The sequence below is a fragment of the Euzebyella saccharophila genome, assembly GCF_014855495.1.
Lineage (GTDB): Bacteria > Bacteroidota > Bacteroidia > Flavobacteriales > Flavobacteriaceae > Euzebyella > Euzebyella saccharophila.
The window spans coordinates 1-42,971 of record NZ_JACYFJ010000010.1; the positions used below are offsets into that span (position 1 = coordinate 1).

Consider the following 42,971-nt stretch of genomic DNA (forward strand, 5'->3'; position numbering starts at 1 on the left):
CGGTGACCTTCATTCCTGAATCGTACTGTTGGAGCATAGATACTATCTGTGCTTCGGTAAATCTGCTTTTCTTCATAATCTAAAAATAGTTGATTTTTAAACTGTTTGAAAAACAGGGAAGCCTTCATTTTTAGGGAAGCCTACATTTTTAGGGAAGCCTACATTTCGGTTTCATTGGACCAGAAGTAGGTATGATCTCCTACTTGAATAGCATATCTTTTATTCATATCGTTGAACATACTATTGAAAAATTACGAAGATTATTATCAAGGATAATTCTGAAATAAAAGTACCTTAAATAGTGAGGAATCGAAATACTTTTTGTAATCGTTTATTTGAACTTTCAACTAAATTACTATTTCTGAATAATCGATTGTAGAAAATGGGGAAGGCTACATAGGACTTTTTCTTGACTGTGTTCTCTTTGGCCGTTTTCGGGATTGCCCAAAAGTTTTCTTGGGCCAATTTTCTTAAAATCCAATTATCCTTTTTTTTTGGGTGCCTTGCCGAAAATTAACGATATACCCAACCATCAATCGTGGAAAAGTGGTAGGCCGCACCATAGCTTAATTCTTAGGGATAGTTCTGTCCCTAGAGCGGGCGATCACTAAATATAAAGGAACAAACTGGCCAGATCCCTCTTATGAACCGGCCAGCTATATCCAAAACCAAGACTTCTATATTCTCAATCTCATGAATAACTCATGGGTACCCTTTTCAACACCGCCAACAGGTTTTTCCAAGGCGTTCTCATAAGCATACCCTACGTCAAATCCTCCACTGATATTGAACAAGAATAGACCGCTGATACTTTCGCTAAACCTGTAACCCGCGCCGATAGTGAAACGCTCTGCAAAACCCACCATACCGGTGAGCTCATAGGAAACCGGGGAAGCGGTAACAAAACGAAGCATATTGGTTAGGTACAGGTTGGTGGATTCCGAGAGCTCGAACTCATAACCTCCGGCCAAGTACATATGAACCTTATCGGTGCCTACCCTTGCCTCGCCGTTGCTTTCCTCCAAACGTTCGGGGGTCAACAGTTTCGGAATGGAAGCCGAAACAAAGTATTTATCATTTTTCCAGTACAGCCCAACACCAACGTTTGGCGTAAACCTATTATCAAAGTTCATCAAACTACCGTCTTGGCCCACCCCATACGTTTGGAGGCCCTGGGTATTGGCATCATAGGTGTTGGCGCTCCCTTTGAGACCAAAGAAGAGTTGGTTGTTCTCCGATACCTTCACCTGGTAAGAAACATCTATGGCCAGCCATGTCTGTGTTTCGATAAAGGTCTTATCATTAAGTACCGACACTCCTAGGCCTACATTTTTTCCCAACGATGTACCGAAAATAGCACTTTGGCTTTCCGGAGCGCCTTCTACCCCTGCCCATTGGCTTCGAAGGCCCAAGGCAAATTCCAGGCCGTCATTACTACCGGCATAGGCAGGGTTCACTACGTTCATGTTATAGCGATAGAACGAGTACTGCGGGTCTTGTTGGGCATAAAGGCCTAGGGCCGCCAGAAGCACGCTAAATATTGTTATTACTATTGTTTTCATTTTTTTTTGGCTTGATTAGGTTAATAGTTGATGAATATCCAACCTCTCAACGGAGCTTCACCATTGCCGAGGTCGATTATGTAGAGATAAGATCCGGAGGGCAGTTTCTCGTTCTTATTCTTAAAGAAACCCTGCCAATCGTTTCGATAGCTATTTTGGGCAAATACTTCATGACCGTAACGGTTGTAGATCCTTACGACATTGTTGGGATAGTTTTCGATGCCGGGCACCATCCATGAATCGTTAAGACCATCGTTATTGGGCGTGAAGGCCTCCGCCGGAACCAGTACCGGTTCATTATCCTGTGGGAAATAATCCTCACTGTCAGGAACCCCGTCATTGTCATCGTCGTCGTCCCTATTGTCGGGAATACCGTCATTGTCATTATCGGCCGGGGTGTCTATCGGGTCGGTACTATCCGTTCCCGACTCGTTTTCCTGTTGGTCAGTATACCCATCTCCATCGTCATCGGTATCGGCATTGTCACCGGTACCATCACTGTCGGTATCTTTTTGCTCTGTTTCGTCCAGTGGAAAATCGTCCGAGCCGTCCACCACTCCATCATTATCGTCATCCTCGTCCACATTGTCCCCAAGACCATCACCATCGGTATCGACATCCTCTTCACCGTCGTTGTCATCGTCGGTATCCTCATTGTCACCAATGCCATCGCCATCAATATCGGAATACTCATTTGGGTTATGGGGCAGGTCGTCTACATCGTCGGGATACCCATCGTTGTCATCATCCTCATCGGAATTATCTCCAGTACCGTCCCCATCGGTGTCGGTATCTTCATTCCCGTCCAAAGGAAAGTCATCCTCCGTATCCGGGGTTCCATCCCCATCGTCATCGGTATCGGTGTTGTCACCTGTACCGTCCCCATCGGTGTCGGTATCTTCATTCCCGTCCAAAGGAAAGTCATCTTCCGTATCCGGGGTTCCATCTCCGTCGTCATCGGTGTCCTCATTATCCCCGGTTCCATCACCGTCCGTATCAGTATCTTCGGAATCATCTAATGGAAAGGCATCTTCTGAATCTGGGGTTCCATCATTATCATCATCCATATCACATACATTTCCTTCTCCGTCATTATCAGTGTCCAACTGGTCTGTATTAGCTGAATCAGGGCAGTTATCCAAATCATCCCTGACTCCATCATCGTCCGCGTCGGTGTCCTTATTTACAACATGATTAGCATTGATTCCCGTGTTGCCATCGTTATCAGTTAAAGAAACTGTTAGGGTAATCATACCATCGCCAAGATCACTTAAATCGATATCTGAAATCTGATCGGTTGAAGACGTAATTTTACCTGTACCCGTTACATTGGTTCCCCCACCTTCACTACTAAAAGAATATTGGTAATTGGCGCCAATTTCTGCACCTGTAAATGTAAAAGAGGCAGATGATTCGTTGGATACGTCCAAAGAAGCCTGATCGAAAGCTACAGTGTAACCTACCGGTGCGGTTGTATCTTTATGAACCGTATCTGTGGTAGCTATGCCGGCATTGCCCTTGTCGTCGGTCAAAGCGACCGTCAATGTAATAGTGCCGTCATTAAGTCCGCTAAGGTCAATTCCTGAAATTTGTTCCTCTGTTGATGAGATAGTACCCGCGCCGGTAATATCGCTAACGCCACCGTCACTACTGAAGGTATAATTATAGGTAGAGCCCAACTCAGCACTTGCCAAAGTAAAAGAGACCGAAGTTTCGTTGGATGGATTTATCGAGGCTTGATCAATGCTTACGGTATATCCTACGGGAGCAATGGTGTCTTTTTCCGCCAAATCAGTGGCAGCTGTACCTACGTTGTTGTTCGCATCGGTCAAAGTAACCGAAAGACTAATAGTACCATCGCCAAGAGCGCCTAGGTCGATATTAGAAATCTTATCGGTCGAAGTTGTTATTGTGCCTGAGCCTGTTACATCAGTTCCCCCGCCATCGCTACTAAATGTATAATTATAGGTGGCTCCTACTTCGGCACTGGCAAAGGTAAAACTGATAGAAGATTGATTTGAACTCACTACCGGGTCTTGATCGATAGACACTGTGTAGCCTTCAGGTGCAATATCATCATTAACCGAAACGGTAAATTCCTTGGTAAAGTCATCCGTACCATCATTGGTGTTGATTCTGATGTTGTAGTTGCCCGCCGCTAAAGTACTATTGGTTCTTAGGGTAGTACCATTGATATTAAAACTCGCATTGTCGGTATCACCTGTGCCCGCTATGAGTGAGTAGGTGTGAGAATCGCCAGAATCTGCATCGATGGTGGATAATGTACCAACCGTGGAGTCCAAACCCGTTGCACTTTGATTGATGCTATTATTATTTAGAGCTATATCGGTAGGAGCAATGTTAATCGCTTGAACCGTGATTTGGAAATTATAAGGTACATTGACCTTTCCATCACTGAGGGTAAGTTCTACATCATGGACCCCTGCATCAGCGTTGGTTGGCGTACCGCTTAATTCAGCCTTAGTTGCTACCTGAGCAATAAGTGCGGTTGTCAATAAATATAACTCACCCGTATCTGATATTACGAGGTCATCGGCAAAACCGCCGGAAGAAACTGTAAAAAATGTATTAATATTACCGTTGATATCGATTTTTCTTATCCTTTTGCTTAATCTCTCGGAAATGAAAATTTCGTCATGTTCATTAATGGCTAATCCCGATGGGTCGGCAAAAGTCGCATTGACTGCAGGTCCGCCATCACCAGCTTCCGATCCGGCACCTTGTGTACCAGCTATGGTTTCAATGGTGTCCGTCGATAAATTAACCCTCCTGATGATGTCATTGAATCGGTCGGTAAAGACCAGACGCCCAGCATTATCAAACGCCATTCCGTGCGGTTGAGAAACTTGTGAGGTTGACGCAGTCCCTGTGTCGCTATAACCCATTGTTCCTGTGCCGACGACTCTTGTCCAATTCGTAGCGGGGTTATTGTTGGCAAGGTCAATTTCATATATTCCTCCCCGTGCCGACGCATAAAGTTTTGAACCGCTAGAATTCACTAGCAATCTAAGGATGAACGGTTCCGGTAAATCTGACAGAAGGGTTCGAGTACCCATGTTATCAATTTTAACGATGTCCGATTTGGCGTAGTCTCCAACATACACTGCATTATTGACCACATCATAGGCGATTCCTAATGGATTTAGATTTGTATAAGTCCCATCACCCTGATACCAAGTTTGCACATTTCCGCTCTCATCAACATAGCGAATCCCATACTCTTCGGTATCTGTGAAAAACAATTTATTATCACCATAGGCGGCAGTACCTGTTCGAATGACTGTGGCGGAGGCACTGGTACCATCTGGCGATTGATTTACACCATCCCCCATATTGCTTGGCGTTGCACCAGTACCTACGAAACTGGTTTGCAACGTGCCACTGGTAAAGGTCAACCAAGTAGGGACGTTGTTTGCCATCCAAGTAATTACATCGTTATCAGCATCTGAAGCCTTGATGTCGTAGTAATAAAGTGATTCCGCTGTTGCTGATGTGATTGAGGTGGACGTCACCGTTGGGGGATTATTGGTTGGGGCAATAGTTACAGATCCCGAATCACTATAGGCTATACCGCAACTGCCATTGGTCAGTACTGCTCTATACATTGTAATATTTGCTACGTTACTGTAACTATAGGTGTTTGAGGTATTCGAGATATCTGACCAAATAATGCCCTCATCGGTCGAACGCTGCCATTTGGTAATGGTCCCTGTGTAACCTGTCAACGTCAACGTACCGCTATTGGTGGTGGAACCGTGCACCGCTGAACTAACCTCTCCTCCTTCGGGAGCCGTACCGGATACTACGGTAATTTCCTTTGATGGGGAAATATCCGTAAAACCACAGTTGTCTATTTCGGTAACAACCCTGTAAAAATAAGTTCCTGTACCAGCAATGACTTCATCAAGTGTAGTTTGTGTATGGGCAATATCAGTCCAGTTTGTATTATCGCTGGAACGTTGCCACTTTTGGACTTCACCCTGCTGACCTGAAACAAAGAGTTCAACATTTGAGCCGGCACAAATCGTGGTGTTTTGGGCGAATACATTTCCAGCCTCAGCTTCCGACACGTTTATAGGTGTACTTGAGGTGGTTAAGTTGTTACAGTTAGTTGGGGCATTTGTATTAACAATTGCCCTATAGTAAGTGGTTCGGGAAATATTGTTAACTACCAATGAGGTGGAAGTGTTGTTGATGATCATTGGGGTATCGATAAAGTTATTGTCGGAGCTTTCCCAACGCACTACTGTACCATTAAGTCCAATAAGGGTAAGCGTGGTTGAATTGGAACCATAACAAACGGAAACCTCTCCACCGGTAATCGTACCTCCTGGAGCACCATTTATGTTGATATTTTTCGTGAAAAATGGTGTGGCACTGGTTTGATCATAGGGCATATCACCAAATTCCATGATACCAAAAATCGAAGAGGTGTTGGGAAAATCGTTCCAATCTCCTGCACTTGAATAAACATGACCAAAAGACTCCCCAGGGTTCCCATTATTATAATCATTCGGTTCACCGCTTCTCCAATTTTGATATACGCCCGAAATTTCATTGCCCCCTGTTCCCGCGTTAGCGGTGGTAAGCTGGGTACCTTTTTCCGGTCCTGTTACCCAAAAAAATTGACCTTCTGAAGCATTTGTATTAGCGAACTCATTATAACCTAAAGCTTGATTGATTTGGTCATGATCATCTGACGCTCCCATCCATGAATCTTGACCTATCAATCTGGTCACAAAAGTATTTTCAGCTGCATCCGTCAACGTTACCAAGTAACCTTCCCTTCCATAGTATGAAGTAGAAGAGGCCAAGGTTTTGGCATCTGTCCAGCTGGACGGATTTGGAGTAACACGATAAAAATGCCCGTTCAAGGGATTATAGAATGTTTCCCCGGCCACAAATGAAATCTTTCTGGATTCCGGGGAACATATTGGACCGGATGTTATCGTAACATTCCTAAGAAATGCCTGCCATTCCGATGGCGACAAAGTCCCCTTAAATACAATAGATCTGGTGTTACTGTTCCAACCAGCAGTCGATATACCGGCTGGTAACCCGCCATTGTAACCCAATTGATCGGATGGTGTGAATGAGTTGGTAATGGAAACTGTAAAATCGGTGATATTCGACCCCGCTTCAATATTCAAATTCGGGGCTACAATGGTCGCGGTGGTCGCTTCAATCGCATTTGGCTGATTGTCGCCGGAAACGGTTATATCGTTTTGGGCGTAAATAGTTCCAAGAGAGAGCAAGAGAACTATAGGTCTAAATAATTGGGTTAATTTTGTCATGGTTTTTTGGGTAATGAGTCAGTCATATATTTAATCTTATATTTTGGCATAGGTCATTCTGGTCCAACTTGTTGGACTTTTTTAAATAGCTTCATTGAAAACCTTAATTAATGGTGTTCGCAATGCGGAGTTAAAGTGTGGAACCAATGAAAGATTACCTACATTCCGCTAGTCTACTCACCTTAGTTGCAAGCGATTAATACCTTGCTACAAACGTGTCTGATAAAAACGGCAGAGAACCTTTGTTATTGCAATCCTTACACTTTAATTGTAAGAAAAATCATTTTACGATAATTCCCACAATTAAAAATTTTGCCGGATAAGTCTTAGTATTGGATATTAAACATCAAAAAAACTGATTTTCAATATTTTAAATCGAAACTCATTTTATCAATTCGATAATTTCGGATAGTGAATGGATAACTGTTAAATTTTTGTTTTACCGTAATCAGATGATACCATAAATAAGTTCCACATTACCCGATTAAAATTAAGCGAGGGATTTCATCGTTTATCTAGACTTAAGCGATTTTGCTTTTTCAAGACGTTCCCTGAAATCATTTAGCTTCGGTTGAACGTCCTCTCTTCCGCTACCTGCGAGGTTATGAAAGACTGACACAGCTTTATCTAGGACCCTGATCTCTTCATCAATGAATTTGCCTTTCCTGTACAGGATGGCTAGTCTTCTATACGGAAAGCTACCTTCAAAACCTTCGGAAATGTTACCTTCATATAGAGCTTTGGCCTCCAATATTCTTCCTTCTTTCTCAAGGCGCTTGCCCATCAGGTTCCTTCGAATTTGTGAATCGAAACTGCTCATTGTTCTTTAATAGATCACTTTTCCCAATGCTTCAGGTAAATCTGATTGTCATTGACATCGAACAGTCTTGAATAATTGTTGACCCTGGCCAAAATTTGGCCACTTGTGACTGCATGTCCGTCGATTCGTTCGTAAAGTGAGAGAGTATTGATCATGTCGGATATTTCACTCGGACGCAGCGGCCTATTCGATATTTTGAGCGTTTCTTCTATGGCCTCGTGAAGTTTCTTTTTTAGTTTATTTTCCATGGTCGTTGGTACTCTGGTATCTACCTGTTCATTTATAACCTCTATAGATGTAGGACCTTACTTAATAAACTAATTACTAAAGCTTTATATCTTCACCAAATTACAAAAAAACTAAATGCAGTAAGTAAATCGACTAATTATCGGTCATCTGGGTCTCGTCCGGTCAAATCCGACCGAAGGCCGCAACTTTCCTTCCTTTACATTGTACACAATCGGATAAGAAACCATCCACTATCGTTTTATTAAACTTTTGACTACTTTTCAAACATAAGTAGCCAATCTATAATTTCTTCAAAAGTTAATTCCATTTCAATTTATGGGGTGTCACTACGCCAATCCAAAATAAAAGCTCAATATACCAAGAGTATTGAAAAAGCCATGTACCATAACATTGAACCAGAGATCGTATTCACGCAGATAGAATATAATGCACAATAATGCTCCGGTAGTACCAGCTACAATTTGTCCCGTAATCCCTTGTTGCATATGCATGTAGCCAAAGAAACTTGAAAATATGATAATATTAAAGATAAGACTGATTTGGCTATCACCAAAGAATTTGACAAATTGTCTCATGAAATAACCACGAAAGATAATCTCCTCTCCAAACGCTGCTGTCGCCCAAACTAATAACAACCAAATCAAGGTGGTTGTCAGATTTCCTTTCACTTGGTCCATGCTTGAATAATCAATAGGGACACCCGTAAGCATTTCGATTCCTGGAACCAATGCAAAGACGTAAAAAATAAATAGCCCAAATGCTACTAAAGGAGGAAGAAATAGTAGGTTTTTCCCGGTAAATTTGTCTCGGTAAAACCCTAGGGCTGAAAATGGTTTTCCCTTGTATTCCCAATAATTGGCTCCGATTATGATAACGGATAGAATTATATTTTCAAAAGGCGTTCTGGTAAAGGGCCCAAAATAGGCGAAACAAATAATAGCCAGAGTAACCAATGGAATTGCAACTTGTGGTAGCGTTGGTTTTGTCATTTCGAATCGATTTTAAATTCAAGACGAAATAATGAACAACCCCCCTGAAAACCTCTTGAATTACTGAGATTCTTACCGAATGGTAACAAATTTACAACTGGATGGTCTGTCGTTTTTGGCCACTTTTATAAAAACCAATCCATAAACGCTTTTCGTTTGTACCTACTGATTATGATTTCAGCAAGTGTACCGTTAGACAGGGAGGGTTTTAGCCGAAGGCGCAACTTGCCATTTTCAATCCTTTCAATCTGGTCCACCGCATCCTTATGAACAATGACTTGACGATTGACCCTATAAAACAATTGATCGTTTAGTTTTTCTTCGAGTTCGTTCAACGTAAAATCGGTGGTAATCGTAGTGCTATCGTTTTGAACCGTATATACAATTTTGTTTTCGCTATAGAAGCAAGCGATATGTTCATAGGTAAGCTTCTTTAGTTTCGCCCCGCTGTCAATAGTGATTTCAGCATCTTTCATCGATTTTCTATAGAGACCGTATGTGTCTAGGGCATAGGCCAATGTAATTAGAATAATACTTACTAAAAGGGTAAGTAACAAACCGATTAATAAATAATAGAATTGGGTTTCGGCACCCGCAATTTTGTTTAAGACAATTCCCAAAGGAAAATACAGGAGAGTTATATAGCCCAGCGTGGAGACCATATACCATGAGATGGAGCTGATGTCCACTTTTCTATGGAAATACTTTTTCGTGTAAAATCTAAAATTAAGCTCTGCTATTGTTCCTATAAGGAAGCATAATGCCATAGAGGTTAGAAAGCCTTTCATCGGGAATCTGTAGTCCCCCCCATCTGGAAAGCTTTCAGGAGACCCAAGATGATTTACAACAAGGGAAAACAGCGTAAATAGGATGATTTTTTGTGCCCATCGCCATGAAGAAGGACCCATAAAGACATGCCAAGGGGTTTTGAAGGTTTTCTTGTAGGGTGGTGCCGTACCCATGAATTAGAGGCTCATTTTTTAAGGAAATAAAAATAGGTAATATTCTCCAAACAATAGACTTGCCCAGCTTACTGTTGAGCCATTATCGAGTTCCTAGAGGGTTATACTATGTTCCCTCCTAGTTTTGAATAGCGCCGTATTTGTTTTGATAAGAATGGTTTTATTGAACTTTTAGTAAATATCCTCTAAACGATAAATCGGAATCCTTCAATCTCCATTTTTGTTTACAATGTACACATTGGTAAAAGTATTCTCCATCAACGGTATTGCTTAAATATTTCATTTTGCCCTTTCCAGGTTTCAACCCCAATTGTGAATCAACCTCTAACCAGATATTTTCGCTCTTAAAAGATGAATATTCTCTAGTAAAACAATCTTCACACATAATTATCTATAGCCTGTTTCAGAATCCTTTTTTTGAACTTTCCACTAAATTACGATTTCTGAATTATCATTTGTAGAAAATGGGGAAGGCTACATGTAGGGCAACTTGCTTTGAATACTATGCTGAATAGCGCTTTTCCTCCTAGGATTTCAAAAAAGACCCTTAAAGAGGCTTAGAATAATCCGTTTTTTCATTTAATAAGTGGTTGTGCAACGATTACCAGTGTTGGGCGTAGTTTTTTTCCGCCCCGATAGGTTTTAAATGTTGCCAGATTGAGTAAAAAAGTCCACCACCTTTTTGTCCTTAAGTAATTCTGTTATGTGTATGTCAATCTCTTCTGAAGACAATATTGGTGATTCCAATTGTAGGGAACGAAAAGTCCCATCTTTTTGTGGTGCAATTAAAACTATTCGGCCAACTCTTAAGTCGAACAGTCGCATATTCACGATTGCATACTCGTTTCTATCGGCAGTTAAAAAAGCTATGAAGTCAATTTTGCTGGATTTCGTTCTGATAGAACCCTGTCCTGTAAAGTGTGGATGATTTCTGGATGTTACATTCACTCTTGTATGGGTAAATTTCTTCGTGTCCACAGAGTCTGTTAGTCCGACGATTGTAAAAAACACCTCATTTGACTTTTCTGGAATAAACCTTTTGTTAACATCACATTTGGTGACGTAAAGAGAATGATAGATTATTGTTTTGTCCTCTAATTTTATTCCTTTCCATTCGCCAGAATTTCCCAGTCCTACAAAAGTACTGTCGGTCAAGTCATAGTCAGGAACAGGAAACACTCCATTAACCAATGGTTTGCCGTTTAAATTGATATTCCCTATATCCGCTTTCCAATTTTTCTTGCTGATTTTTGTGCTATCGTTTCTATTTTGGTTATGGACTTTTTCTTTTTCGACATTCCATTCAAATCCGTTGTTTTTTTCTTCTTGGTTATTGCAACCAATTAAAAATGATAAGCTCAAAAAAATTATTGTGTTGAATGGAAGTTTCATTTTTTATAATTACTCCCAACGCAGGGTTAAGTGTAGTCGTGCGATTGGGTTTTTGTTTGTCGTACCAACAAGGTACGTAAAAAAGAAAAATACAAGGGAGCACACCAGATTGCATATAGCGGTTGATATGCACGGTTGTCCTTGATGGCACCTAAAGGTCATAAAATCGATGATCCCTCGTCTCAAAAACAAATGGCTTAGAATAATCCTTTTATTGAACTTTTTTTAAGCTACATTCTCTGGATTATCAATTGTAGAAAAACGGGAATGCTATGTGGCTTACAGAACGATTTTAAACTCAATAGGTTAATTATTCTTTTCACATATTAATTCTTTAAAGCAATATATCACTAAAAAAAATAAGCGATTTTCAAAAAACTACACAGACAAGGCCTTGTCTTGCTAAAATCTAGGGTGAGTTAATTCTAGAATCCCAAATAATTATCTTATAGTTATATTTGTTGTGTTTTCAACAGAAATCCGGGCTTCTTCAAGACTTGTCATTCTCTTGCCCCCGAAAGTCAAATTTTCAATAACTACCCCCTTGATACTATTTTTATGGTCCCAACCTTTTATCAAAGAAGGTATGACCTTTTCTGAAACCACTTGAATGTCCTTAAAAATTACATTTTCAATATGCCCTCGGTTTTTAGAGAAAGTGGACCTCTCATTTTGTGGCAAATAAAGCCATTGACCTCTATTATCGTTTGCGTCGGGGTCTTTAAGGGAATCAGGAATATTAAACCCAAAACGTCTAGAATATTTAGCAGGAATGTCAACACTATAAATCGATATTCCGATATAAAGATCAATTAGTTCATCACGTGCATCCTCCACACGTACATTTTCGAAAGTTACATTTTTAACGGTGGTATTTTCAGCATTGTGAATACTCAAAGCCGCCCCACGCTCGACTCGGATAATATCGCAATCTCGAAATGTTATATTTTGGACAAAATCACCCTTTAGTTCGAATCCAACTTCTAGGGCGTTGCCCCCTCTCGCGTTCCATAAAACAGTTTTCTCGATTAGAATATTATCGACTTTTGGACTACCTCGACGACGGACAATATCGGGCTGCTTACTTTTTATAGCTATACAGTCGTCGGAACTCCTTATAAAACAATTTTTAACTTCCACATTATGACTAGCTTCAATATCGATTCCGTCGCAATTTGCACGCCACCCAGTCTGTTTATGATTATCTATTACTACGTTGTCACAGCCACGTGGGTGCAATGTCCATCCCCAAGCATCGTGAATTTGAACATCTTGAATTAATACATTCTTGCACTCAGTTAGTAGAATGGAATTGACTTTAAGAGTTTTACGCGTTGATTGATCTAAGATACCGCTTCCCAATATTTTAATATTATTTACATTATCGGCCGTAACATAGCCTTGCACAATTGCACCAGGTTCCAAATACAAAGTCTCGTTATCATACAATCTAATTTCACGAGCATCGTAAATTTTACCTGCTTCATAATAACGAACATTGGGGTCTTCCTTGCTAGGGACATTATCACGTTCGGGGCTAGTAAATAAAAAAAGCGGTCTTTCTATATCATCGTCAAATTCAATGCTTAGATTCATTGCCCTTGGAATTGAGAAAATAACCTTGTTTCCCTCAATCTTGGGTTTGATTCTGGCATTTACCGGACGAATAACCACATTTTTAAAAGGTTTTTTATTAACTACAGTAACTGTGCATTTACCGTTAACAATGGCATACGACATTGCCGCAATAGTACCTTCCAAAACAGGTAGTTCTTTCCCCTCTGCTGTAACGTGAAAATCTTGAGCACGGGGATATTCCGCCGCAAAATTTGGCACTATTACAGATTGTGCCTGTACCTTTGAGACACTAGTAATTAGGAATAGTACGCCCATTACCGTAATCGTTTTAATAACCTTGTGAAAGCTTTTTTTTATGAAATTCCGTTTTATCATTTTTGTGATATATTTTTCAATAATAAATTATTTACAAATGCTCTCCCAACATATTCAAAACCTCTTCTGTGCGATTTTTCATCGCATTAGTATTCATCTTTTTATCACCTCGGTACCAGCCCTTCCATTTACCTTGGGAACCTAGCTTTTTGCCATGCTCAATTAAATCAAACGCAGTCAAGGCTTTTCCCAAATATTGTTGTGCCGTCTTCCAATCTGCATTATCGGCAGCATTTTTGGCATAAATACAACTTTGTAACCACTTTCCAAGACCGATTACAATTTCCAACTGTCCAACCAGGTTGCTTTCAAAAAAGTCCTTTTCAACTCCCTCTAATTTTGAACCAGCTAATGTTGCTAAAGTTTTTGCTTTATAAAGACTGGCCAGTTGTAAGTTTAGCTTTTCCAAACTTTCTTTCAATGATAAACTTGCAGCTGGGTTGGTGTCAGACAAACTGTGAGAAAATGCATCCACAGGCTTTTGACGTTTTTTATGTTTTTCGTTATTACCATAGCCGTTTTTTATGTTTTTTTTCCAATTGGCCTAATATACTAAGCCCCTTAATTCGTTGCTGTCCATCTAAAAAACCGGGGATTTGCTTTTTCCCCACTTTTTCATAACTATCAAAATATTGCCTATAGGCCATATAGGTTTCTTGAGGGGCCAAGGAAAATCTTTTCGCGCACCATGATTTCAAGGCTTCTGAAGATTCAAATAAAGTCATGTTCCACAACATATCCGAAGTAGTCTGTAGTGCCAATGAAAATTCCCGAATGTTGGAAACGTTCAAAATCGCATATTCATCAGAATCTCGATTCACTGCCTCTTTAAAAAGCTGGAATGGTTTGAAAGGAGGAATCGCCTGGGACAAATGTGGGCCTGACCCCCATAGCTGGTAATGGTAATATATCCCATATTTCACATTGTCTTCACGTTCGGTCTCATAGAAGTCCGATTGCCAAACATAGCCTGGAGAATTATCAGCAAAAACAACCATCACATTGTCCGGTATTTTCAATAGCCCCTTTTGATTAAAAACCGCGCCTTCCGCCCACAATGTGGTAGACATTAAGGGTTTTTCTTCCCTTGTAACCTCCTTAATTATCTCTTTCTGCGCATGCATGGCATCCGAAATAATGCGGGCCCTGTCCTCGTCCGATTGGGGAACCCCAGGATCAGCAAACCACATAGGTCTATCAGCAATACCCCTTAAACCAATTTGCCAAATAACATCAGGGTACTTTGCCCATCTTCTGGCGTATTCAGTCCATGTTTCAATAAGTTTTTCCTTTTCACTATAAAAACTGAACAAAGGTTCTTGCCCCTTTTCCTTCCAGTAATTTTGGTAGCCAAAAGCACTGACTCCTAGGGGCTCGATGTGGTGCATAGAAATATATAAACCTCTTTTGGACGCCTCGGCAATCAACCGTTCCTCTGCTGGGTTTCTAATATCTATAAAGCTTGCAGGGATAATCAAATTATAGCGTAAGCGAACAGCTGCCTCGGCAACCTCTTTGATTAGGGACGGGTTTACAATCTGACCATAGAACGGATAATCAATATTACGTACTCCTCCACTCTCTTTAAACTCGGTCAATAAATCTTCGTCGTTAATAAACCATCCCCTAAACTTAAAATCGGGCTCGCTGGACATATAGTCAATGTGTTCTAATTGAATCACTTCCTTTTTTTCGGCTTCGTAACCAGTCCAATATTTCAGCGGGTCTACGTCTAGCTCCTTTTCTAAAAAATAATAAATGCCGAACATGGTGCCCCGAGGATTACTGCCAATGATGTTTATCCTATTAATTCCTCCCTCTTCAGAAGAAAAAATAGCATATTTCTCCCATGCTCCCTTTAATGCCGACACTATTTCGCTATCTACATACCTCTTTATGCTTGAATCGCTTAAAGTCCCTATTACTATACAATTGCCGGCACATCTATCGATTGAAGTAACCGTCTTTATGGTTATGCCAGAAATTTGTTTTACATCAGTAATCAAGTCATTTACGGCAAGCTGAACATATTCCGGTTCGTTGGAGCCGATAAAAATTGTGGTCGTATCATCGTTTGAAATAGTAAACTTACCAGAAGTAGTTGTGCATTGAGCAGTCAAGAAACCTAACAATATTAAGACAAGAACTTTATTATCGAATTTCATTGTTTATATTTTAAACATTATTAAAAGATTAGCATATTGTAGTCCTATTTTATTCGGCGAGGGTGGTGAACTAGGTCCAGCGTTTGCCCTTACGTTCAGGACTGGCGAACAAAAAAAGTGGTCTTTTAATATCATTGTCAAAATCAATATCCTGATTCATTGCCTTCGGAATTAAGAGAATAACCTTGTTTCCATCAATTTTCGGTTTGATTCCGGTACTTAAGAGTCGAACAACCACTTTTCTAAAAGGTTTATCTCTAACTACAATTGCCATAAATTTACCTTTGACAATGGCAAACTATTGGTTTAAGAACAACCTTAAATATGTTTTATTTCGTCCTTACACTAAAACTGTATTGCTAGATTCATTTGACTCAAAAAGATAATTGAACATAAACTTCATCTATATGTTTGAGCAACCTTCCGTCTAGTATGTATTCTAACTTTACTGTTTTTTAAATTTTAAAATAGCTTTTGCATACTTTATTCCCAAAGCACGGGCAGACTTAGAGTCCAAATGGGTGCCATCACCTTTATCTTTTGCATTCTTTAATCCCACTACCTCGTAATTTTTTACTGAATCTTTTAAATCTAGCATGGCACCGTTAACCGCTTGCGCGTAAATATTTACTTCCCGCTTACCCTGTACTTTTTTAACTACCTTAAATTTTGACAATAAGCCTGCAACAAAAGGGAGGTTGTCAACAGCCAAATCCTTCCTAAATCTTTCTATAAGCTCATTCAATTTTTGTTGATAGCCAATTGATCCATTTTCATTACAATCGCTTTCTCCCTGGTTCCAAATAATCCCTTTCAATTCTCCAGACCTCATTGCAGATAGGGCGCGATCAATAGCTTGATCATAGGGATATAATTTGGTCTTGGTATCAAATGCACCCGGCTCCCAGAGTCTTATACTTGTACCCCCCACTGCCGCAGGGATTAGTCCTACAATTATAGAGGTATCCCTATTTACTAATTCCCTAGCGAAAGATAATCCTGGTCCCATACCAACAATATTCTTGTCTACTCTTAAGGGTTCCTTTGCGATTTCCCATTGACCATCTCTATTGAAGCGAAGAATTCTATTATGTGGGATAGTATCGGATTGCTCTATTGGAGAACTACCCGCCATGTTGGATTGACCCGCTAAAAGATACAGATGTATTTCTCTCGACTGATTTGCAGGATTAACAACCTCTCGAACTCTTGGAGAGATTGATGTCTGGGCCAACCCAACAGAAATTAATAACACGAAAAAGCAGAAAAAATACATCCTTAACATAGATCTTTTATTTGAATACTGATATACTAGTAGAAGCTTCACAGGCATGCATTAACCCCTTTATGTAGCCTATTCCAAAAAGATTGCCTTTCATTTCATAGCCCACATTTTTATTGTCCTCTCCGGCCATTGTTGGTACATGATCTGATCGTATTGGACCATCAAAACCAACTTCTGTATAAGCTTTCATCATCTTAAACATGTCGGTAGGTCCATTATCATGAAAGGTTTCCCGGAAATCTTCGGAATGGCCTTGGACGTCCCTAATATGTACAAAGAATATCTTACCGTTCTTACCGTGCTTTTTAATCATCTTCAGTACATCTTCATTCATTGTAGTAAAAGTGCCTTGACAAAAGGTTAATCCGTGGGAGGGGCTATCTAAAAGTGAAAGAGCCTTGTCCATTGCCTTTGCCGAGGTAAGTATTCGGGCTATTCCATGTACGGGGCTTATGGGTGGATCATCAGGGTGCAGTGCCATTTTAACATTATTAGCTTCTGCTACAGGCATTACCTGTTCTATGAACCATTGGTAATTTACCCATATTTGCTCTTCTGAATAATTACCCCACTCCGAAATAGGCTCTTTTTTTGACGTTTCATAGTTAAATCCGCTAACAATCGCACCACCTCTTTCAGTAATCGCGTGATGGGTTCGGTACCAGCCGGTGGCCATAAAGTTGTAACACAGCAAAGAAACTCCAAGTCGCCCCATGTTTTCAAGCATTCTTTGATATCTCTCAATGTCTTTTTCCTTTCCTTTTAAACCCAACTTGATACGGTGCATATCAAACTGGTCTCCCTCCAACCCATAGAGCCTGAAACCATTTTCCTCGAAGATTTCTTTTGACTGCGCAAAAGAATCATAATCGTCAATTGAAGGTTTTCCGGTAAGTTCAGGGGCCAACTTGGCAATTGCATGGTCAATACCCATTTGCCGACAGAGCTGCCATTTTTCATCAGGACTATTCCCAAAAAATAAAAAGGAGAGTTTCATAACTAGCGTCGAATTATTTAAAAGTATCCCCCTTTATCGGAGATTTCCTTTGCAGATTGGCCTTCCTTTACCCAACCAAAAATTTTCTTTTCGTTCTCCCGTATCTCTTCCGCTCGTAATAACACTTCGTAAGCAATGTCCCTTGGCACTGCAAGTACACCATCAACATCACCCAAAATGATATCGCCTGGCTTGATAAAACATTTATCTATCTGAATGGGTACTTGGTAATCCGTAATAAGGCATCGACCCAAACTACCATTTGAAGAACGATATTTATAGAAAACTGGGAATTGCGCATCCAAAATCTGATGAGTATCCCTTATTCCGCCATCCACACAGGCGGCCTTAACACCTTTTCCCTTGGCCGTTGCCGTCATGACCCCGCCCCATGAGGTTGATTCCTCGTCCCCGCTGGTGTCATATATCACAAAGGCATCTTCATGCATTTCATCCAACATTTGGGTTCGAAACTCCATTTCCCCACTGATCTTAGTACTGGAGGAACTTTTTACGGTAAATGCAAAGCCGGCTATAGTCTTATATTCCCGAAGGGCCTTTATACGGATAGGTAAGGCTTGGTTCAACAGCGTAAACTCTCGAAGCACATCACTAATGGCTCCTGTATATATCTGTTCGTATCTTTTAAGCAATTCCTTATCGGAGATTGGAAATTTCTTTTTGGAAATAATCTCTCTAACCTCGATCAATTTCTCAAGATTCATCATTCCTACTTCCTTTTTATAATCTTCTACACTCATTTTACTCAGGTTTATTTTTATCAGATTTTAATTTTATTAAGCTCTTTTCCGCAATTAAAATGGGGGAATCATAAATCGGAATGTTCATGAACTTGTAATACGTTCCTTTTTTGGTCCAATCACTTTTAGGAATTTCATAGACCTTACCAGTACGCATATCAACATAGACCGGGTCCACAAAATTCCCGTTCGCAAATTCAAAATCATTAGAGGTCTTTTTTGTTGAGTCGGTAGGTGTATCTTCATTTTCCCAAATAGTCACAATCTGATAATCAGAACTGTCAGCTCGGTATCCATAAACTGATAGTGAGCCTGAGGTATCAATTATATAAGGATAATTGGGAATACGCTTTAGAGAGTGATCAAATATGGAGGTTAAATTTTGATAAGCAAAATAAGATGGTTTTAAATAATCTACTGTATTATCCTTTTTAGATTTAATAAGTCCCTTTGTATTTACCGTATATATTGGATTTTTTAATTGGACCACTTTACCATTTTCCTTACCCAAGACGCGGACGTAATTCATATCAATTATTGTAAAATACAAAGAAGGGATATCCCTACCTAAATCACCCAACAACTTTCGTAATAACCATTTTGATTGAGACGTTTCTGTCCAAGGATAGTTTTTTAGTGCATAATAGCTTTGATTTTCTGAAGGACAACCTAATTCCCCTTGCCCTATAATAATATGGTCAGAGTATGATTGAATTAGATGTTGAATCTTCTCATATTTGGGGTAAATTTCTTCAGGTCGATAGGTATAACCATGAAGTGTGATTACATCCACCAAATGAAGTTTATTGGCTTTTTTAAGATAATCTAAAAAACTAGCTACATATTCTGTTTCAATGTGGGCCAATGAAAGTGCGTAAATTTTTGCTTCCGGAATTTTTGATTTTATTATTTCAGCAGTGCGTACGAAAAGTTTGGAGTATGCCTCTGGCGTATTTTCGGAGTTAAGATCACTTTCGTTCCAAATTTCCCAAATTTTAACCCGACCCTTGTATCGATTTACCAATGCCATAACCCACTGGTCCCACGCTGCCAAAGCTTCCACTGATACAGGAAAGCCTCCAGAAAGATTTGGCATTCCACCTCCTTCGTAAATGGGGTTTCCATAAGATGTTTGCAGCCAGGGTTCCACACCTTGTGCAATTACTTCATCTATAATTTTGTCGAGCCATTCAAAGTTGTATTCACCCTTTTTACGCTCACATTTAGCCCAACCTGCTTGTAGTCTAATTTTTTTGGCTCCCGTTGCTCCTAAATATTGCTTCCATTGGTCAAAATCTGTGAAATCACGATCCATTGTTTCACCTCCTATAGACCAATTTGAGGCTGTAATTTCATGCGAGCTACGAGGTTGTAACTCTCCAATCGAAGAATAAGTTATATCCTGTTTATTCTGAGCATAAGAAAGAAACCCTATTAGGGTCACAAATAGATGACTAAACCTAAAATATGTTTTCATAATAAGTATTTTTAAAAATTAAACCCCTGGGCTGGACAAAAACCCTCCATCTACCGGTATGGTAATTCCAGTAACAAATCCAGCATTTTTTTCATTGATCAACCAATTCATACAACCTATGAGTTCGGAGGCTTCACCAAAACGTTTTAAGGGCGTTTGCCTTAATATATTTTGTGCGCGATCCGTTTGCGAGCCATCTGAGTTGAACATTATCTTTCGGCTACGATCATTCAAAAAAAAGCCTGGGGCAATGGCATTTACACGAATATGTGCAGGTGCCAAATAGGCCGCCAACCATTGTGTAAAACTTTGGATTCCATTTTTAGCCATTGCATACGCGGCTACCCTTGTAATCGGCCTATAGCTGGTCATCGACGCAAAATTGATGATGTTGCCCTGCTTATGTTTCGCCATACTCTTTCCAAATACAAAACATGGAATAACTGTTCCCATTGTGTTGATTTCTACAACGTTTTGAAAAACCTTCATGTTTAAATTGAAAAACCCTTTTATCTCATTATTATGTTCTAATTCACGTTCATCAAATTCAGTTATATTGGGAAGTGCATCATTTTGATTTCCTCCTGCACCATTGATTAGCAGTGTACAAATACCAAATTCATTTTCAACAATATCCTTTGCAGCCTTCATGGCTTCCTCATTCGCTACATCTCCACAGACAGAAATAGCAATGCCGCCATTGGCTTTAATCTTGTTCTCTACAACTTTTAGTTTCTCTTCGGTTCTACCCAACAGCGCGACCTTATATCCTTGTTTAGCCAAGTCTATTGCCATTGCAGAACAAAGAGTTCCGCCTGCTCCAGTTACTACTGCAACCTTATTTTCCATATATAATTAGTTAATATTTAGTATCCATTTTTTTGCATTCCTATAACAAACATCCTCTATCAATTCTTTTAAGATGAACATATCATTCGGAAGAAGCCCTTGCTTGACCCAAGTTGAAATCAAATCACAAAAAACCCTTCTAAAGTATTCGTGTCGAGACATCGACAGAAAACTACGAGAATCCGTGGTCATACCAATTGAGTTGTGTAAAAGCCCGTGGCTGGCTAAGGCCTTTAACTGATTTATGATGCCTTCATAGTGGTCATTGTACCACCAAGCTGGCCCAAATTGAATTTTTCCAGTTATCCCATCTTCTGAAAAAGATCCCGTTATAGAAGCAAAAGGAGCATTATCGACTGGGTTCAAATTGTAAAGTATAATTTTTGGCAAATCCCCGTTTTTATCCATTACATCTAGTGCTTCAACAAGTGTCGAAATATTCGTTGGGCTCCCAATTGAGGCGTAACCACCTGCACCGCCAACCAATTTCTTTAATTGTGAGCTGGTCTTTCGTTGAGCTCCGATATGTAACTGCAAAATCCAATTCTGTTTAGCGCAGGCTCTTCCAACCATAACTAATAGATAGGATTGTAAAGAAACCAGATCTACGTGATTTAGTTGTTCACCTGACAAAAACCGCTTGAAAATCGACTCAACTTCTGATTTATCTACACAATTGAACTCAAAACCCGAATCCAATGCCTGATCTGCCAGTTTACAACCAGCATCCGAAAAGTGTTCAAATCTATAGAGAACAGCGGCTTCATAACTATCCAAATCTTTAATTTCAATATGAGAAAGGTCCTCCAACACCTTATGCCAATTCTGGAACTCTTCAGGTTTATTTACAATACTATCTGTGCGTAACGAAGGGAGAACGGTAATTCCCTTTCCGGAAGCCTTTTTGTGCACGCTAACGTCATCAAGCAAATCATCGGACGTGCAAAGTACTTCAACATTAAATTTTTTAAGTAAGTAAACAGGGGCGAGTCTACCCGAGTCAATTTGTGTTTGACATTCGTCCCAAATTTTTTTAGCCGAACTTTCATTGAGTGTTAAATTAATATTGAAAACTCTTTTCAGTTCAAGATAGCTCCATTGATAAAGTGGATTTCCTAAAGTCCGTGGAAGGGTTTTTACCCAATTCAAATATTTGTCATAATCCGTGGCATCCCCCGTAATTCCGACTTCGGGTATGCCGTTGATTCGCATAGCTCGATGCTTATATGGGTCAGACACCACCCACATTTTAGATAAATTTTCCGGATGAGTGTCGTTGGCTATCATCGATGGATTTAGATGATTATGAAAATCAATAATTGGTAACTGCTGGGCAAAATCAAAATATAATGACCTTGACAGGTCATCGGACAATAAAAAATCCTTGTGAATATATGGGGTCATCTCTTTCATTTTTTTGATTTATATGAAAATTTATGGCTTCCAGTTGTTAGCCACTTTAAGATTATGGCCAGAAGGATGCAGCCTCCACCAATAGCCAAAGCAATTTTTCCACTTTCCATTCCGATGGAAGGTATACTTACCGCACAAAATAATAGTCCAGATGCTCCAATGGCAATTGAAAAAAGATTAGCTAATGCCCAACGAAATTTAGAATCTGGTTCGTCAATTTCATTAGGACTCAAGGGAGTCTGTATTTTCTCAAAAAAATTATTGACCCTTTTTTTATAATTTTCTTTGGAACTCAGCAGAAATCCCGAAAGGAGGAATATGGTAATACAACTTACAATTTGTATTAATGTCGCCAATTCCCAAGAGAAATCGCTTGACGACGTCAAAATCAATCCTGAAAAAATACCTACCAAAACAGTAAAAAAGGCACCGACAGAATTTGTTTTCTTGAACAATAGTCCCAATACAAGTGGAATGGCTAAAGGTATCGCAAAAAGTCCTGTCAAGATTTTATTAGCCTCAAAAGCCCCTCCGAGTTTTCCAATAAATAAAGACCCGGCAACGACAATGGCACCAACTAATAATATATTTAAGCGAGCCGCAAAAATTAATTGTTTTTCTGTGGCACTAGGGTTGATCAGGCGTTTATAAATGTCATTGGTCAATACCGCGGACATGACGTTGAATTCTGAGTTTAAAGAAGACATTGTGGCCGAGAACATGGCGGCAATCATTAACCCTAACAAACCTGCAGGGAGCAAATGTACTGCCACGGCTACATAAGCTTGCTCCGGGTCCTCAAGCCCAGGCAAAATATCGGCTGCCGCAATTGCTGGAAGTAAGAATATTATGGGAAATATCAACAATAACGCTGCCGAAAAAAAACCTAGTTTTCTGGTAGCATTTTCATCCTTTACACTGTAGAATCGCTGAATAAAGACCCAATTTCCATTGTACTTAAAAAGAATCATTACAAAATAAACCATTAGCCATAACGGTTGGCCTTTAGGACCAGAAAAGAACTCAAAATGACTAGGGAGCTTATCCATCAAAGTGGCTAGCCCTCCGGTAGCCTCTAGGGATAGAGGTACTAACAATACGGAAACAAAAATTAAGATAACAAATTGCAAGGTATCCATAACCACTACCGCCCATACCCCACCCACTATGGTAAAAAGTGTAGTTATGGCTCCAGAAAAAATGATGGCCTGCACAAACGTCAAATCCGTGGCGGTAACTAAAAAAATACCCATAGCATACTGCCGTACCATGTTATCTAGAAAGCGCATGCCCAATCCTGTCCATCCAAATAATTGACGAATATTGGCATTAAACCGTGTTTCGAGATATTCAACCGGAGTGATGATTCGAGACCGAACCCAAAGTTTCCCTATAATTAATGCAGCAAACACAAAGGGTATAACAGCACTCCATAATACAGTCACCCCAATAAGCCCATCCTTATAAGCAATACCTGCGTAAGCAATAAATACAAAGGTGCTGAGTGATCCCATAAAATTACTGATACCAGAAATCCCCCAGGGAATGGTATTGCCTCCTTTGAAGTATCCCTTTATGTCTTTTACGAACCATCCGAAAAATAGCCCAACACCGGCCATTAGTAGTAGGTAAATTCCAATGGAAATATAATCTAACGTAGCAAGTTTACTCAAAATAGAAATGTAGTTAGAAGTTGTTAAGCGCATTAAGTTTATAAAACACCCCGGGAACATTTTTCCCGGGATGTAATAAACTAACTAAACAACATATTATTAATAACCCGGATTTTGTTCAAGTTCTCCATTTATATTGGCCTCAATTTCTTTAGCTGGAATAGGCCATACATTGTGATGGTCAAGAATTTCATCTGCGTTCAAATCATTATACAATCGTACCCTATCAACCAATTTATCTACTCTTTGTAAGGTAATCCTGCGCTGTTCTTCCATAGCGAGTTCCCGTGCTCGTTCATCAAGAATAAAGTCGAGGTCCACATCACCAGAAGTAATAGGTAAAGCATTCGAACGTTCGCGTACGCGATTGATATCGGCAGCAGCATTACCCATATCACCTTTTCCAAGATAGGCTTCAGCACGTAATAGATAAGTTTCCGCCAATCTTAGATAATATGCATCCGTAAAGGTAGGTCCCGCACTATTTTTTAATAGATTTAATGTAGGGTCGGCTATAACGTTGGCCGGATGGTTCCCAGGCGTTGTAACCTTAGTCAAATGAGGATACCATCGCCAATCTTGATTCAATAGAGTTGGACCTGGATTATCCTTCGCACTTTTTCCAAACCATGCAGATTCTGGATTATCATATATTACATCGCGGACGTAATTATGTGGTGCGTTACGAATGTCATTGTCAAAATTACTTTCCCAAAGGTCATCTTCAAAAAAGGCGGTTGGCCTTAAAAAAGAAACCCCTCTACCTGCCACATTCATGTCGGATCTGGGACCCAACATGCCGGGGTTGCCATCAGGATCGTTTAGTGACCAGGTCACAGGAGAATGGAATCTTTCATATAGATTCCCAGAATTCTCATCGGTGGTGACCAGTCCGCCCGGAATATCATGTTCGATTTGTGCGACCCAAAGAGATTCCAAATTCCCGCTCGATCGGTTTTGGTTGCCTATACGGAACAAATCCCAATAAACATCACCTGGAATTTCACTTGAACGAGATCCAAACCTTTCTGTCATTAAGGCTGTAGCGGGGTTATCTATAACAACCGATGCCGCTACTATAGCTCCGTCAAAATTGTTAAGAGAAATGTATGTCTCGGCTAAAATGTGCTGGGCCACTAAGTTGCACAGTTTGCCATCTTCCACCTCCGAGATGTCAGGTAGATTAGCAGCGGCAAAAGTGGCATCTGTTATAATCTGGCTCAAAACATCCTCTTTCGAAGCCCTTGTAAAATCGGTCTTGGGCTCTGAAAGTTCCTCCAGTACCAAGGGAACACCCCCATAGAGATATACCAAATGGCGGTAAGCCAAAGCTCTGAACAGTCTGGCCTCCCCTTCAACTCTGCTCTTTTCTTTGTCAATGAGTTCCGAGTTGTCCAACTTTGCAATAATAGTGTTTGCATTGGCTATGATTTTATACCATCTATCCCAATGCCATTCGGGTACACTACCAGTAGCGTCCAATGTAGAAACATAATTTCCAAAACGCCTCGCTTCTTCCGTATCACGAGCATTCTTTAATATGTCTGTGCCCCATTGGTAGGAGAAGGAAAAAAACCCACCACTATCCCCAGTATAGAAAATGTAGCGGTATTTGGCATATAAGTCCGCCAAGGAACTTTCAAAGTTTTCCAAAGTCACGAAGGAATTGGCCGGATCAAAGAAATCCAACGGCTCCTCTTTCAAAAATTCATCCTCACTACAGGAAACTGCAATGAATATCGAAATAGAAAGTATCAGTGTTCTTTTGATATATGTTTTCATCTTAGCTGTTTTATTGTTAAAAGGAGATATCCAATCCGAAGGTTACACTTTTCATAACGGGTAGGCCACTATTGGAACTGTCAAGACCCTGTCCGGTTTCGGGGTCCCAACCTTCCCAATCAGTCCACGTGATTAAATTTTTTCCGCTCAAAAAGAGTTTTAAATTTTGGATACCGATTTTATCCAATACTTCATGTGGCAGGCGATACGATAAAGAGACATCTTGCAAACGAACAAAACTTCGGTCAAAATATCGTTGAGCAGTGACAGGGGCATTAACTCCTAGGCGTCTATAGGTAGAATTCGGATTAAGGGGTGACCAATAATCTATATCGGAAAATCGGTTACCGTTTTGGGCATTTCCGAAAGAGTCCCGCAAATCAGGACTATTTCTGCCCAAATACCCATCACTGCCTCCCTGAATGGAATTAATAAAGAATTTGAATGCAAAGCTCTTATAACTTAATGAGTTACTTATACCAAATTGATAGGCTGGTTCCTGTCTGCCTAGAATTCTTCTGTCTGCGTCGGGAGAAATATCACCACTATTATCTAAATCTACCAATCGTTGTAACCCTGGGCTCCAACCGTCGGGTATGTCATTATCGTTCACCTGATAAAATCCGTCCACCTCATAATCATAAATGGTACCTATAGATTCCCCAATGAACAAACCGTTGGCAATAAGATCATCTTCCTGGCCATCACCATCAGCGTCGATGTTTAGGAGTTCAACAATTTCATTTCGATTGGAGGCAAAATTCACGCCAAAATCCCAATTGAATGCATCGGAACGGACCGGGGAAAAGCTTAAGGAGAATTCTATCCCCCTATTTTTGATTTCGCCCACATTAGACCGAATAGAACTAAAACCGCTTAGTTCGGGAAGAATGAAATCCCACAAAAGATCTTTTGTTCTCGAATTGTAATAATCGATAGCACCAGAAACCTTACCTTGAAACAATCCAAAATCAGCTCCTATATTGATACCATCGGTACGCTCCCATCTCAAATCGGGATTGGCCAAAGAAATTACTGTTTGTCCATTGACCGTTGTGCCCCCATCTCCAAAAAGGTAGCGTGATTCTGGAGGAGTTTCCAATCGCGATAGTGAGCTATATTGCGATGTAAGGTTTCCATTGCTACCGTAACTACCTCTTAGTTTCAGATTGGTAACGGCTTCCGAATTAACAAGAAATTCTTCATTCGAGATAACCCAGCCCAATCCAACCGATGGAAAAAGTGCAGTTTTGTTATTTTCGGAGAAACCACTAAATCCGTCTCGACGCAAACTCGCGCTTAACAAGTACTTTCTTTTAAAGTCATAGTTGATTCGACCAGTCTGCGCGGTATAGCTTTCCTTAGAGGCATCGGAAGATATTCTTTGTATAACGGCCTGTTCCAAACTATTGTAGGATAGAGCCAGATTTCCAAATCCTGAGCCCTCTGCCATAGTCTGTTCATAATCTATAGTATTGAACCCTAAGACCATGGTTGCCTTAAAACCGTGGTCTTCATTTGAGCCATAACGTTTCTCAAAAGTCAAAATATTATCGACCAATACATCGTGGGTAGAGGAAGTTTCCTTGAAAGCACTACCGGTTAATCCTGCACCATAGATGTTGGAATTACCGCGTAATGACCACCGGTAATTATTACTATAGTTGACTCTGAAGTTCAGGCCATCGACATATGGTACGTCAATAGAGGCGTAGAAAATGGCCGAAATGTTATTTAAATTGTCCCTGTCATCTGCTGAACTCGCCAAAAACGGATTAACAATATTGTCTCCCAAAGGATTGATAATAAACTCACCTTCTTCATCACGGGGGGTTACTAATGGGTTCATTCTAGCCAAGGCATTCAATCCTGGATTCACGCCAGAAAAATCGGAGAAGGTTCCAAAGGTATTTGCGCCAATGGTGAGCCATTCTGTAATTTCAGTATCAATATTTACTCTAACGGTTTGCCTGTCGTAGTTATCGTTGGTTATCCAGCCCACTTGTTTTGTCAAACCTCCTGAAATAAAATATGAAGTTTTATCCGAACTACCTCTAATACTTAATTGGTGGTCTAGTGTATATCCAGGATTTGTAGCCGTACCGAACCAGTCGAAGTTAGTTCCATTGCCAATGCCTTCAAAAGAAGTTGGATTGAAAACCGGATCAACTTCTGGTAACCAAGCTGGATTATCCTGAGTATAGTCAGGTGCTAAGTAACCATTTTCCCAGTCTACATCTCGAGCTGATCTTAAAAATTCATCCCTATTGTTGGTCCTTCGCGCATTCGTGGGTGTCTGAACAGCGTAGAAAGTAGAATAATTTATTGTTGGCCTTTGAGTTGATTTACCACTCTTCGTACTAACGATGACAATTCCATTAGCCGCCTGCGCACCGTAAATTGCTTTGCTACTAGGATCCTTTAGCACATCAACTGACTTAATATCCTTTGGATTCAGGTCATTGAGTCGACCTCTGTAGATGACCCCATCTACTACAATTAAAGGGTCTTGACTACCATTTAGAGTGGACCTACCCCTAATTTGAATATCAGGTTCTGCCCCGGTAGTGGAAGTCTGCCCAACAGTAATGCCCGGAAGCGCACCTTGCAATGATTGCAAAACACTTGTATTTGGGGATTCTTGAAACTGTTCAAGGTCTGCAGATACAATTGCACCGGTCAGATCTTGCTTTTTTTGGGTTCCATATCCAACCAAAACGACTTCGTCTAGGGCCTGAGCATCTTCTTCAAGAATCACATTTAAACTAGATGTGTTGGCCGCAGAGATTTCTTGAGTACCAAAGCCAATTGAACTGAATATTAAAGTTGGTCTTTCTGTAGTTACCTTGATCGAGTATAACCCGTCAAAATCGGTTACTGTGCCATTGGAAGTTCCTTTTTCAATAACGTTAACACCTGGCAAAGGCTCTCCATTGTTAGAAGTTACCTCTCCTTCCACAATTGTAGATTGGGAGTATAATACTGGAGAGCTAATGAACATACAAATAATAAATGAAAAGAAATATTGATTCATACCATCTAGTTTTGAGTTTAATCAGTTAAAAATTGAGTTGACATTGCGCCGTGAGCGTTAACGGTAATAGCGAAAAAAATATGCATCAACATTTTTTGCAATTTTCGTTTTATAGAATGAAATTTTCTAAACACTATTCTAAAATATTATCTTGCAACTATATCCGTTAACGCACACGGAACGGAGCAAATATGTAAAGATTATTTTTAATAGAAAAATTATATTTGAATATTTTTGTTAAATATTCAAATCACCCTATGTTATTTTATACAAAAAGTAAGTAAATGTCTAAAAAACCAACAATTAAAGAAATTGCGAAACTCGCCAATGTTTCTATTGGAACAGTTGATAGAGTCATTCACAATAGAGGAGATGTTTCGAAAGAGACTACTATACTTATAAAAAAAATCATGAATGAACTAAAATACGTTCCAAATACCCATGCTCGTAACTTAGCTCTTAATAGAAATTTTAAAATTGCAGTATTACTTCCCGAACATAAAAATGGAGAGTATTGGTCAGAACCTATGAGAGCTGTTCAACAGGCTAATACAGATCTTAAATCATTTGGCGTTGAAATAAAAATTTATCTCTATAATCAAAAGAACAAAAATTCCTTTATAAAGGAATCAAGAAGAATTTTTGATGAGAAAAATGATGCAGTTCTATTGGCTCAAGTACTCATAGAAGAATCAAAAATATTTATGGATACTTGCAAAAGGAAATCAATACCATATATTTTAATCGGATCTATCAAAAATGATATATCTGCATTAAGTACTATTGGTCAAAACTCTTATCAGGGTGGAAGATTGGCTGGTGAACTGATAAGCTTTAATCAAAAAAAAGGGACTAATTTTTTGATTATTCATATAACTAAGGCTCAAAACCCTAACTTAAATGTAAAAGAAAGGATCATGGGATTTAATTCGTTTTTTAGTGACAATAACGAATTTCACTATGTAATTGACAGCTTGATTATATCGGAGGAAGATCCTGATTTGATAAAGAAAATTCAAAATAAATTAATACAGACGGAAAAGCTAGGGGGTGTTTTCGTACCTAATTCTAAGTCCCACATATTAGTAAAAGCATTAGAAAGCAAAAAGCTTTTTCGGATAGTTGGTTATGACCTTCTTGACAAGAATAAGCAACTATTAAACAAGAAAAAAATTGATTTTTTAATTAATCAACGGCCTTATGAACAAGCCTATGAAGGAATTGATTATCTCTACAAATATTTAGGATTACAACAGTTACCTCCACAAATAGTCAGTCTACCATTGGATATTGTTACTAAAGAGAAGTTAATGTATTATTAAAGCCTTGACCAATTACTAGACCCGTATACTTAAAATTATATATTGAGATTGTAAACTGAACTCTCTCTGAAAAAGATTAGAAGTATTAATTTTATTTAGTCAGGACCATGACAAAGATGAACTGACAGAGTTTTAAAAGAAGGTGCTTGAGCAGTTCATGTAAGGCCAGAACTTTTTCGGTGAGGGAGGCGCCTTTGCACCCATGCTAAAGATTATGATCGAGAAGTCTCTTGCGGGTGAGATGAACGGCTATCTGGACGAGGGTGAGCGTATCAATGGCAACAAACTCAATGATAAGGTAAAAAAGACTTTGAAAAGTGGTTTTGAGATCTTCGATATCGATACCCCACAGGACCTCCATAGGAATTTAGAGCCGGAGCTGTTGAAAAAAAAAACACCAAACCGACAGGGTCTGGAAATTAAACTCTGTCTAAAGTAAGATTTTAATAATCGTTTTTTTGAACTTTGTTAACGGTAAGTTCATCAGCCCTACTACGAAACGGAGTGTGGACATCATATAAACTTTTAGAGACATATAGTCCTATTTCTTCTGGTTTCTTTGGTCCCTTCGATTGGAAAATCCATAAAATATCTATCAGAGAGATTTTCGTTTGATGTCATATGAATTAAATTAGAAATAAAATAAGAATGGGACAATCCTTCCAAGTCATAAATATTGTAAAGATTTCTATTACAATTTGAAGTAATTGGCGGTTCAAGGTCTCTGCCATCTACCCAATGTCTAATAAAAATTTTTCCGCCAAGAGAAAAATGATTGACCAGACCGCCTGATATCCTGAGTGCTTCATCAATTATTGGTGATTGAATTTCTCCTTGATAATCATATGATATTATTCCTCTGAAAATTCGGTTATCGTCTATTCTAGAAATTTGAGGAAACCGTACAATTGAACTGAAATTTTGAACAATATTATGTAATCCATTTTTGTATGTTCTACTAGATTTGATCTTTGATTTTACCTCTATAATTGCTTTTACAGAGTTCTGAGTTACAATAACAAAATCTCCCTCCCTAAAGACTGGCGCGCTATTATTTTCGTAAACAATTATGTCTATTTGTTTTGATATATCATTCGCCGATGGGGATGTTTGATTCATTATAAATCCAGTTCCGACAGAAAGGTTTGCAGGAAGTCTACTCCTTAAAATAGACTTTAAAACTTCTTCTTTATATCTACCTTCTTCTCCCCAATGAGCATTTCCTATTAGATTTCTGACTCTATTTTTTAAAGTATCAAGTTCCTGATTAATTGATTGTTGATAAGCTAAAGTGTTTATCATATATTTTTATTTTATGATGCAGTACTAAATGATAGCAATGTAATTTAATCTACATGCTCCAGAAATGACTCAAATCGATGTGCCGTATCATCCATTTTTTTGATTTTTAATCTACCTCCTTTATTGTGTTAAGTTTTTTGTCCAAACTTGCTCTATACGCTATCGGTTTTAAGTCTCCATTCGCCTTTAATTCCGTAATCGGATTTCTCAAAACCATAAACACTTTTCCCTCTTTCTTTTCAAGATTAGTAACGTGAACAAAATATATGAAAGCTTCGTGTCCTAATTGTTCAAGTGTACAATATTCATTTTCTGTTATGAAGAAGTCTAAATTGTTATTTAGTGATGATTTCACCTCTATATAACGGTGGTCTTTTTTTGCTAAACAGGTAATATCAAATCCAGCACCAGAATTTAACCTTGAAGTATGTTCAATGTATTTCTCAACATTTTTCAATCCTAATTTCCGTAGTCTATTAATTTCATAATCATAAGCAATTTCTTCGCCTATTTTTCCAATTTCCCTTTGTAATTTTAAATTATTTTCAAGTGTTTCTGGGTCAATAAATTTTTGTTTTCTTTTATTAACTTTTTTGTTCTGAGAAATTGTAATGAAAGATGCGTTGTCAAGATTATAATTCGGATGAAACTTGGAAATCCAATTGTCAAATTGTTCTCTTATTTTCCTGTCTATTTTCTTTCTTGGAATCCAACTTTTGCTTGTTAAATCGGCTATATGTTTTCGTGTTGTTCCTCCGTCAGTTTTATATCTAAAGCTTGAAATATATTCCTCAACTGATATGTTTTTAAATGCGCAAAATTTTGAGAGTCCAAAAATGTGGTGTCCACCATTTTGAACATGAACAAAGTATTTTGGCGCATTTCCAATTGTTGATTTCCAAAATTCAGGCTTACTAAAAAACTCAATTGTTGATTTAACTAATTCATTTTCATTATCTACAAATTTGTAATCTAGCTTTTTTAAAGAAAGTTCTCTTTTGTAATTTTTGTAATGTAGGTAAATCTCTTTCTTTAAGGGTTTCCATAGCGTAATATTAGTGTCGGAAACCTCAAAAATTTTGCCGTGGTTTTTTTCGCCAAAATTTTTCATTTGGTCGAAATTGGTTTTAAAAGTTCTTAAATGTTTGCATTTTTCAGCAAGATGTTCATATTCGACATTTTCGTATTCCTCTTCTAATTTTAAATAGTTAATTAAAATTTGTGAATTAATTCGATGTCCATTTTTAAACCACCTTGGAAGTTTAGAAACTACTTTGTTTATTTGGTATATTTCATTTTCCTCACTCATTTTTTGCAATCATTTTGATTTTAGCTTGATGTTTGTTCAAATGGACCACATCCTTTGAATATCCCTTATTTAATGAATAACTGTATTGCATAAAAATAAATCTAGTACAGGGAGAAAATCCTTATTTTGAACTTTCCACTAAGTTACTACTTCTTAATTATCAATTGCATAAAACGGGAAAAACTACTAAACGGGTAAGCCTTCAGCTACACTTTCCCTAGGTTACAGTTTATCATTTAAGGAAATTTGAAGGTTAAGCATCATTTCGCAAGGTAACTTTGAATAGTCTAACCCATACGGGAATCGGCGCAGCCAAGGCGTCCGATAAACTAGAAGACAATTTTTGTTCGAGACTTCCCTAATTGGGGTTACCTGTCGTCCGATCTTCTAGATTGTCGATAAGTACGAGATTGATGGCCCGAGATTTTTTGAAATATTGATTACTTTAAGTAGACCAAGGGAGGGTCGGGACCTCTTATGGTGTGTTCCATCACTTTTAAACAATCATGTCTCCGAAGTGGTCATAGCTCAAATAAAACACTTTGTGCTTCAATCGATATAAGAGATAATAGAGTACATCAAGATTGCTTACATTTAATGAAAGTTAAATCTCTTTTAGATGTACACCTTAATCTATAGTTCCAAGGCGATTCACGGATTGAAAGTTGCAGATATCGACGAAATTTTGAAAACTGCAAGGGCATCTAATTCCGAAAACGGCATTACCGGATGCCTGATCCACTATTCCGATAAATTTATGCAACTACTGGAGGGGCCCGAAGACAAAGTTAGAGCTCTATTTGCCAACATTCAAAGCGATGTCAGGCACGATAAGGTAATCCTGCTCAGTGAGGATACGATAACGGAAAGAAGTTTTTCAGAGTGCGTAATGGCTTATTTCCGGTTCGATGGGGATCGTTCGGGTATCCCCGAATTCGAACAGTTTAGAAAAAATCTCTTTTTATTGGCAGATTTAAGTAGGCCCACCAATGCTACCGCCATTCTTTTTTGGAAACGAATCAAATACATATTATCGATACCGGCCATTGAATGATTCAATAACCACCTTGCGATAGACCCTGAACCATTTTTTTGGAACTTATCCTAGCACTTTTCCTTAGCTTTCAAGTCGGCAAATTACTTTCAAATTGTATCGTGATTGGATCAATATTCAATTTTTCCAAGTATCCAAGTACAGTCAAATTAGCATATTTTCACAACTCTTAACCTTTAAAATAGTTGATATGAGAAATGAAAAATTGATCCATGCATTAGGAAGTTGTATCAATCATTGCAATTATTGTGCGGACGCCTGCCTTGATGAGGACAACATCTCGATGATGAAAAATTGCATCAGGTCAAATAAGGTATGCGCGGAAGTATGTAGCTCACTTGCCCAAATTTTGGCCACTTCCTACACGAATGTCCAAGGTCTAATCGAGTATTGCAAACAAGTCTGCCTGGCCTGTGCCGACGAATGTTCGAACCACGAACATCCACATTGCAAGCAGTGCGAGAAAACATGTAGGGAGTGTGCACAAGCTTGCGATGAGTTTTCTTTAGCTTGATAATGGACGTACTGCCATTTAATCATAAATAAAATTGTTAAGTCCTAGTTCAAAAGTCATGGTCGCTGGACATAATAGCCTGACGATGCGGCCCAAGGGCCATTTTGCCGAGCTACAGAACTTCGGCCCTTAAATCGATGGGTGTGGCACCTCTATTGATGGAATCGTTTTTTTGAACTTTTCTCTAATTTACGATTTCTGAATTCTCATTTATATAAAAAGGTGAAGGATAAATCTACATTACCATTTTCACCAGAACTTAATTAAGCGAGATTATAAAGCAACAGCCTTGACCAGGTTCGCTTTTAACCTTTATCGAGCCTCCCTGGGACTCGATTTGCGTTTTGGTCATAAATAGGCCAATTCCTTTCGCGTCTGGATGATTATGGAAGACTTTTTTAAAACCAAAAATATCTTTTTGGTGTTTATTCAGATCAATTCCCAAGCCGTTATCCTTAAAGCTTAACATCAGACGTTCCTTATCTTTCCACGATTTTATTTCAATTAATAAGCGTCTATTTTCGGACCTGTACTTAATCGCGTTGCCAATCAAATTAAGAAAAATACTTTCCATGTATATTTGGTTATAAGCAACCCATCGAACCTTAGAAAAATCCGATTCGATTATACAGTCGGAACTATCGATCTGTGCAATCAGCAGGTTCTGTGTCCTTTCCAATATTTCCTTTAAATCAAGGGATTTATTCTTTTCCGGTGATCTTTTAAACTGTACGGACTCTACCAAAACATCCAACGTATGGTTCAAGCCTGAGACCACCTTGTCGAATTTCTCCATCAGAAACTCTTTTTTGTTCGGTTCACTCTCATAATTATATAGATTTAATAGGAGCTGGAGATTACAGACCGGACCGCGAAGGTTATGCGCCGTTATATCACTAAAGTCCCTTAAGCGTTCGTTGTTCTCCTTTGACCGCGACAAGGTATTTTTGAGTTGGAGGTTTTCATCCTTCAATCTCAAAATTTGTTCCCTAAATACCGATATATCACGAAGGGCAAAACAAACATAGGGAATCCCCTGGGAGATAAAGGGAACAATGCCGGTCTGAACCGGAACAATTTTGCCGTCCTTACGGATAATTTCAAGTTCATGGTGTTCCACAGGTAATTGAGATACACCTTCAAGCGTATTTAATAATCTATTCATGATTTCAGTTGCCGATACTTTGTTCAAAAATTGACATAGTGAACGGTCGATCAGTCTCTCCGCTTCATAACCTAGCAATTGTAATGTGTTATTGTTAAAGGCCCTAACAGCTCCTAATTTATCCGTTATGATAATAGCATCGGGCAAATGATCAAGCATGCCCTTCCATTCATTTTTCATTTATTAAAATATGGTATTCATTACTTATTTTCCATTTGGATGTATCAGGCAATTCATAAAATATCGGACGCTTACCGAGGTAGTCCGTGAGAAAAAATGCTAGCTACCTTTGCCATGTTAAGTGCTTACTTAAGCACTTTAGCTCATTTAGACACACTCTAGATTTACTAAGTCACATCGGATACGTCCTTTTTTTGGATAAATAGTAAAAATCAAGGGCAAACTATTGGATCCCATGTACTTGCGAGGATTGAAACTAATCCATACTTTTGCCGATCTTTTTTTTGAAACCTAAACACCTACAAGACAGCACTGTAAATTTTATTTCTCCATTTTTTTTCCGAAGAAGTGACCTAATCCAAAAAGCGGTGTCCTAAAGAGACAACCATTAATGTTTGCTTTAGAACCAATTGAGCTTGCCCTTACTACATAAAAGAATTACCGATGAAAAATTGGTCATAGAACTGATTTCTTCAAGAGAGCCTGAATTATTCGGAGAACTATACGATAGGTATGCCGATAAAGTATTCAATAAATGCAGTGGTTTTGCTATTGATCTGCAAGAGGCCGAAGACCTGACAAAGGATATTTTTTTGTTGCTCTACATAAAGATTGGAAGCTTTCAAGGAAGGTCTAAATTCAGTACATGGCTTTATTCGTTCGTTTATAATTTTTGTGTCAACCATGTGAATAGAAACAAGTACAGAAAAATGAAGGATAGTTCCCGAAGTTTTGAAGAAGGTGACGGGAACCCTTTGCAGGAAATACCGGATAGCTCCCTTTTCGAATTAAAATCACAAAAACTGAAAAAGGCCCTCGATCAGATCGAACCCGAGGACAAATCCATCCTTCTCCTAAAATACCAAGATGATGCGACCATCAAAGAATTGATGGCCTTGTTGCAAATTGGTGAAAGTGCAGTAAAAATGAGGCTGAAAAGAGCCAAAAACAAAGTAGTCAACGCTTATCATAATTTAAAATAATGCAAAAGAACAGTAACCCTTTTAAAAATTTAAACACAAAACCAAAACAATTGCCCGTGGAAATAAGAAAAAAAGTTATGGATGATGTGGCCATTGCCAGTTTGTTCATGGACCTTACATTTTTGGTGACCGACAGTTATCCTTCGGCCCTGAAAGGTCTTTTTAAAACGATCGATAACAATGAGTTCAACTAACTTCCTTGAGAACATGGCTACTATAGACGAATGGAAAGACCTCACATTGGAGTCGATAAAGACTATCGGGGAGAAAATAGGAAGTACCCTACCTAAAATAACCGGGGGTGGTATTAGTTCTCCTATTGGGTTGGTTGCTGACCAAGCTCGTGCTTATAGTTTTAAAGAAATTATTGGTTATCCTGAAGGTAGACCGTTTCGGCGAAAAGGTCAACAACTTGGAGATGATGGGGGGAAGGAAATTACCTATCAAATTTTCGCAAGTCTTGCTCGGATTTGCCAAATGGAGCATTTACCTGATGCTGTTCATCGTGGCCTCGGACATTATGGAATGGAAAATAATTTCCAATGAGATCGGGAACCTTTTAAGGTACCTGCCCAAATTATTCAGTGGTATCATCCTTTTTATTGTCGGTATGTACATTGCAAATATTGTAAGACGTGCCATAAGTACCCTGTTCAGTACACTTAACCTGAACGGATCTAGATTGATCGGAATGGCGATCTTTTATCTAATTGCCATTTTCTTTACCATCTCCGCACTCAATCAGGCCGGTATAGACACGACTATAATCACCAATAACATTACCATGATCTTAGGGGCATTTCTGTTTGCATTGGCCATCGGTTTCGGATTCGGTTCCAAGGAGGTAATCGCCCGCCTATTGTTGACCTTCTACGCCAGAAAAAAATATCGTGTCGGTGATATCATCGAAATCGATGGGTTGGAAGGAAAGATAGAATCATTGGATAATATGGGGGTAACGCTAGCTATTAAAAATGAAAGGATAATTTTTCCCATAAAAGAAGTTACGGAAAAAAGAATAATAGTGAAAAAGCGATTTGTTAGTTGATTATTGTCGCTTACCATAAGGCGGGACTTGTTAGTTGTCCCGTCTTATTTAACTATCGTTAACTTGGCAATATGAATTTCATGAGCAAGGAAAAAGAAATACTAATAAGTCTATCATATATGTTTTCTTGCCGTTACAAAGATTTGTATGGCCAACTGAAAAAAACTTTATCACATTACTCAATTATTATTCTTGATAGGTAAATGGAAAATTGAATTCAATAAGCCTTGGATTAAAATTGCTTTCTAACTTAGAATACCAACAGCATGCAGGGAGAATAAAGTACTTTTTGCGCCACGGTTCCCTCTTCCAGTTTTGCTCACATGTAGCTTCCATTTAATTGCTCTACTGCTCCTTTATCGATTCCAATGCTTTTTGAATTGTATCGCCCATCATCGGTCTAGGGAACAGACCGTCCACCACAGAATTTTTATTTTCAATTATTTTAAGCGTATTACGATCAGCAATTACAAATATTTTGATCTGCCCTTTTAACCTTTTTTTAGCAAATACAGCAATCTTAGAACGTTCCCTTAGGAACTCCTCTATATCGATATTTAGGAATATCACCGAGGTGGTCCTGACAGAATCGGAATTTGCAGCTGCATGTTCCAAGGCATCGGTAACACCCTGACAAACGGTTACTTTATTGACGGTTTTCTCTCTTTGCAAACAATATCTCGAAGCAAAAAGAGAAACAATGTTATCGTCTACCAAAAATACATCCATCATTAGCTATATTTAATAATAGCCATTAGTTAGTAGGATAGTTAATCGTTTATTTGAACTTTATAACACTGTACTATGACTTTTCATAGTACTTACTGTACACCATAACTATTTTTCTTTTAATTGCTGTAATACCGTTTTTCCATTCTCATTATCTGGGTTCAATTCGATTGATTTCCTATACATTTGAATCGCAGCTTCTTTTTTATTTGCCTTTAATAAGGCTTCACCATAACTATCATATGCATTGTAACTATCAGGAAATAAAACTGTAGTTAATTTGAAAACCTCTAAAGCCTTATCTAATTCTTCATTTGCCAAGAATGAATACCCTAAAGTATTCAAATCATGCTCCGATCGATTGTGTACTTTCGTCTCAATAGATAATTCTATCGCATTTTCTAAAGCCTTTTCCAAAACCTTATTTTGTTGGTTTTCATTTAGCGTTTCCGCATAAGCTTTTATTATAGTATTGATTATTAACGCGGGGTTATCCTGAAAAACAGCATGACCACTTCCCCTGGCTATTAAGTTGTTTATGTTTTCATTTTGGTTGCCAAGGTCTTCATGGAGTTTTTTCCATCTATTTGCAAGTGGTTCTGGAAACCCAAGGGAAGAATTCTCTGGAAAAACGTTTGTAACTGGAGTGTTTTCGGGGAACTCCATATTTCTTACGTAACGCATGATTTCATTGAAATTAAAATTCATATAATAATCGCCAGAAGGCTTTGGAATAGCACTTATATCAACATGCATATCTCTTATTGTCAGTAATTCTTCATTCCAGTAATTACTAAGTACTGCATCTATCAATACGACCGACTTCACCTTTTTAGGATGTTTCAGAGTGTATAAAAGATTGTAAAGGCCGCCATAAGAATGAGAAACCAGAATAATATCACTATCGTAATTTAATTTTGAAAGGCCTGTCTCCAGTTCCTTAATACCATTTTCAATCCCGAAATCCGAATCTTTCTTTAGAGTTGGATTGAGTTCACTTTGTCCAAATCCTGAGCGATCATAAGTAATTAATGTTGTTCGGGTAACTTTATGAATTTTCTCTAATATATTGTCCCAAATTGAGGCATCATTACCTGCACCGGCTTCAAAAAGAATCGGAGTTCCTTCACCTTTCAAAATTTTGAAGTGCATTTTGTAACCACCAATGTCAACTAAAGTGTCTTGACCTTGAAGAAGCATCGAAAAAGATAATAGTATTAAGAGCGTTAAGTAGAGAATCCTCATCTGTGTCAAGTTTTAAATTTTTTCATAGTTATTTACAACATGTCGAAAGCGCTATTATTCTACTTTAATCCTTTCCCTGAACTTTATGATTGATTATGGTAGTTAAATGAATCTTCTGATTGAATCCATTTTTTGGCTGCTGCAATAGCTCTTTCTAATTCTTCAATCTGAAACCGAATGATTTTGTCGCCACCATATATCTCAAATTGTATAGTACCTCTTTTTTCGGAAACAAATCGACACAGAGGATAATGCCCAACATCAATTTCATTTCCCTTTTCATCTGCAGCCATCAATTCTAGTCATGTTCCAAAATTTACTTCTGATGTAGTTTGATTGATGATATCCTTAAGTTCGAATACCCTTGTTTTCAATTTTAAATATTTAATCAAATCGGTTATTTAAACCTCGAGAATTCCCCCGAGTCTTAATGTATAATGCAAATTCTTCAATCTCTATCCGCAATCATGCAGCCCTTCCACTCATTATCCTTTAAAGCTACAACTAGAAAACCGAAATTGTCTGATTCACAAGAGCTACTTGACAAGCCACCTGAACTTAATAATGTTTTTATATTTCCTACTGAATCCCTTGAGTAGGAGATTTCGGCACCGGAAACGAAACTTTTTATAATTTTAACACGGGCATTTACATCGTTATCATTCATTTCATTGTCTAGTCGAATCACTATATCAAAGTTCGAATCTGCCATCGTTTTATAAATATCATTGATGCGTTCTTGATTATCTGTATTCTGTCCGGTTGAGTTTTGAAAGGTGAATACTATAAGGAATGAAACTATAATTTTTTTTGTTATCGGCATAGCTAGAAATGTTTAGATATTTTACAATTAATTTAAAAATCCTTTTTTTGAACTTTACCCTAAGTTACGATTTTTGAATTATCATTTGTAGAAAATGGGGAAGGCTTCAAAAGGGGGAAGGCTACACGAGTACGCAAGGAACATAGCCCGGGTCGAAAGCCCGAAGGGCCCTTATATGAAGGGCAAACAGCAAAGTACGGTCGAGCCCGTTTTCGGCACCCTGATAGAGTTTATGGTACTACGAAAGATAAATACCATAGGATTTAAAAAGGCCAACAAGGCGATGCACCTCTCGGCGATCGCCTATAACCTGAAGAAGTACCTGAAGTTCGAACTTAAACGTTCCAAAAGCGGGGAGCGGAAACTTGCTTTGTTATTTTTTATAAAAAACAGGTACCAAGAACTTGAAAGAACACTTGTAGGGTTGCCCAAGAATCTAGATTGCCCAGTGTCCTAAAAACAAAAAGCCCCTAAAAAGGGCTTAAAAGAGGTCTCTTTTTTGCTGTTCAAGGGCTTGCGCAACGGTTACCGTTGTTATATGCTGGCCTTTATCAGTTCAATTAGTTCTTTTTCACTTGGTCTTGGTGCATTTTCGTCAATAATTTTACCATCTTTTCCAAAAAGTAAATACCTAGGAATAGTTTTAATATTATAATTTTTATAAAGATTAGATTTTTCCCAATTTGATATTATATAATTATCTATTTCATTTGACAGATTCTCTAATTTTGATGCTCTTAACCAAGCTGAATAGTCCTTATCAATTGAAATTTCAATAATTTTAAGTTCTGTTTCATTGAACTTTAATTTTAAATCTTTTAAAAATGGCATTTCTTTTCGACAGGGTGCACACCAACTTGCCCAAAAATCTACTAAAACAATTTTCCCTTTACGCTTTGTAAGTACTTGCTCAAAGGTCAATTCATTGTCATTAACAAGATTAGTCAAAATTCCGACCGTTCTATTAGTTGTATTAAGTTTATTTGAGTTTGCCTTTTCTTTATCAACAACAGAATTCCATTTGTTTTTCATTTCATCATTATTGCTAGCAGATTGAAACTTTGTCAGATACTTGCTAAATTTTGGTTTTTCAACGAAGAAAATACTTTTAAGATAAGAGTTCAATAAAATCTCTTTTGTAGATTCGTTTAAAATTGTTTCTTGTTCATTGACAAAGTCGAATAAAACCGAATTCTTAACTCGCTTATCTTCTTTAAAATATTTGTATAAGATCAATGCTCTCAAGAAACTTACATATTCTTTATTGTCAAGTAATTCTTCTTCATTAAGTTTTATGCCTAAATTCTCAATGTCTAATTCTATACTTTTATTTTTTGCCTCTCTTATTTTAGAAGTTGCAAACTTTAGTTTTTGATTAATTCTGTTTGTTGAATAGAATTTATCTGAAATGCTATTATTGTCTTTTAGACTGTCTAGTAATATAATTGAGTTTGTATATATTTTTTCTGAATCAAACTTGTTGTTTTGAAACTTATCTTCATCAATTAATATTGCTTTGTTATTGATATTGTAGTTGTACAAAAGATAACCGAAGTTGTTTTCACTCCAAGTTTTATCGCTATTCAATAATGTAAATATTGGATATTCGATTTGTTTCGATTGATTAACGTCTATTTTTTTAATATCGATTAAAAGACTATCTCCTTTTTCAAGTTGCATTTCATAGAAAAATGAAACGAAAGGGTCACCACCAATTATTTTGATAGTATTCTGTGTTGGTATTGTTACTGTTGTTTTATTTTCTTTCTGTCCGAGATATAACATATCAGGTTTATCCTGCATTTCATCCACGAAAAGGTTTGTGAAAAATGAACTTATAGTATCATTTACGCTAATTACAACTTCTTTTTTTTTCTCAATTTTCTTTTCTTTTGTAATTGAAATTTTAGAACTAATTTCTTTCTTTTTTTCTTGACAGCTAAATACTGTTAGAATTAAAAATGTAAGTAGGATGTTTTTCATAGGCTTGCATATAACGCAGGGCTATGTGTAGTCGTGCGATTGGATTTTTGTTTGTCGTACCGAAAGGTACGTAAAAAAGAAAAATACAAGGGAGCACACCAGATTGCATATAGCGGTTGATATGCACAGTTATCCTCGATGGCGCCTAAAGGTGATAATATCGATGGTCCCTCATCCTACGGCCATTGCAATCTGACATAGCCCTGCGATGATGCACGATCCCAAAGAGCGGGAATTGGAGCGGAGCGACAATGTAGCGATTTGGGTTCACCTTTAGGTGAATTGTGCATCATCACGGTCTCGGCTATGAGTAGTTGCGTGGTTTAGCGATTAATTTAGCAAGTACACACCAAACTGAAAATCCGCGAGGATTTTCAGAAGTAGGCGAGAGCAAGCAATTACTTATAGCCATTGTGCCTGTTGCACAAGTTAAGAAAAAAACGGTCTTGATCATTGCCGTTCGGTAGATCGATCGTAACTTTAGGTATGCAGGGAAAAAAGGATTACCAGGAAAAACTGTTCGCACATTTCCAGTTGAGCGAGCGTATACCCGAGAACAATTTCTACAGGCGTTTGAAAGGGGCTTTGGACCTTGACTTTCTCTACCCTTTGACCAAGGGGTATTATGGCGAAAGC

General features: G+C 38.4%; 36 protein-coding genes. 8 read left to right on the forward strand and 28 right to left on the reverse strand.

The window, feature by feature from the left end; translation table 11 throughout:
- Positions 1-677 precede the first annotated feature (677 nt).
- The 20 genes from IL355_RS18740 to IL355_RS18835 form a co-directional block, all read right to left on the reverse strand.
- Positions 678-1,562 carry a PorP/SprF family type IX secretion system membrane protein gene (locus tag IL355_RS18740; protein WP_121848498.1) on the reverse strand — a complete coding sequence of 295 codons (885 nt, stop codon included), beginning with the start codon at positions 1,560-1,562 and terminating at the stop codon, positions 678-680.
- Positions 1,563-1,582: 20 nt separating this feature from the next.
- Positions 1,583-6,877, reverse strand: a complete 5,295-nt coding sequence (locus tag IL355_RS18745; RefSeq protein ID WP_192463629.1) for a T9SS type B sorting domain-containing protein — start codon at positions 6,875-6,877, stop codon at positions 1,583-1,585.
- Between the two features lie 511 nt (positions 6,878-7,388).
- Complete coding sequence (locus IL355_RS18750; protein WP_192463630.1) at positions 7,389-7,661, reverse strand: hypothetical protein; 273 nt, start codon at positions 7,659-7,661, stop codon at positions 7,389-7,391.
- Positions 7,662-7,711: 50 nt separating this feature from the next.
- Entirely contained in the window at positions 7,712-7,945 is a 234-nt protein-coding gene (locus IL355_RS18755) for a hypothetical protein (RefSeq protein WP_121848495.1), read from the reverse strand.
- Positions 7,946-8,272: 327 nt separating this feature from the next.
- Positions 8,273-8,935: a CPBP family intramembrane glutamic endopeptidase gene (locus IL355_RS18760; protein WP_192463631.1), complete on the reverse strand. Its 663-nt coding sequence runs from the start codon at positions 8,933-8,935 to the stop codon at positions 8,273-8,275.
- Positions 8,936-9,060: 125 nt separating this feature from the next.
- A complete protein-coding gene (locus IL355_RS18765) occupies positions 9,061-9,897 on the reverse strand; it encodes a LytR/AlgR family response regulator transcription factor (RefSeq protein ID WP_192463632.1) in 837 nt (278 codons plus the stop codon).
- A gap of 642 nt (positions 9,898-10,539) precedes the next feature.
- Positions 10,540-11,289, reverse strand: coding sequence for a hypothetical protein (locus tag IL355_RS18770; protein ID WP_192463634.1), 750 nt, complete (start codon positions 11,287-11,289; stop codon positions 10,540-10,542).
- 441 nt (positions 11,290-11,730) lie between these two features.
- Positions 11,731-13,182, reverse strand: coding sequence for a glycosyl hydrolase family 28 protein (locus IL355_RS18775; RefSeq protein ID WP_192463635.1), 1,452 nt, complete (start codon positions 13,180-13,182; stop codon positions 11,731-11,733).
- A 91-nt stretch (positions 13,183-13,273) separates the two neighbouring features.
- Positions 13,274-13,717 carry a hypothetical protein gene (locus IL355_RS18780; RefSeq protein WP_192463636.1) on the reverse strand — a complete coding sequence of 148 codons (444 nt, stop codon included), beginning with the start codon at positions 13,715-13,717 and terminating at the stop codon, positions 13,274-13,276.
- A gap of 31 nt (positions 13,718-13,748) precedes the next feature.
- Positions 13,749-15,407, reverse strand: coding sequence for a glycosyl hydrolase 115 family protein (locus tag IL355_RS18785; protein ID WP_192463637.1), 1,659 nt, complete (start codon positions 15,405-15,407; stop codon positions 13,749-13,751).
- Between the two features lie 70 nt (positions 15,408-15,477).
- A complete protein-coding gene (locus tag IL355_RS18790) occupies positions 15,478-15,681 on the reverse strand; it encodes a hypothetical protein (RefSeq protein ID WP_192463639.1) in 204 nt (67 codons plus the stop codon).
- 171 nt (positions 15,682-15,852) lie between these two features.
- Positions 15,853-16,641 carry a sialate O-acetylesterase gene (locus IL355_RS18795; RefSeq protein ID WP_192463640.1) on the reverse strand — a complete coding sequence of 263 codons (789 nt, stop codon included), beginning with the start codon at positions 16,639-16,641 and terminating at the stop codon, positions 15,853-15,855.
- 58 nt (positions 16,642-16,699) lie between these two features.
- Positions 16,700-17,689 carry a mannonate dehydratase gene (locus tag IL355_RS18800; RefSeq protein WP_192463642.1) on the reverse strand — a complete coding sequence of 330 codons (990 nt, stop codon included), beginning with the start codon at positions 17,687-17,689 and terminating at the stop codon, positions 16,700-16,702.
- 17 nt (positions 17,690-17,706) lie between these two features.
- On the reverse strand, positions 17,707-18,450 hold the full coding sequence (locus IL355_RS18805) for an RraA family protein (RefSeq protein ID WP_192463643.1): 744 nt from the start codon (positions 18,448-18,450) through the stop codon (positions 17,707-17,709).
- Position 18,451: 1 nt separating this feature from the next.
- Positions 18,452-19,927 (reverse strand): GH39 family glycosyl hydrolase, encoded by a 1,476-nt coding sequence (locus tag IL355_RS18810; RefSeq protein WP_192463645.1) that lies wholly within the window; start codon positions 19,925-19,927, stop codon positions 18,452-18,454.
- Between the two features lie 18 nt (positions 19,928-19,945).
- A complete protein-coding gene (locus IL355_RS18815; protein WP_192463646.1) occupies positions 19,946-20,776 on the reverse strand; it encodes an SDR family NAD(P)-dependent oxidoreductase in 831 nt (276 codons plus the stop codon).
- 6 nt (positions 20,777-20,782) lie between these two features.
- On the reverse strand, positions 20,783-22,189 hold the full coding sequence (gene uxaC, locus IL355_RS18820; RefSeq protein ID WP_225621340.1) for a glucuronate isomerase: 1,407 nt from the start codon (positions 22,187-22,189) through the stop codon (positions 20,783-20,785).
- Complete coding sequence (locus IL355_RS18825; RefSeq protein WP_225621341.1) at positions 22,186-23,862, reverse strand: sodium:solute symporter family transporter; 1,677 nt, start codon at positions 23,860-23,862, stop codon at positions 22,186-22,188. Before IL355_RS18825 ends, uxaC begins: the two co-directional genes overlap by 4 nt.
- 99 nt (positions 23,863-23,961) lie before the next feature.
- Positions 23,962-25,644, reverse strand: a complete 1,683-nt coding sequence (locus IL355_RS18830; protein ID WP_192463649.1) for a RagB/SusD family nutrient uptake outer membrane protein — start codon at positions 25,642-25,644, stop codon at positions 23,962-23,964.
- A gap of 16 nt (positions 25,645-25,660) precedes the next feature.
- Positions 25,661-28,678: a SusC/RagA family TonB-linked outer membrane protein gene (locus tag IL355_RS18835; protein WP_192463650.1), complete on the reverse strand. Its 3,018-nt coding sequence runs from the start codon at positions 28,676-28,678 to the stop codon at positions 25,661-25,663.
- Positions 28,679-28,962: 284 nt separating this feature from the next.
- On the opposite strand from IL355_RS18835, the gene IL355_RS18840 reads away from it, so the two are divergent.
- Positions 28,963-30,000 carry a LacI family DNA-binding transcriptional regulator gene (locus IL355_RS18840; protein ID WP_192463652.1) on the forward strand — a complete coding sequence of 346 codons (1,038 nt, stop codon included), beginning with the start codon at positions 28,963-28,965 and terminating at the stop codon, positions 29,998-30,000.
- Positions 30,001-30,214: 214 nt separating this feature from the next.
- Positions 30,215-30,439, forward strand: a complete 225-nt coding sequence (locus IL355_RS18845; protein WP_192463653.1) for a hypothetical protein — start codon at positions 30,215-30,217, stop codon at positions 30,437-30,439.
- 86 nt (positions 30,440-30,525) lie between these two features.
- Here IL355_RS18845 and IL355_RS18850 read toward each other — a convergent pair whose 3' ends face one another.
- On the reverse strand, positions 30,526-31,302 hold the full coding sequence (locus tag IL355_RS18850) for a DUF6602 domain-containing protein (protein WP_192463655.1): 777 nt from the start codon (positions 31,300-31,302) through the stop codon (positions 30,526-30,528).
- Positions 31,303-31,408: 106 nt separating this feature from the next.
- Positions 31,409-32,611, reverse strand: coding sequence for a DUF3883 domain-containing protein (locus IL355_RS18855; RefSeq protein WP_192463657.1), 1,203 nt, complete (start codon positions 32,609-32,611; stop codon positions 31,409-31,411).
- A gap of 619 nt (positions 32,612-33,230) precedes the next feature.
- Between IL355_RS18855 and IL355_RS18860 the strand changes: the two genes are divergently transcribed.
- Complete coding sequence (locus IL355_RS18860; protein ID WP_192463658.1) at positions 33,231-33,665, forward strand: BLUF domain-containing protein; 435 nt, start codon at positions 33,231-33,233, stop codon at positions 33,663-33,665.
- Positions 33,666-34,438: 773 nt separating this feature from the next.
- On the opposite strand, the gene IL355_RS18865 is transcribed toward IL355_RS18860, so the two are convergent.
- Entirely contained in the window at positions 34,439-35,524 is a 1,086-nt protein-coding gene (locus tag IL355_RS18865; RefSeq protein WP_192463660.1) for a sensor histidine kinase, read from the reverse strand.
- 416 nt (positions 35,525-35,940) lie between these two features.
- Here IL355_RS18865 and IL355_RS18870 point away from each other — a divergent pair, with 416 nt between their 5' ends.
- Genes IL355_RS18870 through IL355_RS18885 form a run of 4 tightly spaced genes read left to right on the forward strand, consistent with a single transcriptional unit; the run spans position 35,941 to position 37,555 of the window.
- The gene (locus IL355_RS18870) at positions 35,941-36,507 is read left to right on the forward strand and encodes an RNA polymerase sigma factor (protein ID WP_225621343.1); all 567 of its coding nucleotides are present in this window, start codon (positions 35,941-35,943) and stop codon (positions 36,505-36,507) included.
- A gap of 56 nt (positions 36,508-36,563) precedes the next feature.
- Entirely contained in the window at positions 36,564-36,701 is a 138-nt protein-coding gene (locus IL355_RS18875) for a hypothetical protein (protein WP_192463662.1), read from the forward strand.
- Positions 36,688-37,053 (forward strand): hypothetical protein, encoded by a 366-nt coding sequence (locus IL355_RS18880; protein ID WP_192463663.1) that lies wholly within the window; start codon positions 36,688-36,690, stop codon positions 37,051-37,053. The genes IL355_RS18875 and IL355_RS18880 overlap by 14 nt, the downstream gene beginning before the upstream one ends.
- Positions 37,028-37,555, forward strand: coding sequence for a mechanosensitive ion channel family protein (locus IL355_RS18885; protein WP_192463665.1), 528 nt, complete (start codon positions 37,028-37,030; stop codon positions 37,553-37,555). The genes IL355_RS18880 and IL355_RS18885 overlap by 26 nt, the downstream gene beginning before the upstream one ends.
- Before the next feature lie 345 nt (positions 37,556-37,900).
- On the opposite strand, the gene IL355_RS18890 is transcribed toward IL355_RS18885, so the two are convergent.
- The 4 genes from IL355_RS18890 to IL355_RS18905 form a co-directional block, all read right to left on the reverse strand.
- Positions 37,901-38,287, reverse strand: a complete 387-nt coding sequence (locus IL355_RS18890) for a hypothetical protein (protein WP_192463666.1) — start codon at positions 38,285-38,287, stop codon at positions 37,901-37,903.
- Between the two features lie 105 nt (positions 38,288-38,392).
- Positions 38,393-39,529, reverse strand: a complete 1,137-nt coding sequence (locus IL355_RS18895; RefSeq protein WP_192463667.1) for an alpha/beta fold hydrolase — start codon at positions 39,527-39,529, stop codon at positions 38,393-38,395.
- An 83-nt stretch (positions 39,530-39,612) separates the two neighbouring features.
- Complete coding sequence (locus IL355_RS18900) at positions 39,613-39,822, reverse strand: hypothetical protein (protein ID WP_192463668.1); 210 nt, start codon at positions 39,820-39,822, stop codon at positions 39,613-39,615.
- A gap of 155 nt (positions 39,823-39,977) precedes the next feature.
- Positions 39,978-40,352, reverse strand: a complete 375-nt coding sequence (locus IL355_RS18905) for a hypothetical protein (protein ID WP_192463669.1) — start codon at positions 40,350-40,352, stop codon at positions 39,978-39,980.
- Positions 40,353-40,446: 94 nt separating this feature from the next.
- Here IL355_RS18905 and IL355_RS19285 point away from each other — a divergent pair, with 94 nt between their 5' ends.
- Positions 40,447-40,809 (forward strand): transposase, encoded by a 363-nt coding sequence (locus tag IL355_RS19285; RefSeq protein WP_225621344.1) that lies wholly within the window; start codon positions 40,447-40,449, stop codon positions 40,807-40,809.
- A 77-nt stretch (positions 40,810-40,886) separates the two neighbouring features.
- On the opposite strand, the gene IL355_RS18915 is transcribed toward IL355_RS19285, so the two are convergent.
- On the reverse strand, positions 40,887-42,335 hold the full coding sequence (locus IL355_RS18915) for a TlpA family protein disulfide reductase (protein ID WP_192463670.1): 1,449 nt from the start codon (positions 42,333-42,335) through the stop codon (positions 40,887-40,889).
- Positions 42,336-42,971 lie beyond the last annotated feature (636 nt).

Excerpts from the sequence above, each read along its gene's own strand:
- IL355_RS18745 (WP_192463629.1), bottom strand. The coding sequence starts at position 6,877 with ATGACAAAATTAACCCAATTATTTAGACCTATAGTTCTCTTGCTCTCT.
- IL355_RS18885 (WP_192463665.1), top strand. The coding sequence starts at position 37,028 with ATGGAATGGAAAATAATTTCCAATGAGATCGGGAACCTTTTAAGGTAC.
- IL355_RS18830 (WP_192463649.1), bottom strand. The coding sequence starts at position 25,644 with ATGAAAACATATATCAAAAGAACACTGATACTTTCTATTTCGATATTC.
- IL355_RS18880 (WP_192463663.1), top strand. The coding sequence starts at position 36,688 with ATGAGTTCAACTAACTTCCTTGAGAACATGGCTACTATAGACGAATGG.
- IL355_RS18810 (WP_192463645.1), bottom strand. The coding sequence starts at position 19,927 with ATGAAAACATATTTTAGGTTTAGTCATCTATTTGTGACCCTAATAGGG.
- IL355_RS18755 (WP_121848495.1), bottom strand. The coding sequence starts at position 7,945 with ATGGAAAATAAACTAAAAAAGAAACTTCACGAGGCCATAGAAGAAACG.
- IL355_RS18895 (WP_192463667.1), bottom strand. The coding sequence starts at position 39,529 with ATGAGGATTCTCTACTTAACGCTCTTAATACTATTATCTTTTTCGATG.
- IL355_RS18760 (WP_192463631.1), bottom strand. The coding sequence starts at position 8,935 with ATGACAAAACCAACGCTACCACAAGTTGCAATTCCATTGGTTACTCTG.
- IL355_RS19285 (WP_225621344.1), top strand. The coding sequence starts at position 40,447 with ATGGGGAAGGCTTCAAAAGGGGGAAGGCTACACGAGTACGCAAGGAAC.
- IL355_RS18845 (WP_192463653.1), top strand. The coding sequence starts at position 30,215 with ATGATCGAGAAGTCTCTTGCGGGTGAGATGAACGGCTATCTGGACGAG.
- IL355_RS18775 (WP_192463635.1), bottom strand. The coding sequence starts at position 13,182 with ATGGGCGTACTATTCCTAATTACTAGTGTCTCAAAGGTACAGGCACAA.
- IL355_RS18865 (WP_192463660.1), bottom strand. The coding sequence starts at position 35,524 with ATGAAAAATGAATGGAAGGGCATGCTTGATCATTTGCCCGATGCTATT.
- IL355_RS18740 (WP_121848498.1), bottom strand. The coding sequence starts at position 1,562 with ATGAAAACAATAGTAATAACAATATTTAGCGTGCTTCTGGCGGCCCTA.
- IL355_RS18790 (WP_192463639.1), bottom strand. The coding sequence starts at position 15,681 with ATGGCAATTGTAGTTAGAGATAAACCTTTTAGAAAAGTGGTTGTTCGA.
- IL355_RS18855 (WP_192463657.1), bottom strand. The coding sequence starts at position 32,611 with ATGAGTGAGGAAAATGAAATATACCAAATAAACAAAGTAGTTTCTAAA.
- IL355_RS18915 (WP_192463670.1), bottom strand. The coding sequence starts at position 42,335 with ATGAAAAACATCCTACTTACATTTTTAATTCTAACAGTATTTAGCTGT.
- IL355_RS18900 (WP_192463668.1), bottom strand. The coding sequence starts at position 39,822 with ATGGCTGCAGATGAAAAGGGAAATGAAATTGATGTTGGGCATTATCCT.
- IL355_RS18835 (WP_192463650.1), bottom strand. The coding sequence starts at position 28,678 with ATGAATCAATATTTCTTTTCATTTATTATTTGTATGTTCATTAGCTCT.
- IL355_RS18905 (WP_192463669.1), bottom strand. The coding sequence starts at position 40,352 with ATGCCGATAACAAAAAAAATTATAGTTTCATTCCTTATAGTATTCACC.
- IL355_RS18750 (WP_192463630.1), bottom strand. The coding sequence starts at position 7,661 with ATGGGCAAGCGCCTTGAGAAAGAAGGAAGAATATTGGAGGCCAAAGCT.
- IL355_RS18765 (WP_192463632.1), bottom strand. The coding sequence starts at position 9,897 with ATGGGTACGGCACCACCCTACAAGAAAACCTTCAAAACCCCTTGGCAT.
- uxaC (WP_225621340.1), bottom strand. The coding sequence starts at position 22,189 with ATGAAAGAGATGACCCCATATATTCACAAGGATTTTTTATTGTCCGAT.
- IL355_RS18850 (WP_192463655.1), bottom strand. The coding sequence starts at position 31,302 with ATGATAAACACTTTAGCTTATCAACAATCAATTAATCAGGAACTTGAT.
- IL355_RS18785 (WP_192463637.1), bottom strand. The coding sequence starts at position 15,407 with ATGAAATTCGATAATAAAGTTCTTGTCTTAATATTGTTAGGTTTCTTG.
- IL355_RS18815 (WP_192463646.1), bottom strand. The coding sequence starts at position 20,776 with ATGGAAAATAAGGTTGCAGTAGTAACTGGAGCAGGCGGAACTCTTTGT.
- IL355_RS18805 (WP_192463643.1), bottom strand. The coding sequence starts at position 18,450 with ATGAGTGTAGAAGATTATAAAAAGGAAGTAGGAATGATGAATCTTGAG.
- IL355_RS18840 (WP_192463652.1), top strand. The coding sequence starts at position 28,963 with ATGTCTAAAAAACCAACAATTAAAGAAATTGCGAAACTCGCCAATGTT.
- IL355_RS18770 (WP_192463634.1), bottom strand. The coding sequence starts at position 11,289 with ATGAAACTTCCATTCAACACAATAATTTTTTTGAGCTTATCATTTTTA.
- IL355_RS18890 (WP_192463666.1), bottom strand. The coding sequence starts at position 38,287 with ATGATGGATGTATTTTTGGTAGACGATAACATTGTTTCTCTTTTTGCT.
- IL355_RS18860 (WP_192463658.1), top strand. The coding sequence starts at position 33,231 with ATGTACACCTTAATCTATAGTTCCAAGGCGATTCACGGATTGAAAGTT.
- IL355_RS18800 (WP_192463642.1), bottom strand. The coding sequence starts at position 17,689 with ATGAAACTCTCCTTTTTATTTTTTGGGAATAGTCCTGATGAAAAATGG.